The sequence below is a fragment of the Flavobacterium silvisoli genome, from assembly GCF_004329815.1.
Lineage (GTDB): Bacteria > Bacteroidota > Bacteroidia > Flavobacteriales > Flavobacteriaceae > Flavobacterium > Flavobacterium silvisoli.
Window position 1 is genome coordinate 1 of sequence record NZ_SJPE01000008.1, and the last position, 57671, is coordinate 57671.

A 57671-nucleotide genomic window follows, 5' to 3' on the forward strand; every position below is an offset into this window, starting at 1 on the left:
AAACGTTTTCACATTACAACTGATTCTAAGCACTTCTTTTATAAATCTCCTAACCTACTCAAAGATTTAACTTTATCTCACGCAGAACAAGTCTTTGTAAGCGATATAACCTATATCAAAGTTGATGGTGGTCACGCTTATTTAGCACTGGTGACAGATGCTTACTCAAAGAAAATAATGGGTTGGAAATTAGACGACAATATGAGAGTGACTCTTGTCAAAGATGCTCTGGATATGGCTTATAAAAACTGTAGTCATAATCATAAAAATATCATTCATCACTCGGACAGAGGAATTCARTATTGCTGCCCGGATTTCTCAGAATYTGCTCAAAAMAAAGGGTTTATACTCAGCACAACCCAACAATACGATCCGTATGAAAACGCAGTAGCTGAAAGAATTAACGGAATTTTGAAGTATGAGTTCGGGCTAAAAAACACTATTAGAAATATTGAAATCGCTCAAAAAATGATAGCCGAAGCTGTAAACATATACAACAACAAACGTTTACATTGGAGTTTAGATTTAAAAACACCGCAAATAGTGCACAAACAATATGATAAACAACCTTATAAATCCTATGCTAAAAAAGCAGCTTAAAACCTATCAATTATTTCTGTAAATTTGATTCAATTAATAACCTAAAACGGTCAACGTATTTTAGGACATGACAGCCAGTTCAATAATCTAACGCAACTTTAAAAATCAATTATTATGAAAAATTTATTAAAAAGTACATTGTATTTATTTGTTTTTGCTTTGGCAGGAATCTTGTTTCAAATTAGCTGTTCATCGGACAGTATTTCTAATAGTTCAACGTCTTTGGGTAAAATTGTTTACACCAAAAGAGCAAGTGGTCAACTCCAAATATGGACTTGTAACTACGACGGAACGGCTCAGGCACAAATTCCGATAACGTTGCCATCAAATGTTCGTTTCAATTTTTGGTCAACTAACAGTACGGCTATAAGTGCTAGTGACGAGACTAGTGTTAGATTATCTCCTGATGGTCAAAATGTGTTTTTTGCAACCGTAACTAATCCTGGTTCAGGCAGTCAATATTTCTCTATCTACACTTGTGATTTGTCAGGAAATAATTTAACGGAAATTTTGACACAAGCTAGCGGTGAAGACCCGTTAGTAATTGGAGGCGTTTATTAAAAACTGCACACATATAACAACCGTTTTACACAATAGCTGGTTTACTCTATAACTTGACTTTTCCTTTACGAAAAAACAGTATCTTTAACTTCAGAAAATGTATTCGCAATACATTACTCTTAAAAACTCGGAACGTGAAAATCAATGTAGCTGTAATCATAAATTAACCCTGACAATGAAAGAAGCAATCAAAGAATACAACGCCAATTTAACTACAGAAGAAAAGAAAATATGTGATGAACTTGCTTTACTTATTGATTCTGAGTTAACAGAAGCTCACAGCAAAATTTGGCATGCGCATCCCGTATGGTTTTTAGATGAAAACCCCATAGTGGGTTACAGTAAACAAAAAGCCGGCATAAGGTTAATGTTTTGGAGCGGAGCTGATTTTGAAGAAGATGGACTAAACGTAAAAGGGAAAAAATTTAAAGACGCTTCTGTTTTTTACAATAATTGTATTGATATCAATTCAAAAGATATAAACCGTTGGCTCAAAAAATCCAGAGAAATCCAATGGGACTATAAGAATATTGTAAAGAAAAAAGGTAAACTGGAAAGGATAAAATAATGAAATCAACATTTAAATATTTAATTTTAATGATTTTGGGCTTTTTAGTGATGTATGTTTGTAAGAGCCTCCAACATTTACCACCTTCAGAAGGAGTTGAGTATCGATATTCCAGTCTTCTCAAAAACAATTACACTTTACTGTCAGCCTTTATTTTCATGGTAATTGGGTTAGGTGCCGGTTTTTTTTACAAACTAAATCCCTGGTATGCCGGATTCTCCCTGATTCTGATTTTCCCATTAGTCAGTTTATTTGAAGGAACTGTATATCGTGGCAGTCATAATCTGATTCCTTTTGAATTTGCGATGCATTTTTTTATGTCTTTGCCAGCTGTTGGGGGTGTTTATCTGGGCAGGATATTGAACAGAAAGACAAATGCCACTTAATTTCGAATGGTATCAAACCCGAATACATAAACTTCAGATAATATCCGTAAATTGTTATTAGACTATAAAAAAACATAGCATCCGTAGCTTTGACAAAAAAATGAGTGAAATATTAAGGCAACAAATAGAAAAAATAACGCCGCTTACAGACAAAGAATTTGAATATATCTTGTCTCACTTTACCCGTAAAAAAATAAAAAAGCACCAGTATCTCCTGCAAGAAGGCGAAGCGGTTCAGAATGATTATTTTGTTACAAAAGGTCTTTTAAAAGCCTATTATGTAAACCAAGACGGTAAAGAACATATCATGCAATTCGCCATGGAAGATTGGTGGATTACTGACTATCAAGCTTATTTTAACGAAACCAACGCAACATTAAATATTGACTGCATTGAAGCTTCAGAAGTACTTTGTTTATCCCTTCGCAACCGTGAAAAACTATGCGCCGATATGCACAAAATAGAGCATTTTTTCAGAAAGAAATCTAATGCAGGTTATGTGGCCTTACAACGAAGAATATTATCACTGTTGAACAGCAATGCCAAAGAGCGTTACGAACAACTATTACAGCAATATCCTCTACTATTTCAAAGAGTCCCCAAAACTTTAATAGCTTCCTATTTGGGAGTTTCGAGAGAAACTCTAAGCCGTCTTTCTTCTTAATGTGATTTATATCACACCAAACTTGTGACCTACCTCCTGTTACCAGATGAACCTTATGCCGAAATTTGTACTAATAAATTTAATCAACAGTACTAATGGTTACTAAGTTTAAAAATATCTTGTCAGGAATTATGGTTATGGCAGCTTGCACCATTTTCCCGGGTTTGAATCAAGCAACTGCACAAAAAATAAAATCAAAAAAAATGAGTCAGAAAGTTTTATTTGTGGTTACAAGCCACGACAAATTAGGCGAAACCGGTGAGTCAACCGGTTATTATTTAGGTGAAGTAACACATCCTTGGGCGGTATTGACCCAAGCTGGTTATGAAATTGATTTTGTAAGTCCCAAAGGCGGTAATCCTCCTTATTACGGAGACAATACCGAGGACCTTATCAATCAAAAGTTTTTGGCCGACAAAAAATACCAGGCTAAAATTCAAAACACCATGACTCCTTCTGAAGTTAATCCATCAGATTATGTTGCCATCCTTTATGCAGGAGGTCACGGTACCATGTGGGATTTTGCAGATAATGCTGAATTGGCTTTGATTGCTCAGAAAATTTATGAAAACAATGGTATAGTAAGTGCCGTTTGTCACGGGCCTGCCGGTTTGGTAAACATCAAACTGAGTGATGGCAAATATTTGATTGACGGCAAAAAAATTAATGCTTTTACCAACGAAGAAGAAATTGCTGTCAAATTAGAACATGTTGTTCCGTTTAGTTTAGAAACCAAATTAATTGAACGCGGTGCCATTTTTGAAAAATCCGGATTATGGCAACCCCACGTTACCGTAGATCAAAGAGTGGTTACAGGTCAAAATCCTCAATCGGCACATGGTGTTGGCGAGGCTGTGTTGCAAGAACTTAAAAAACTATAATCAAACACATTTCATTTGAGGCAACTATAATGTTGCCTCATCTTTTTATAAAATTATGTTCAATAAAATTCATCATCTTGCCATTATTAGTTCAGATTATCAGGAATCCAAACATTTTTACACCAAAATTTTAGGATTGGAAATTATCCGGGAGGTATATCGAGAAGACCGACAGTCGTATAAATTAGATTTAGCTCTAAACGGCAACTATATTATTGAATTATTTTCGTTTCCAAATCCACCGCAAAGAGTCTCCGGACCCGAAGCCTGCGGATTGAGACACTTGGCTTTTGAAGTTTCGAACCTTGAGAATACCATAGCTTATCTGATGAGCCATAACATCACTATCGAACCCATAAGAATTGATGAATACACTCAAAAACGATTCACATTCTTCAGAGATCCTGACAATTTGCCCATAGAAATAGTTGAAATATAAAATCTCATATATTAATGCGATTTGAAATAATAAACATATCAAGAAAAAAGCACTAAAATTTGATTGAAAAAAAATAAAGCTTACTTTTACACCACAATAGGAAATGGTGTTCTTCCTAACCCAACCGCCCTAAAAAGCTGATGACGCCTGATTAAACCGATGTACAAAAACATTTAATCAGGATTACTATGTCCCAACGAAATCAAAAGAAATCAGTCACCGACAACCGCCAAATCAATATCAAGTTTTTATTCAAAAAATACCCGGCTGTTCCCTACATCATCAAATGGCTTTTAATCAGTTCAATTATAGGAGTATGCGTTGGTAGTGCTTCTGCCCTCTTTTTGCTCTCGCTGGATTGGGCAACCAATTTCAGAGAAACGCACTTGTGGTTGATTGCTTTTTTACCCATCGGCGGACTACTGATTGGTTTATTGTATTATTATTCAGGGAAAGACATAGAGACAGGCAACAATCTTTTGATTGATACCATTCACAATCCGAAACAAATCATCCCTTTTAAAATGGCTCCTTTCGTGTACACAGGAACCATAGTCACTCATTTTTTCGGGGGTTCAGCCGGTCGCGAAGGAACTGCACTGCAAATGGCCGGAGCCATAGCCGATCAGTTCACAAAACCTTTTAAATTAAACCCCGGCGAACGCAAAATTCTTTTAATAGCTGCCATAGCGGCCGGTTTTGGTTCTGTCTTCGGAACCCCATTAGCAGGTGCTCTGTTTGGCTTGGAGGTTTTTTTAATCGGCAGGATAAAATACGATGCCATTTTTCCGGCTTTTGCCTCGGCTATACTCGCCGATTTAGTGACTAATCTTTGGCAGGTCAATCACACCCATTATCATATCGACTCCATTCCAAAATTACAAGCACTACCCATTATATACAGTATAATAGCGGGTATTGCCTTTGGTTTGTGTGCTGCCGCGTTCAGCAAAATCATTCATTTCGTGACAGCCCAATTCAAAAGTAACATAGCTTTTCCTCCACTCCGCCCTCTCATAGGCGGAATTATTGTGGCTGGGGCAGTATGGGCTATAGGTACCACGAAATACATCGGATTAGGAATTCCAACCATATTAGAGTCCTTCGGTCATCAGTTGCCGGTATATGATTTTGCCATCAAAATGGCTTTTACCATACTGACGTTGTCGGCCGGATTTAAAGGTGGCGAAGTAACCCCCTTATTTTTTATCGGGGCGACTTTAGGAAGCGGACTTTCTTTATTCATTCCGTTGCCTACGGCACTTTTGGCAGGAATGGGATTTGTAGCGGTATTTGCCGGCGCTACCAATACACCTTTGGCTTGCCTGCTGATGGCTATAGAACTCTTTGGAGCCGAATGTGGTATTTATGCAGCCATTGCCTGTGTGGTTTCCTACCTATTTTCGGGGCATAACAGCATTTACACGAAGCAAGTGATTGGCGAAGCAAAACACAACCAATTCAGCCATCAAACCGGAAAAACAATACACGAAAAAGAAGGCTGAAATTAGTCGTTAATAATCCAAAATATTATGCAAATCTTAACAAAAGAGGTGCTATATTGCCGCCCGTTTCAGAAGATACCTCAACAGGATTCCGAACAACTCTTTCAGAAACAAAATAAAAAGACAAATACTTCACAAACAGCACTCTAAAAATTAGTAAAACATACAGTTAATAATATTTAAATAAAAACAAAATGAACAAAAATCCATGGCACGAAGTAGAGTTTGGAGAGAATGCACCGAGCATCGTAAACGGAATCATTGAAATTCCGAAAGGTTCCAGAGCTAAATATGAATTAGACAAGGAAAGCGGCATGCTAAAATTAGATCGTGTTTTGTTTTCTTCAGTATACTATCCTGCAAATTACGGTTTCATCCCTAAGACTTACTGTGACGACAAAGATCCTTTGGATATTTTAATCATTTCGCAAATTGATATTGTACCGCTTTGTTTGGTTTCGGCCAAAGTTATCGGAGTAATGCGCATGATTGATGGCGGAGAAGCGGACGACAAAATTATCGCCGTGGCCGAAGGCGACCCAAGTGTGAACCACATCAATGACATCTCTGAACTTCCGCAACACTTCATCTCTGAAATGCGTAATTTTTTTGAAGATTACAAAAAACTGGAAAAAAAGACCGTAATTGTTGAAGAATTTCAAAATAAAGAAGTAGCCGAAGAAATTGTCAATAAAGCCATAGCCGATTATCAATTGATGTTTGGCAACGCCTAACAAACTTATTTTATTAGGTTTAAACCTCAATACCATAATTTGACGTAGCTTTGCCATGGCAAGTTAGCATTCAGAAAAAAGTAAGATGACCAACGAGCAAACAGCTGTTAAAGCAACTTATTTCAGCATACTGGGAAACACCGGTTTAGCCATCATCAAGGGGCTGGCCGGTTTTTTCGGGAACTCGTATGCCCTGATTGCCGATGCCATCGAATCGACAGCTGATATTTTTTCATCATTTTTGGTCTTATTCGGAATAAAATATGCCAACAAACCGGCTGATGAAAATCATCCTTACGGTCACGGAAGAGCAGAACCCCTGATTACGTTTATCGTGGTGGGGTTTTTAATTACTTCAGCCACCGTCATTGCTTATGAAAGTATACAAAATATAGGAACTCCTCATAACTTGCCTAAAGGATGGACCTTGATTATTTTAGGACTGATTATCGTTTGGAAAGAATATTCATTTCAAAAAGTGATCAAACGGGCCAAACAAATCAACAGTTCTTCATTAAAAGCTGATGCATGGCACCATCGGAGCGATGCCATTACTTCGGTGGCAGCTTTCATTGGGATATCTATAGCACTTGTATTGGGAAAAGGATATGAATCAGCTGATGACTGGGCAGCTCTCTTGGCCTCATTCTTTATTTTATACAATAGTTATCTAATCTTCAGACCGGCTCTTGGCGAAATTATGGATGAGCATCGTTATGAAGATTTGGTAGACCAAATAAGGGCCGTTTCGGTAAAAGTTGATGGCATTATTGGTACCGAAAAGTGCTTTATCCGAAAAGCCGGAATGAAATACCATGTAGATTTACATGCCATCGTTGACGCCAAAATTACTGTAAAAGAAGGCCATGATTTGGCACACAAATTAAAAGATACTCTAAGAGTGGAAATAATTGAATTGGGACACGTATTAATTCACGTAGAGCCAAACGAATAAAACTTATATTCGAATTCCTAACACTTCAGATATACTCGGCAATGAAAAAAGCTAAAGAATTGTCAGCCCAAGAACGTGAAACACTATTCAAAACAATGAAAGACCGTTTTGAAAAAAACAGTACCCGCCACAAAAATATTGATTGGGACAAAGTACAGGCAAAACTGGAAATCAGTAATAAATTATGGTCGCTGAATGCAATGGAATTGACCGGAGGCGAGCCGGACGTTATCGGTTATGACTCAGCAACGGATACTTATCTTTTTTGTGACTGTTCGGCCGAAAGCCCAAAAGGAAGGAGAAGTCTTTGCTATGACCGACAAGCATTAGAATCGAGAAAAGAGCACAAACCCCAAAATAATGCTATTGATCTGGCTGCAGAAATGGGTATTGAACTTTTAGACGAAGAACAATACCGGCAATTGCAACAACTAGGAACATTTGACAGCAAAAGTTCGAGTTGGATAAAAACTCCCGACAGAATACGTGAACTGGGTGGTGCTTTGTTTGGTGACTATCGCTACGACACCGTTTTCGTTTACCACAATGGCGCTGAATCTTATTATGCCGTCAGAGGATTTCGTGGAGTATTACGAGTTTAGAAAAGACTGATGGATAACAAAAAAAGAGACGATAGACAGAAATTAATAGCTAAATACATCTATTATCTATCCGTCTATCATCTATTATCTGTTTGTTTATCATCCTTTTAAGGAAGCCATATCAATTACAAAGCGGTAACGCACATCGCTTTTAAGCATTCTTTCATAGGCCTGGTTGATGTCCTGCATTTTGATGATTTCTATCTCAGATACTATGTTGTGTTCGCCACAAAAATTGAGCATTTCCTGAGTTTCGGCTATACCGCCTATTAAAGAAGCTGCTACCGACTTTCTCCCCATAATCATTGGAACGGTATTCAATATAGGGTCTAAACCTCCTAAATACCCCACCAGTACCAACGTACCACTGATGCACAAGGTGGTAATATAAGGATTGACGTCGTGTACGTAGGGAACCGTATCTATGATGACATCAAATTTACCGGCTACTGTGGCCATTTGGGCTTCATCTGTAGAGATGATTACGGCATCGGCTCCCAGTTGTTTGGCGTCTTTTTCTTTGCCGGGCGTTCTTGAAAAGAGGGTTACTTCCGCCCCTAATCCTTTGGCTAGTTTGATGGCCATGTGCCCTAATCCGCCCAAACCTACTACCGCAACTTTACTTCCCTTGGTTACTTTCCAGTGGCGTAAAGGTGACCAAGTGGTAATGCCGGCGCAAAGTAAAGGAGCTACCGCGGCTAAGTCAAGATTAGGCGGTACAGTAAGCACATAATTTTCATCGACTACAATCTTTTCGGAATATCCCCCATAAGTCATTCCTCCCAAATGTTTGTCTTCACTATTGTATGTCCCTACCCAACCGTTTAAGCAATACTGTTCTAAATCTTGTTTACAACTGGAACATGTACGACAGGAATCTACAAGACAACCAACTGCTGCAACATCGCCTACTTTTAGCTTGGTTACGGCACTACCTACGCGAGTAACTTTACCCACAATTTCGTGTCCGGGAACGGTCGGATAAGTTGTAAATCCCCAGTCGTTTCGTGCCGTATGCAGGTCAGAGTGGCAAACACCACAGTAGAGGATTTCGATTTCGATATCGTTGGGCAGAACATCTCTGCGTTCAATGTTTATAGGGGCCAAGGGTGCATCAGGAGCACCGGTTCCGAAAGCTTTTACATTTGTTGTTGACATGTTATTTGAATTACGAATTATGAATTTGGTTTTATACTCTTGTACTGTATTCTAATTGCAGAATGTGTCTTATAAAGGTACAGCTATTTTTTGTTGCCCTGTGTAAAAATTAACTTTTGTGGAATAGTATTTTTGAACAAAAGAAGAATAAGTATTACAAATTAGGATGATTGGTTTAACACACATTTAAACCGTCAGAATTCACAATTCTTCTCTATCTTTGTTGTAACTAAATCGATATTGTACCTATGGAAGAATGCATTTCCGTTTTTGATATGCTTAAAATTGGTGTCGGACCTTCGAGTTCACACACTTTGGGACCTTGGCGTGCTGCAGAGCGTTTTTTGAATGAATTAAGAACCGCAAATAAGTTAAGCAAAACCACAGCAGTCAAAGTCGATTTATATGGTTCGCTTTCCTTAACCGGTAAAGGTCATGCTACTGATTTGGCTGTTATGCTGGGATTATCAGGTCAAGACCCCGAATATATTCCGGTTGAAAATATTGATCAAATCATTACCGAAATCAAACAAAAAAACGTGCTTTTTTTAGGCAACGAAATGTACATCCCTTTCCCTATCGATGAGGCTATTATTTTCAATAAAAACTTCCTGCCATTTCATGCTAACGGATTAACCTTTACAGCCTCATTAGTTGATGGCAGTACTTATTCCTCTACCTTCTACTCTATCGGTGGTGGTTTTGTAGTAAAAGAAGAACGTGCCAATGCCAAAAAGAAACAGGAGATTAAATGCGCTTTTCCGTTTCCGATTCAGAATGCTGCAGAACTTTTAGAATACACTATTACAGAAAAAAAATCCATTTCGGAGATTGTTTATGCCAATGAAATATCGATGCGCCCGGAAGCCGAGGTACACCGCGAACTGATGCGTATTTGGACTACCATGCTCGAATGTATGTACATTGGCTGTCACTCCGAAGGCATATTACCCGGAGGGTTGAACGTGCGCCGTAGAGCCTTTGACATGCATCAAAATCTGATTGGATTATCAAACTATAATTCACCGCAGGAATGGTTGGAGTGCATTAGAAAAACCGAAGTAAAGTTTCGTCAGATATTGAAATGGGTGAGCTGTTTTGCTCTTGCTGTGAATGAAGTGAATGCCGCTTTGGGCAGAGTGGTAACTGCACCCACTAATGGAAGTGCCGGAGTAATTCCGGCTGTGTTAATGTACTATATGGTTATTGAAAACCATCAGGCCGACGAAAAACATATCAAACAATTCCTGATGGTGGCCGGAGAAATTGGCAGTATCTTCAAAAAAGGTTCGACTATATCTGCCGCTATGGGCGGTTGTCAGGCCGAAATTGGCGTTTCCTCAGCCATGGCTGCCGGAGCTTTGTGTGAAGTAATGGGCGGAACTCCTGAACAAGTTCTGATGGCTGCCGAAATTGCCATGGAACATCACCTGGGTCTGACCTGTGATCCTATTGGCGGATTGGTGCAAATTCCGTGTATAGAGCGTAACACTATGGGAGCGATTAAAGCCATCAACGCAGCCGAACTTGCTATGGAAACCGATGCTAAGAATGCAAAAGTACCACTGGATAAAGTAATCGATACGATGTGGCAAACTGCTAAAGACATGAACTCTAAATATAAGGAAACCTCCGAAGGAGGTCTCGCTGTGGCTGTAAATATGGCGGATTGTTAGACTTTTTAAATTCTGAATAAGACTGCAAAAATCAATCGGTTTTCCATCTTTACCAAATCAGGTTGCCAATCATCGGGTAATGGTGTTGTGGTGTAGCCTGTTGGTGAAGTCACGCCGCCACTTCCTGCGAAATAAGGAACGCTGGCTTTGCGGTGAACAAATTCCACTCGGAATGTAATGCTTTGATTGGGCATAAAATCGAAATTAGTGGAACAATCCCATCCCTTAAACTCATCACCAGGATTAGCACTGAAAGGATGCGTTCCGGCAGTTTGAGTCGGGTTATTGGGATTTGGTAACGGACTCGCATCTCCTGTTGGATACAAAACCAAATACCTTCCCGGATTGGTCATATAGCCTCCTCCTATGGTCCATGCCATTTTGTTTTTATTGAACCAAACGCGGTTGTATACCATTCCGCTGAGGAAATATTGAGATGGCGTTTGTGAATTACCATTAAAACCTCCTACTCCATCACCGCTTTCAAATCCGATATCAAAAGTTGATGAAAAAGCGGCTCTGCTGATGCCTGTAGCTTTGGGTTGATTGTAATACCGAACAAGCAAACTGTTATCAGAGTGAAAACGTATTCGGTTTTTCAGTCCGGCCGCATCGGTTCCGTAATAGTCGTTGGTTAGCAATTTTACCGCTTCATTAGGGCACCAAGTTACGTTTCCTCCTATGCCCGGCATGCTGTTGAACTTGGCATAACTTTGCCAACCGTTGATGAGCCAACCTTCGATTTTTAAATGCTTGGTCGGAAAAATTTGTACCCGGACACCATTGAAAAACCAAGGTGTATTATCCGAGGTAAAAGAGGCCTGATATTCCCAATTTTCCACTTGATAATACGAATTCAACCCGATGTAAGACATGAACATTCCGGCATCAACATTAATTCCATACCATTTATCAAAATGATACCCGGCATAAGCTTCGGATAAGTAGCGGTAGACATTATCTAACTGATATTGTCCTCGATAGACACTGTAATCATTCCTCGGCACCACCGTTGAACGCGTACCAAACTGCAACATGATTTTACCACGGGCACCTTCATAATTGAACTCGCCACCGATATTAGCACTCGACAATTGCATTTCGTTATTGCGCGCCAAAGCGGTAGAACCCACAACTGTATTGTCAATGGGGTTGTTAAACGAATGCGTATAATTGGCATCAATCATAATACTGCCAACGAAATATTTTGAAGTCAAAACCGACGGTGTTGTTCTTCGGTCGGAGCCATTTTGCCAAGTCATGTCCATGCCTTCAAATGGAATTTTTGTAATAAGTGTATCATTTTGCGCGAAGCAATTTACAGCTGATAAAATAGTAATCGCAATGAGTAACTGTTTCATGTTATTTTCGATTTAATTCTAAATTGGTTACTGGTGAATACACCATTGGATATTCTTCTATTTGCACATCGCTTTTGTCTAAGCCAAAGGCTTTTTCATCGGAGAGGGATAATTTTTTGAGCCAGAAATACGTGGTCAGCATCCAGCCTTCTTTAAAAGCAAATTGATTTTCTACCGAAATGTATTTCTCGATAATGACAAATTTATAATCAGGTTCTGCGTTGTATTTAGTAGATCCGTCGGGACGAATGTGGAGATTGAGTTCTTTTTTGGCCACCAAATCCTGCACTATTTTTTTGAAATACAACTCGACTTTCGGCTGCACACGAAAACCGATATTGAGGATAATCTTGATAACTTTATCATCCAACAATTCCACTACTTCATAATTGAGTGTAAACGGTTCGTTGGTTCTGTTAATGTGGAAGAACCAGTAAACATCTGCTCTTTTGGGTTGCTTTGCGAAGATGGATTTGATGATTTTTTCTTCGATTTCGTATGTTTTATCCGCTTTGGATAAATAGATTAAATGCGTCGCGTATTTGGGGATGGCATCATCTTCGCTCAACATGGCTAAACTTTGGGTTTGTTCCATCAGGTTGGTGAATTTCAGGAAGCGGTTGTTGATTTTTCGGGAATAGTACCAAACGTACATGACCATGAAGATGAACAATTCGAAAAAGAGGAACATCCATCGTTCCTTAATTTTAGAAACATTGGCAATAAAGAAAGACACTTCAATTACTGAAAAAATAATCAGGATTAAAGTTACCCAACCTTTGTTTATCTTTTTGATAAAAACCAGATAATACATCAGCAACAAGGTGGTCATCATCATGGCAATCGTGATGGAAAAACCGTAGGCAGCCTCCATATGGGTAGAGTTTTTAAAATATAAAATCATCAGGATACAACCCACCCAAAGTATAGTGTTTACAGAAGGAATATAGATTTGTCCCTTTAAATTTGTCGGATTTTTTAGTGTAACTCTAGGCCAAAAGTTGAGTGATATAGCTTCATTGATTAAGGTAAAAGAACCGCTAATCAATGCTTGAGAAGCGATGATGGCTGCCAAAGTGGCAATGATGATTCCAAGCAATAAAAACCATTGTGGCATGATGCAGTAAAACGGATTTCTGTCGCCCAACAGGGATTGTCCCTGATTCATCAGCCAGGCTGCTTGTCCTAAATAATTTGTTATGAGGCAAATTTTAACAAACATCCATGTGATTCTAATGTTCATTTTTCCACAATGTCCTAAATCGGAATATAACGCTTCTGCACCTGTAGTACAGAGAAATACAGCACCGAGTAACCAGAAACCTTTTGGATAAGTAACCAATAATTCATAAGCATAAACAGGATTCAGGGCTTTTATGATGTTGGGATGATGTAAAATTTGAGCGAATCCTAAAACAAACAACATAGTAAACCAAATGACCATGGCCGGTCCGAAAATGAAACCAACTTTTTGGGTTCCGAAACGCTGAAAAACAAATAATCCTGAGAGTATAGCAATTACAATAGGAATGGTCGGAATGTTGGGAATGATGACTTCGAGACCTTCGACAGCAGAGGCTACCGATATTGGTGGTGTTATAATTCCATCAGCCAAGAGCGTAGTAGCTCCTAAAATTGTGGGAATAACCAGTTTACCTTTACCAAAACGTTTGACCAAAGCATACAAAGAAAAAACACCACCTTCGCCATGATTGTCAGCAGAAAGTGTCAGGAAAATGTATTTGAAAGTCGTTTGAAATGTCAGCGTCCAAAAGACACAGGAAATGCCGCCATAGACCAGTAATTCGGAAATTTCTCGGGTTCCGATAATAGCTTTCATTACATACAACGGACTGGTACCGATATCGCCATAAATGATGCCGAGTGCGACAAGCAATGTAACTGCGGTGACTTTTTGAGGGGTAGAAAGATTCATTTTGAGATTATTAGATTGTTTTACTTCTTAGATTGTTAAAAAAAATTAGACATGAGTTGTCCTGTGCGGGGTTCTGCAGGAGAATCCACAAAGGGGTTTAAACGAAAAGATGTTGGGTTTTAGCCGGAGTTAAAGCGATAGCCTACACCCGATTCGGTGAGGATGTATTTTGGACGGTTGGGATCTTCTTCGATTTTTTTGCGAAGCTGAGCCACAAAAACGCGTAAATATTGTGTTTGCTCGGCATAAGCATTGCCCCAGATTTCTTTTAAAATATATTGATGCGTCAGCACCCGACCATCATTTTTCAACAGTAAAGTGAACAAGTTGTATTCGGTGGCGGTGAGTTTCAGCACTTCGTCTTTGACTTTGATGATACGTGAAACGAAATCGACCGTAATAGCACCAAACGCAATTATTGGTTCCTGACTTTGATTAAAACTGCCACGCAAAGCCGTTCTGATTCGGGCTAAAAGTTCCTGCGTTCTGAACGGTTTGGTCAGATAATCATTGGCTCCGCTGTCTAGCGCTTTGACGATTTCTTCTTCGGTACTTTTTACCGATAGAATAATGATGGGATTTTGGTACCAGTCGCGCAGTTGTTTTAGCACTACTTGTCCGTCTTGATCGGGTAAGCCTAAATCGAGTAAAATCAAATCGGGTTGGTGGCTGGCAGCCATAGTAATGCCTTCTTTGGCATTGATCGCAAACAGCAGTTTGTATCCGTTAGCTTCAAGTGTAATTTCTAAAAGCTTCCTGATTTGGATTTCATCATCAATGACTAATATGGAAAAACCGTTACTCATTTACGACCGTATTAGTGGCTAAACAATCAACCGCGAAAGTCATTTCGAACACGGCTCCTCCTTCTTCGGCATTACTTAATTTAATGGTTCCGTTTTGCGCTTCTACGAAACCTTTTACAATGGAAAGACCAAGTCCGGTTCCGCCAGTTTTTGAGTTTTGAAGGCGATAAAATTTATCAAAAGCCCTGTCAATTTCCGCTTCCGGAAAACCATAACCGTCATCGGCAATGGTGATGATGCATTTTTTGATTACATTCATATGGGCTTCATAATCGGCATCTACATCATATTTAATTTCGATTTGAATTTTGGCTCCTTTGGGAGTGTATTGCGAAGCATTGTAAATCAGGTTGTACAGAATTTGTTCCATCAAACCATAATCGAGTTTGAATAGAGGCAAATTGTCATCAGCAAGTATTGTCCATTTATGACCTTTCAATTCTTCGGACAAACGATTGCAGGCATTATAGGCTAATTCTTTTACATCGCACCAATCTGATTTAGGCAAAATATAACCTGACTCTAACCGCGACATGTTGAGTAAATTTTCGACTTGATAATTCAATTTCATCGAAGCTTTTTCAATTTCGTTGAATAAATTGTCTTTGCTATCAGCCGTTAAATTCACATTCTTTTGTTGGAGTGTATCGATAGAGCCAATAATGGTGGCGATGGGCGTTCTTAATTCATGTGACAACGAATCTAACAAAGTATTGTAGAGTTTCATTGTATTTACCCGGGCTTCTTTCATGTGAATGGCCTTTTGCATGCGTTTGATTTTATAGGTCAGTACCGCATTAATCAAAGCAATGATAAAGAACAATAAGAGCAACAAAGCGTCTTGCGCATTGTCAATGTGTAAGGTATAATAAGGTTTTATGAACAGAAAATCTAAAGCGACTGCACTCAGGATTGCGGCGAGCAGTACTTGTCTTATTTCTAAAAATATGGCCAGGATAGAAACCAAAAACAAGAGTAAATACCCAATGATTTTGTAATCGATTATATCTCTAACCGCTAATCCTAACAAGGAAACCACAGCTACCGAAAGTATGCTGATTAGGTATTGATGGGATTGGTTTTTTAGCGGTACCATTTTCTTTGCTTCTTATAATGGGACAAAGTTACGGCATTCGTTATAAGTAGAATATAAGGGAAGCGGCAGAAAGTATAAAGATTTTATAAAGATTTCTCTTCACAAAATCTTTACACTATACTGGCTAGTATTTAAGCCACTTGATAAGTTCTTTCCAGGACGGTTTTTTACCATACATTAGAATTCCGACGCGGTAAATTTTGGCAGCAAACCATACCACGCCAAGGAACGTTCCGAAAAGCAATACCATGGAAACGATGATTTGCCAAACCGGTACGCCGAATGGTATCCGCATCATCATGACAATAGGTGATGTCAGCGGAATCATGGAAAACACGGTAGCAATTGTTCCGTGCGGATCATTGATTACGGTAAAGAAACCTATGTAAACCCCAAGAATCAAAGGCATAATGATTGGCAAGAGGAATTGCTGTGAATCGGTTTCATTATCAACAGCGGCACCAATCGAAGCGTAGAATGAACTGTAAAGGAAATAGCCTCCGATGAAGTAAATGATAAACGATATCAAAATAGTTGCAATGGGTAAGTTCCAAAGTTCTTTGATGTACATTGAAATATTACTACCCGCCGCATGTTGAGCCGTATGGATGGCTTGTGCTTGCATTCCCGGAGTAGCGCCCATGTGAACACCCAGCATACTCGACACTACAAACATAGCCGTCAAACCCAGTAATGCCCAAATCAGGAACTGTAAAATTCCCGCCAGTGATGTTCCTATGATTTTGCCCATCATCAGTTGAAACGGTTTTACCGAGGAAATAATTACTTCAATGATGCGGGATGTTTTTTCTTCGATAACGCTGCGCATTACCATATTCCCGTAGAGTACAATAAACATCATAATGAGGTAACCAAAAGCTCCTCCGATGATGATTTTAATTTCGTTCAGCCCCTTCAGTGCTTCCTCTCCGGTGGCCTTAGCCAAATTAATGGAAACATCGGCTTTGGCCTGATTGATTTTTAAGGTATCCAGTCCGGCATTTTGGAAATTCTCTGCCGTCATTTTTTTGGCAATGATATCTTCAACATCTTCAATAAAACTAACACTCGGACTGTCATTAGAAATGTACTGAATGCTTTTTTGGAGGGTTGCATTATCGGGTGATTTCGGAATCAGCAATAGTCCTTCATAACTTTCAGAAACGATGCTGTCTTTGAGTGTTTTGGTATCAACCAAGGAAAGGTCAACATACTTGTATTCGTCATCGGTTTTAAATTCTTTGACAAACCGCCCTGTTTCGTCATGAATAGCTATAGTTTTCAAATCAGCTTTCATCGAACTCAAATAACCCACAAAAACACCGATCCCTACAAACAATAACGGACTCAGAAAAGTCATTACAATGAAGGATTTGTTGCGCACTTTGGCAATGAATTCTCTTTTGATGATAAGTATAAGTTTGCTCATTATTTTTCGCTTACAGTTTGGATAAAAATATCGTTCACACTCGGAATTTTTTCTACAAAATGGGTTACCTGTCCACGTTGAATCAGAGTGTTCAATAATTCGTTAGGCGGCACCGTACCAAGGTTAATTTGCAGTTTTAACTCATCGTTTAACGATTTAAAATCGGTTTGTGAAAGAGTAAACTTCTGTGTTAAGTCATACATTAGTCCTTCCACATTGTCGGTCAGTATTCCTACTTCGTACTCATTGGTACGGTATTGTTTTTTAACGTCGGTCAATTTACCTTCGATGAGTTTATTGGATTTATGAATTAATGCGATGTGGTCGCACATCTCTTCAACACTTTCCATACGATGAGTAGAAAAAATTACCGAAGTCCCTTGCCGGTTCAGTTCGATGATTTCATCTTTAATCAAATTGGCATTCACCGGATCAAAACCTGAAAAAGGTTCGTCAAGAATCAACAATTTAGGTTTGTGCAGCACAGTTACCACAAACTGAATTTTTTGAGCCATTCCCTTTGATAGTTCCTGAATCTTTTTATTCCACCAGCCTTTAATTTCAAGCCTGTCAAACCAATATTCCAATTCCTTTTTCGCTTCAGCTTTTGACAATCCTTTCAGCTGCGCCAAATACAGGCACTGTTCTCCTACTCTCATGGTTTTGTACAAACCGCGTTCTTCGGGCATGTAGCCAATGACACTCACATCCTCGGGCTTTAGCTTTTCGCCATCCAGAATGATTTCGCCACTGTCGGGCATGGTGATTTGATTAATGATTCGGATTAAAGAAGTTTTTCCGGCTCCATTGGGGCCAAGCAGTCCGTAAATACTGCCTTTGGGAACGGTTAAAGAAACTGCGTTGAGCGCGGTGTAATCACCATATTGCTTCACGACTTGGTTTACTTCAAGGATGTTGCTCATACCATTTAATTTATTTCAACTGTCAGACTATTTGTCACGAAGTTGTAAAAGTAGCTATTTGCCCTAAAAATAATGTTAAAGAAAACAAAAAAACCCACCCTTATTGTAACACAAGGATGGGAAAAATTGCTATGAAAAAGAAATTACCTGTTTCCAAGTAATACCCAAATATAAAACTATTTTTTAAATTATGAAAACATATCTTTTACTTTTTCAAAAAAAGATTTGTCGCTTTTTTCAGGTTTCGGAATGAAGTTTTCGTCGGTCAAAGCTTTCTCAAAAAACTGACGTTGTTCTTTGTTCAAGTTCTTTGGTGTCCATACGTTTACATGTACTAATAAATCTCCGTTTCCGTAACTGTTTAGACTTGGAATTCCCTTGCCTTTCAATCTTAATATTTTACCCGATTGTATACCTTCTTCGAGTTTGATTCGTACTTTTCCGTTCACGGCTTCAATTTCTTTGGAAGCTCCTAAGGCCGCCTCAGCAAAACTGATGTACAAATCGTAGTGGAGGTTTTCTCCTTCACGTTTTAAAAACTCATGTTCTAACTCTTCGATGACTACAATCAAATCACCGGAAATTCCGTTACCCGGAGCCTCATTTCCTTTTCCGGAAACTTTCAATTGCATTCCGTCAACCACACCGGCCGGAATTTTGATAGAAACGGTTTCATCCTCCAAAATCATTCCGTGCGCATCAGCGTTATTAGGCTTGCTCTCAATAGTTTGTCCGGTACCGCCGCAAACGTGACACGTTGTAGCCGACTGCATTCTGCCCAAAATAGTATTGGTCACACGCAATACCTGACCTTGACCGTTACAAGTAGCACATGTTTTATACTTAACGCCCGGTGCTTGTACTTTGCGTTTTACTTTTACTTTCTTTTCAACTCCGTTGGCAATTTCATCTAAAGTCATTTTTACTTTGATACGAAGATTGCTTCCTTTCACCCTGCGCTGTCCACCAGAACTACCGCCAAATCCGCCGAAACTGCCTCCGCCGAAAGCCCCGCCGAAAATGTCTCCGAATTGACTGAAAATGTCATCCATATTCATGTGGTGACCGCCTCCGAAACCGCCTGCTCCATCAAAGGCAGCATGACCATATTGATCGTATTTGGCTTTTTTGTCCGGATCGCTTAACACTTCATAAGCCTCAGCAGCAGTTTTAAAATTTTCTTCTGCTTCCTTATTACCAGGGTTCTTATCGGGATGAAATTCTATGGCTTTTTTTCGGTAAGCCTTTTTGATTTCTTCAGCCGAAGCATTTTTGGATACACCCAGTATTTCGTAAAAATCTTTTTTGCTCATAGTCTGTTATTGTCCTATTACCACTTTTGGGAAACGAATAATTTTATCTCCCAGTTTATATCCTTTCTCTACCACATCCACCACTTTACCTTTCAGTTCGTCGCTCGGTGCAGGAATTTGGGTGATGGCTTCTGCAAAATCCGGATTGAAATCATCACCTGTTTTAACCTCAACTTGTTCCAAACCTTTAGAAACCAGTGTACTTTTTAGTTTTTCATGAATTAACTCCACGCCTTTTAACATGACATCATCTTCCGACTTTGCGATCTGTGCCAAGGCTCTGTCAAAATCATCTAAAACCGGTAATAATGCCTGCAAAACTTCCTGATTGGCAGTTCTGAATAAATCAATACGCTCTTTCGTCGTTCTTTTTTTGAAGTTTTCAAATTCAGCAAAAAGACGCAGAAATTTATCTTTTTCTTTAGCCAATTCTTCCTGTAATTGAGCTTCAACACTCAGTTCTTCGGCAGCTTCGACTTCATTGATTATGTTTTCTGCTTCGCCCTCAATCGGGTTTTTGTCCGTGTTTTCGGTATTCATTTCGGTTTTATTTTTAAATATATTTTTGATTTTCATTTTTTCCGTTTGAACAGCAAAAGTACTGCCAATTCTTCAAAAATGTCAAATTGTCACAGTAATTGTTCTGCAAAAACTGACTGAAGGTTTTAAACTAAACTGACTGATTAACTAAAATTTAATAAAATTTTAAGACTATCACGTTTTCATTTTGGTTAGATTTGTTACTGAATAAATGAAAACGTCAAGGTTAGCTTAAGCTGTAATAATTATTAATTCAACAATCTTTATAGTAAAAAAAAGGTGCTGTCATTATAACAGCACCTTTTTTTATGGGTATAAATTAGCTATCGCCTTATCTATCTCGGGGAATTGAAACCGGTAACCGGCCTGAATAATTTTTTGTGCACTGAGATTTTTACTGGAAAAAAGAAGGTAACTCATTTCACCTAAGACCAATTGCATTACAAATTTAGGAATACGGGGCAATAGCAGAGGTTTTTGGAGTCTTTGGGCAATGACTTTGGTGAGCTGTTGATTGCTGACTGTATTAGGAGCAACCGCATTAAAAACACCTTCCAACTGATTTTCAATAACAAAAGAATAAATGGCAACCAAATCGGCAATATGAATCCACGACTGGATTTGTTTTCCTGAGCCCATAGCAGCACCAAATCCGAGCTTAATAGGTTTAACCATTTCCGGCAAGGCTCCTCCTTTGTTTGAGAGTACAATTCCGGTTCGCAACTTGCATACTTTTAATCCTAATACCTGAAACCTATCAGCTGCTTCTTCCCATTTTTTTACCACATTTGAAAGAAAACTGTCTTCTGAATCGAGCGTTGTTTCATCATAAACAGTTGAAAAACTTTCAGGATAAATAGATATACCTGAAGCTGAAATAATTTGTTTTACCTGATTGGGATGTTTTTTAACCAAGTTGAATAACAACTCTCCGGAGAGTATCCTGCTTTCTATAATTTCCTGTTTATAGGTATTAGTCCAACGATGGGCAATATTAGCTCCGGCCAAATGAACAATTACATCCACTCCGTAAAGGCAATTTTCATCAATTTTTCCTTCTTGCGGATTCCAATAGAATCCAATGCAACCGAATTGCTCTCCAATCTTGGATTTTGAAGTAGTCAGATAATGAACCGTGTGTTTTTTTGCTAACAACAGTTGTGTTAATTCCTTCCCTATTAAACCTGTAGCTCCTGTAATTAGTATGGTCATCTCAAAAAAATTTACCCAAAGTTACCATCAAATTGTATTAAAACAATCACAATTATAAAGGGTTTAACTTTTGTCTACGGCTTTACTTTGATACTCCATTCAAAGTTCAGTTCGGAAACCTGTTCTCCTTTTTCATTGGTTCCAAACGATTTCATTCGGATGATTTGTCCTTCTCCGGTAGCAATGGCCTTTTGAACCGCTTCTCTTACCAAATCACCTTCATCGCAGCTAAATGTTATCCTTCCGGTGGCCTTCTTGGTAAAGTTCCCACTGTTGTGAGCTACCAACATTGAAATTCTCTGTCCCGATTTTTGTATCTGCAACATCACTAAAGCACCGGTTGTCAATTCGGCCGCCATTGTCTGAACAGCAAAATACATTGAGTTAAACGGATTTTGATTGAACCAACGATGCTTTACAGTAGCCACACATTTTTGTTCGGAAACCGATTTAACCCGGACACCACACCAAAATGCAGAAGGTAATTTGTAAAATAAAAACGCATTCATTCTTGACGGAGAAAGTTTCATAAGGCCTTGATTTCGCTATAAATATAATAAAAAACAAATGGTTTGAGGGAGTTTTATATTTGTTAATATTTTGTTAAATTTAAGTACTTTGCATTGCATAATACCTTTTTTTAGCCTTATCTTTGTATAAGAAATTAATAGCCTATCAATAGTATTAGTAAAAAAGTTTCAATCATCAATCAAATCAAATCGAAAAAATCATGACACCCACAAACGAAAAAAACACCGCTACCTTCCTCCACCTGAGCGCATTGACACAATACATATTTCCCTTCGGAAATTATATATTTCCGATTGTCATTTGGAGTTCTAAGAAAAACGAATCTGAATTTGTTGACTACAACGGCAAACAAGTCCTTAATTTTCAGCTGAGCATCTTTTTGTACTCAATGCTATTGTGCCTGATTGCCATTCCGATTTTTATATACACTATTTTCAAACACATTCCGTTTGAAAAAATCATTGATCATGATGATTTTTTAATCGACAATCTGACTGCCGGAAACATTACAGGCTTATCCATATTAGGCTTACTGGCCGTGATGCTGTTCTTATTCCTCAAAGTAATCGAGTTCATCTTAATCATTTATGCGGCGGTAAAATCATCAAACGGTGAAAAGTACAAATACCCTTTAAGCATTCCATTTTTCAAATAATCAAAAACATCATCAATCATTAAAATCAAATCAATATGAAACAATTAATCCTGATAGCAGCTATGATACTGGCTATGACAGCAAAACTTTTGGCACAAGACCAAAATGCTTTTGACAGCAGAAAATCGGCAGCACAAAACGAACCTCATCAATTCGGCACTGTGACGCACAAAGAATCAAATATCCATACAAAATGCTATTTGAAAGCAAAAGTGAACCATCAAATTCACAATTCCGTTTTCCGGTAAACACCTTAATCATCAATCAAAAAACGAAGCAGTAATCAAAAAAAATTAAATCATGCATTATGAATATTGAAAACACAAAAGCCCAGATGCGTAAAGGTGTTTTAGAATTTTGTATCTTGTCTGTCCTAAAAGAAAAAGATGCCTACACCTCTGAAATATTAGACACTTTAAAAAACGCTAAATTACTTGTGGTTGAGGGTACGGTTTACCCCTTGCTTACAAGACTTAAAAACGACGGATTGCTCAATTATCGTTGGGAAGAATCTACCTCGGGGCCGCCGCGAAAATACTATGGTTTAACCGAATTAGGAAAAACATTTTTAACAGAATTGAACGGCACCTGGACCGAATTGTCAGACGCTGTAAACATCATAACCAATCAAAAATAAGAATCATGAACAAAACAGTAAATATTAATATAGGCGGTTTATTCTTTCACATAGATGAAGATGCATACCAAAAATTATCCCGCTATTTTGAAGCTATAAAACGCTCGCTTTCCAACTCATCAGGGAAAGACGAAATCATGAAAGATATTGAAATGCGTGTGGCAGAATTGTTGACCGAAAAACAAAAAAGCGACAAACATGTCATCAATAACAAAGATGTAGACGAGGTAATCGTTATCATGGGACAACCGGAAGATTACCGCATTGACGACGATTCTACAGAAGCTCCTGCCGAGACTTACTATCCGAAACGCAGAAAATTATACCGCGATAAAGACCGTGGTTTAATTGGGGGGGTTGCCACCGGTTTAAGCCATTATTTAGGTATCGATGCCGTATGGATTAAAATCATCTTCTTATTTTTCACTTTTGTGGGAGGTTCAGGTTTGATTGCGTATCTGATTTTCTGGATTGCCACTCCAAAAGCGGTAACTACTTCTGAAAAACTGGAAATGACCGGAGAACCGGTAACCATATCCAACATCGAAAAGAAAGTCAGAGAAGAATTTGACAGTGTGTCAAACAAATTTAAAAACGCCGATTACAGTCAGGTAAAAAGCAGTGCTGAAAGAGTAGCCGGCGGAATTGGTGAAGCCATTACCAAGGTATTCGGAGTGTTTGCTAAAGTTTTAGGAGCCATCATCCTGGTGTTTTCTTCAATAACCTTAGCGGGATTGTTCATAGGGTTGTTTACTTTTGGAACTACCTCCTTTATTGATGCTCCTTGGCAACGTTACATTGATGCTGTAAATTATACTGACATTCCGTTGTGGTTGTTTGGCATCCTTACCTTTTTAGCCGTAGGAATTCCGTTTTTCTTCTTCCTTTTATTAGGGTTGAAATTATTGGTAACCAATTTAAAATCGATAGGAAACATTGCCAAATACTCTTTATTAGCCATCTGGATTTTTGCTGTGGGAGCCTTAGTTTTCATCGGAATCAAACAATCAACCGAAAGAGCCTATGACGGTAAAATAGTGGTGAAAGAAACCCTGCAACTGAAACCAAATGATACGTTACGCATCAAGTTTGTAAACAATGATTTCTTTTCTAAAAGCATTTATGACAATGAAGACTTCCTCTTTACGCAAGATTCAACAAAACGCGAAGTCATCTATTCCAACAATATCCGTTTCGAATTGAAAGCTACCGACAAACAATTGCCTTACCTGCAAATCGAAAAACTAGCCGAAGGCAAATCGTTCAACGAAGCCAACAACAGAGCCGAAAAAATAAAATACGGATTCAAAATGGTAGGCAACGAATTGGTACTGGACAATTATTTATTGACCGAAATGGCCAGCAAATACCGAAATCAACACGTAGAATTGTTCTTGTACTTGCCGAAAGGCACCTTATTCAAAATGGATAAGAGCATGGAACGATACGACAGCAGCGATGATGAATTCTTCAATTTACACGAAAGTTCAGAAGACTATGTTTACAGAGTTGACGACAATCAGGTGAAATGTCTGAACTGTCCGCCGGATGAAAACGAATATCAAGATGTGGAAATAAACAACGCTGACATCAATATCCCAACTCCGCCTACGCCACCGGTACCGCCTACCTCAAAAATGTCAGGTAAACGAACTTCCAAATTAGTGGTAGACCAAAACGGAGTAATCATCAAAACCAATTAATTATGATAAAAACCATCACACCCGGTATCAGGCTGATAGCAGCCGCTTCTGTTGCTCTACTTTTTGTTTCATGCCATACCAAAATAGATTTTTCTAACGGCATAGACGGCAACGGCAATGTAGTCACACAAACCCGTAACGTAGGCAACAACTTTTCAAAAATTGAAGTAAGCCGCGGACTAACTGTAACTCTCGAACAATCCGATTCACACTCGGTTGAAGTAGAAGCCGATGAAAATTTGCAGGAGCACATTACTGTGAGTGTGGAAAACGAAACATTAATCATCACCTCAGATAAGGGAATTGATGAAGCCACCGCCAAAACCATACACGTAAAAATGCCCGAATTGACCGGAATTGAAGCTACCAGCGGTTCTTCTGTTTCAACCCGCAATGTGTTTACCGGAACCAACATTTTTGTTAAATCGAGCAGTGGCAGTGAAGTTGATGTGAACTTTGAAATTGACAACATCAGATGCGAATCTACCAGCGGAAGCTCATTAGAATTCAAAGGAAAAGCACTGACCTTCAAAGCCGTTTCTTCGAGCGAAAGTACGATTGATGCCCGAGATTTAATGGTCAATGATGTCACAGCCGAAGCCACCAGCGGAAGCGACATTAATGTTCGCCCGATATTGAGTCTGAATGCCAAAGCATCAAGCGGAAGCTCCATTGATTACAGCGGTTCTCCCAAATCGGTTTCGAAGGAAGAAAATTCAGGCGGAAGCATATCCAAAGAATAAGTTAATAAAACATCTCAATGAAAATTGGGATGTTTTTTTTTCTATTTTTGGCAAAACTAACGATGTTGACGCCTATGAAAAAAATTATCTTTCTGAGTTTTATGTTGCTTACTGCAGTTTCTTTTGGCCAGAAAAAAGAAAAGGTCAAAGGCTCCAAAATTGTAAAACTGGAACAAAAAGAGGTGGGAGAATTCCAAAGTCTGGAAGTAGAAGATAACCTGGAAGTATTTTTGGTAAAAGGAAATCAATGTGCGCTTGAAATTGAAGCCGATGATAATTTAATTCCGTTTGTAGACTATAAATTAGCGGGCAGCAACCTCAGAATATCAACCTCCAAAGATTTATCGAGCTACAAAAAATTGAGTGTGCGCGTAACTTACAACAGTAATTTCAACATGGTTATTGCCAAAGATGAAACCAATGTAACAGCGCTTTCCGATGTCGTTCTTGACAACATTACATTCAAAAGTTATGATTATGCCAAATTATTTCTGAATGCCAAAACCAAGAATTTTACCCTGATGGCTAATGACAAGTCAAGAATTGAACTGAACCTGAAATCAGAAAAAACAGCAATAGATATTAGTAAAAGTGCCACGGTAAAAGCACTGATTTCTTCGGGTGAAATGCGTTTTGATATGTACCAAAAATCATCCGCAGAAGTAGAAGGAGACGTTATCGACCTAAAACTGCGCTTAGACAACAATACCGACTTCACCGGAAAAAAACTTACCGCCAAAAACGGTTTACTGGAGACCGCCGGTTATGCTAAAGGCAGCATCATGGTAAGCAACATTGCCACGCTGGATGCTTCGGGCAACAGTGAATTAGAGCTCTATGGCGAGCCGGTTAAAATTGAAGTTAAACGCTTTGCCGACAGTGCCCTGCTCCGCAAAAAGCCAACAACCAAATAAAAATAAAAAATCCCGAAGTGCTTCGGGATTTTTTATTTAGTAACAAAGACACAACATAATTGCGACTTCTTATCCGTTTTTATGACAAAGCCGCCAAATAACGCTCAGCATCTAAAGCCGCCATACAACCCGTACCTGCAGCAGTAATCGCCTGGCGGTATACATGATCGGCAGCATCTCCGGCAACAAAAACTCCCGGAACATTGGTTTTTGAACTACCCGGAACATTAACAATATAACCGGTTTCATCTAGAGTAATGTAATCGGCAAAAATATCGGTGTTTGGTTTGTGACCGATAGCCACGAAGAATCCGGTAGCCGGTATCGTTATGGTTTCACCTGTTGTTTTGTTCAAGGCTTTTATTTCACTTACAACCTGTCCGTCACCCACAACTTCAACTGTGTCATGGTTCATCAAAATGGTAATGTTCTCGGTTTTGCGTACACGTTCTTCCATTATTTTAGAAGCTCTGAATTTCTCACTTCTTACCAACATGGTTACTTTTTTACACATTTTTGATAAATAGTGAGCCTCTTCACAAGCCGAATCTCCGGCTCCTACAATCACTACCTCTTGGTTTCTGTAAAAGAATCCGTCACAAATCGCACAGGCAGAAACACCACCTCCTGTTTGTAAATAATGTTGTTCTGAAGGCAATCCTAAATATTTAGCCGAAGCACCGGTTGATATAATTACCGTTTGCGCGTGCAATTCAAGAGTATCATTGATCCAAACTTTGTGTATGGGTCCCGAAAAATCAACTTTAGTTGCCCAACCATCGCGGATATCTGTACCGAAACGTTTGGCTTGCGCTTCTAATTGTATCATCATTTCCGGACCGGTAACGCCGTCAGGGTACCCCGGAAAATTTTCTACTTCATTTGTGGTGGTAAGTTGTCCACCGGGTTGTGTTCCTTGGTATAACACCGGATTCATATTGGCTCTGGCTGCATAAATAGCTGCCGTGTAACCCGCAGGTCCCGAACCTATTATAAGGCATTTAATTTTTTCAATTGTATCTGACATGATGTGAAGTTTAATTTGGTCGCAAAGGTAAACTTTTCAATCGGAAAATTAAACCGCTCCAAATCATAAAAAGCTATGAAAAAATAATTTTATATTATGCTTTGAATAATAAATAATAACTTTATATTTGCACTCCTATTTTAAGGAACACGGGGTGTAGCGTAGCCCGGTTATCGCGCCTGGTTTGGGACCAGGAGGTCGCAGGTTCGAATCCTGCCACCCCGACGAATAAATCCTTTCTGTTAACCAACAGAAAGGATTTTTTATTTTCACAATAACTCAACTTGTTGCAGTTATTGTGAAAATGAAAAATTATTTTGAATGGAACATTCAAAAAGGATTTATTTGAAAAAAAGCCCAAATTCAGGATATTTAATCCTGCCAGACTACATTTTCATTTTGAAGTCTTTTCGAAAAGAAACTAATTTGAATCTAATATTCAAAGGGTTTTCCGTAATTGGCTGCCCGTTTTAGCTGTTAACTCTTTTCTGAAAAAAATAAAATACACTTTCGATATAATTTCTATTTTTGTTGGGAATAAAATTAACACAACTACTATATGCTGATTATTGGAATTGCGGGGGGAACAGGAAGCGGAAAAACAACTGTTGTTCACCAAATTATGAACGAATTACCACGTACAGAAGTGGGCGTACTATCTCAGGATTCCTATTACAAAGAAAACAACAACTTAAGCTTCGAAGAAAGAGCGCTGGTGAATTTTGATCACCCACGAGCCATCGATTTTGATCTTTTGGTACAACATCTTAAAGATTTAAAAGACGGCAAAACCATTGAACAACCTGTATACTCCTTCATTACACACAACAGAACCGATGACACCATCATCACCCATCCGCGAAAAGTAATGATTGTGGAAGGGATTCTGATTCTAACCAACCCCGAGTTGCGCGAATTGTTTGATGTTAAAATATTTGTGCATGCCGATTCAGACGAGCGTTTAATCCGACGACTGAAAAGAGACATAGCCGAACGCGGTCGTGACATGGAAGAAGTTTTGAACCGTTACCAAACGACTTTGAAACCTATGCACCAGCAATTCATAGAACCTACCAAAGCTTTTGCTGATATCATCATCCCGAATGACAAATACAATACGGTAGCCATTGACGTGGTCAGAGCCGTAATCAACCAAAGAATTACCTAATTTATGAGTTACTTTAAAAAACTGACCGATGCCTACCCTATCCTCAAAATTTTGGGGAACCGCTATGTTATCGTTTTGGTTTTTTTTGCTGTTTGGATGCTGTTTCTGGATAATACCTCCTATTTAGAACACCGCATTCTGAACAAACAACTCGAAGAATTGGAAGACAATAAAAAATACTATCAGGAAGAAATCAGAAAAGATGAAGAGAACATCAAACTCCTCAAAAATCCTGATCAAATCGAAAAATACGCACGCGAAAAATACTATATGAAACGCGACAGCGAAGACATTTATATCATTGAATTTGAAGGCGATTCGATTAAAGAAGAGCAATCCAATTCAAAATCTTTATAAACTACCTATCATGGCTGAACATTTATTTGATGAGTTCGAAACGGTTACTTCCAAACAATGGAAACAACAAATTCAGTACGAACTCAAAGGCGCTGATTATAACGATACTTTAGTGTGGGAGTCCCCCGAAGGCATCAAAGTAAAACCCTTTTATCACAATGATGAAGATACCAAAAAAGGGCACATTCAAACACCAAACCATTCGTTCAGCATACTGCAAAACATCTTTGTGCACGACGTAAAAAAATCGAATCAAAGAGCCTTAGACTCCTTAAACCGAGGAGCCGAAAGCATCCGCTTTACCATCGAAAACGAAACAGTTGATTTGGCCGAACTGATGCAAAACCTTCCTTTGGGCAATACTGTTTACTACTTTAACCTGCCGTTCCTTTCGGTTGATTTTGTATCTAAAATAAATGCCTATCAAGCCCAAAGCCATGCCAAGATTATCATTCAGATTGACCCGATAGGCCAGTTGGCCCATGACGGAAACTGGTTTGAAAACTTAGACAAAGACTTCGAAAAGTTGAATCATTTGGCGAGCAACACGGCATCTCAAGCCCCGTTTCTCAGTATCTCCTCGGGGATTTATCAAAACGCGGGAGCCAATATGGTACAACAATTGGGGTATACCCTGGCTCATGTTAATGAATATTTCAACCGTATTCCAACCCTCCGTCAACCCATCACTATTGAAGTTGCAGTAGGCACGAATTACTTTTTTGAGATAGCCAAGCTGAGAGCCCTGCGCCTGTTGTTTGCTACTTTAGCCCAAGAATACGACCATACTTTTGATTGTCACATCATAGCTACTCCTACCAAGCGAAACAAAACCTTGTACGATTACAATGTGAATATGCTGCGCACCACCACCGAATGCATGAGTGCTATTTTAGGCGGTGCCGATGCTGTAGCCAATCTGCCCTACGACAGTCTGTATCACAAAGACAATGAATTTGGCGATCGAATTGCCCGCAACCAACTCTTGGTTTTAAAACACGAAAGTTATTTTGATAAAGTAAACAATCCGGCTGACGGTGCTTATTATATTGAAACCCTGACCCTGCAATTGGCAGAAAAAGCCCTGGCGTTGTTTAAAGATATAGAAGCTCACGGCGGTTTCATCACCCAATTGATTGAAGGCAGCATTCAAAAGAAAATCAATGAAAGTGCAGCCAAAGAACAAGAGTTGTTTGACAGCGGAAAAGAAATTTTATTAGGCACCAACAAATACCCTAACAAAAACGACAAAATGAAACACGATTTAGAGTTGTATCCTTTTGTCAAACAAAACCCGCGCAAAACATTAATCATTCCGATAATTGAAAAACGATTGGCTGAAAAAACAGAACAGGAACGATTAGCACAGGAAGAATAATCATGAGAAAAAATATTCAACATATACAATTAGTCGAAAGTCAACAACTGCCAGTCGAAAGTACAGGTACCGACAACTTTATGACTGCCGAAGGTATAGCAGTAAAACCAACCTATACCGAAGCCGATACCGAAAACCTGGAGCATATTGGTTTTGGTGCGGGCTTTGCCCCTAACCTGCGCGGCCCTTACGCCACCATGTACGTTCGCCGTCCGTGGACGATTCGCCAGTACGCCGGTTTCTCAACTGCTGAAGAGAGTAATGCTTTTTACAGAAGAAATTTGGCTGCCGGACAAAAAGGACTCTCCGTAGCTTTTGATCTCGCTACTCACCGTGGCTATGACTCTGATCACGACCGTGTAGTGGGCGATGTGGGTAAAGCCGGAGTGGCAATCGACTCGGTAGAAGACATGAAGATTTTGTTTGACCAGATTCCGTTAAACGAAATGTCAGTCTCCATGACCATGAACGGGGCTGTACTGCCCATCATGGCTTTTTACATCGTAGCCGCTGAAGAACAAGGAGTTGCTCCCGAATTGCTTTCGGGGACCATACAAAATGATATCCTGAAAGAGTTCATGGTGCGCAACACCTACATCTACCCGCCTACCCCTTCGATGAAAATCATCGCGGATATTTTTGAATACACCAGTAAAAAGATGCCGAAATTCAATTCCATTTCCATCTCGGGCTACCACATGCAGGAAGCCGGAGCCACGGCAGATATTGAATTGGCTTACACCCTGGCAGATGGACTGGAATACATCCGTACCGGTTTGGCCGCCGGCATGAAAATAGATGAGTTCGCCCCCCGTTTGTCCTTCTTTTGGGCAATTGGGATGAACCATTTTATGGAAATCGCTAAAATGCGCGCGGGCAGAATGCTATGGGCCAAATTGCTGAAACAGTTTAACCCCAAAGATGAAAAATCATTAGCCCTAAGAACCCACTGTCAAACCTCGGGGTGGAGTTTAACCGAGCAGGACCCTTTCAACAACGTAGCGCGTACCGCTATCGAAGCCGCTGCCGCTGCCTTTGGCGGAACCCAGTCGTTGCACACCAACGCCCTGGATGAAGCCATTGCCTTACCAACCGATTTCTCGGCACGTATTGCGCGTAACACCCAGATATTTCTTCAGGAAGAAACCAAGATTTGTAAAACCGTCGACCCATGGGCCGGCAGTTATTATGTAGAAAGCCTGACCAAAGAAATAGCCGACAAAGCCTGGGCCCTGATTGAAGAAGTGGAAACCTTAGGCGGTATGACCAAAGCCATTGAAGCCGGTATTCCGAAACTCCGCATAGAAGAGGCCGCAGCCCGTAAACAAGCGCGTATAGACAGCTCACAGGACATCATTGTGGGAGTCAACAAATACCGCTTAGAGAAAGAAGACCCGCTACACATCCTTGATGTAGATAATCAGATGGTGCGCAAACAGCAAATTGAACGCTTAAACCAAATCAAAGCCACCCGCGACAATGATAAAGTAAAAGCCTGTTTAGCCCAATTAACTGATTGTGCTCAAAACGGAACCGGAAATTTACTATCTTTAGCCGTAGAAGCCGCCCGAAACCGAGCCACACTGGGAGAAATCAGTGACGCTCTCGAAGCGGTTTTCGGAAGATATAAAGCACAAATCAGAAGTTTCAGCGGCGTGTACAGTAAAGAAATCAAGAGCGACCAAAGCTTTGAAAAAGCCAAACAATTAGCCGACGCTTTCGCCAAAAAAGAAGGCCGTCGCCCTCGTATTATGATTGCCAAAATGGGACAGGACGGTCACGACCGCGGGGCCAAAGTAGTAGCCACCGGTTATGCCGATGTAGGGTTTGATGTCGATATCGGTCCGCTGTTCCAAACCCCTCAGGAAGCAGCCAAGCAAGCCGTAGAAAACGACGTGCACATACTGGGCGTTTCTTCATTGGCCGCCGGACACAAAACACTCGTTCCGCAGGTAATTGAAGAACTTAAGAAATACGGCCGCGAAGACATCATGGTAATCGTAGGCGGTGTTATCCCCGCGCAGGATTACCAGTTCCTGTTCGATGCCGGCGCTGTAGCCGTCTTTGGTCCCGGAACCAAGATTAGCGATGCCGCCATCAGTATATTAGAAGTATTGCTGCAGGATTAAGTAATCAATTACAGTTAAAATACACAATACAAGCACCCGTTTTCAGCGGGTGTTTTTTTTTGCACAGGCCTTCAAAATAACCCTAAAAAAAGGAACAAATACGCATTAATTGTCGTAACTTTATTATAGAAAATTAACTAATTGTTGGCTCCAAATAACTGATTTAATACTTAAAAAAGAGAACAAAATGAAAGCAACAAAAAGAGTAGGCGTTTGGATGGATCACGCAACAGCCCGTGTGATGGAATACCATACCGAGGAACAAAGAATAAAATTGGTAACCGCTGACCACAAAGGGCTCGACAATCAGGAAGGATTGCAACACAGCGAAAGCCTCTTACACCACAAAGAAAACCAAAGCATAAAAGCCTTTTACAAAGACATTCTCAACATCCTAAAGGACTACGACGAAATTGTCCTCTTTGGGCCTACCGAAGCCAAAAACGAACTCTACAACCTCATCCGGGAGGAGCACAAATACGACCACCTCAAAATAGCAACCCTGCCCGCCGATAAAATGAGTTATGAAGAACAGCATGATTTTGTAGTACATTATTTCAAAACACTGCTCAACTACGAAAGTCCGTTTACCAAGTAACACTACTGCTACACCAAAAAAGCACTCACTGTAAAAAGTGGGTGTTTTTTTTAAAATAGATGATAGACGGATAGATAATAGATGATAGATATGACTTTGCTATTTGACATAATGTGTGTTTTCATACACTCCTTATACACTATCTATGCCTTTCCTATGCTTTAGCTATACAGTAGCTATTGAATAGACGGATAGATACCCGTCCTTGACCCGTCCTAAAATAACTATACAGGTTATTAAATAAATCCTATTATGGCTATACAAATATATTTTTTAATATATAGCTATTTTAGTACAAGACAAAGAGATGATGGATGATAGACGGATAGATAATAGACGAAGAGATGATAGACTAGAGTTTGGCTTATTTGTTGGATGCTTTATCTTTTTACTTGCTTTTAGCCTTACTGTTTTACAGGGTTTTTACAGTGGGTTCTTCGAGAACTCTGATTGTGCTGAAATTGAACTGCGGTAACTGTTCTTCAGTTTCTTCTGTTGTTTCCCTGAGGAGTTCTTTTACCCCGTCGAGGAATTCGGGTTCTGATTTTGGCATGAGTTGGATGGCCAGTTCGAGGATATTGGCTAAATCTATATTTGGGTTGCCTACCATGGGGGAAATGTAGGGCGGCTCTGTGAGTAATGCTACCGTACAAAGTTTCATTAAATCGTTGACTGTTCCGTAAAGGGAGCTGTAACAGCTGAAGTTGAGGGTAACGGTATACCAGTCTTCCTTTTTGGGGTGGTCTTTCAGACCGGTTAACAGCCAATTGGCTTTTTTGGTGAGTTGTTCGAGTTTTGTGTTCATGGAGAAAGGATTATGAATTATGAATTACGAATTATGCCCTTCGACCCTTCGGCAGGCTCAGGGTAAACTCAGCTCAGGGTAAACTCAGCTCAGGGTAAACTCAGCTCAGAGCAGGCAGAATTAGGGTGATGGCGTTTTATCTATTGTATATGGTTTAGGTTGTTGGTTTCAGTTCGGTGGGGAGGCTTAGATAGACGCTTTCTAATATGTAATCATGCTCCTGCGGGGCTTCCTGAGTGGGGTTTAGTGTTGCTTCTCTGATTTTATCTAACAAATCGGCTTCTTCGTAGGGAATCAGGTCGAGGACGATGCCAAGGACACCGCTGATGTTGGTGGCTGGCTCAGGGATGCGGGAGAAGCTGGTTTCACCCTCGAGAGCGAGCATGCAGACTTTGACAATATCGGCCATAAGGTACATGACATCGGCATAGCCTGAGAGGTTGAGTTCGATGGTGTCCCGTTTATTTTTAGGGTTTTGTGACTGGAGGAGCACGAAGTGCTTTGCGGCGAGTTCGCGCAGGGGCTGTGGGAGGTGGGTGATGGTTTTCATGAGAATTACGAATTAGAAATTACGAATTACGAATTATTATGTTATTGCTTTCTCTGAGAAGCTATTTATTCTGTTGGTGGCTTGGTTCAGGAAATCTTGGGTGGCGGTTAGGAGGTACATGAAGTCTTCTTCGGGGGCGTTTAGGTGTAGCTTATGGTTTAGCATGGATGGCGGGGCACAGAGGCTGTTGAGACGGTATTTGTCTGTCATTGTTTTGGGGTTGAACGCTGACGGCAGCGGGTTCTCGTTCTGTCTTTCGTTGTTGTGATACGTGTATTGGCAGAGTTGGAGGAGGTATTTGAGTCCGAATTCGTTTGGGGTGTAATGCATTAGGACTCTTATGAGGCCCAGGGCGATTTGGGTGCAGGCGGTGTTGAGCAGGGCTATTTTACAAAGTTCTACCCCTTGTTGAGGGTTTTCTTTGGCAGCCTGGATGTTGAAGAGTGCCACGGCCTCACATTTGAGCCAGAAGGCCGTGTCCTCTTCCCTATTTAACGGTGGTACTGTATTGGCGACGAGGTAAGGCGGATTCTCTTTATCTAAACAAAGGCGGTAGCCAAAGCGCAAGGCTTGGTTGAAGAACCGGATTTGGTGGGGTTGTTGGGTAGCGAGGTCTGTAGGTTTATGGAGCATGACCGTGGCGGTTATGGTTTTGCCGGACAGTTCATGGATGCTGTTGGCCATGACAGTACCCGTAGCCGGGATTTGCTTGGCTGTAATGACCAAAAGGTAAAAATGATGAACAGCCCAATTGGCTGTTTTTGAAATTTGTTCGATTATTATATTACTGTTGTGGTGCCCCAAGATATACACCGTGCATTGCTCGTAGCGGCTACAAGCATTTTCCAATATTTCTAACACCGGTTGCTGAGGAAGGTTTAGCTCTTTCATATCGTTGGAATTTTGACGCAAGTTACTCCCTATCAAACCCGTAGCGAACCAGGACTGCTTGTATTGCACTAGTTTTACCCGTACTTTACCCTACTCTTTTGACAACAAAATTTCCCGATTTGCCTAGTGGGAATGGTAAAAAAACTTTATATTTGGAATATGGAAACTACTACAAAACCCAAACATATCGGCCGTAACATCAGCCGTATCCGAGAGCTTCGCCAAATGAAGCAAGAAGCCTTAGCCCAAGCCATAGGTGTGAGCCAACAGACTATTTCTACTATTGAGAATAGTGAGAGTGTAGATGAAGATAAATTGCAGCAGATTGCTACTGCTCTTGGAGTTAGTGCAGAGACGTTAAAGAATTTCTCAGAAGATGCCATTTTTAATTATTTTAATAGTTTTCATGATAGTAGTGTAAATCATGGACCATATAATAATTGTACTTTCAATCCGCTTGATAAAGTGATTGAATTATATGAAAGACTGTTAGAAGCGGAGAAAGAGAAAAATGCTCTGTTAGAGCAGTTGAAGAAATAGTTTATGATAAAATAAAAAATATTTATTTTAAACTATATTCATCATGCCCACCACCTAACCATTCACCATCAATCAACCAAATTTCATAGAAAAATAACCATTTACTTATCCATGGTATTATAGTTGAAGCTATCAGCTTCTCTTTTGTCCATTCTCCTTTACTGGGAGAATACAAGCATAACCGTTGTTCATTATGAGAATAGACATGTGGCAGTTTAGAACGATTACGTGCAACTCTTAAAACTTCATTTATTACATATACCTGAACGCCCTTTTGTCGGTCGAATGTTAATTTGATGTCATAATCCTTCCCGAGAAATGACGGTTTCACTTTCATTTCAATTTCAAAAAAATTTCCACCGCTCCTTAATATATTCACAGTTGGAAAAAATTCTAAAATTTTTTCCAACTGTGTTTTAGCCGAAAACCCTTTTCGTGTTATGCTTCTTTTTCCCTTAATAAAACTACTTCCCATTTTCTCCTTCAAAATTATTCTTTTTAATTGGCATACCAACTGTTCCCATAGTCATTGTTGATTTATCTACTTTTATTTGATTAGTTTCAGTTAAATCTCTTGTTTTTAATGCATAATCTCTAAAGGTCTTATTTGTCAAATCATTCCCAAATCTCTTTTTCATTGACTCATTAATAAACTGTAAACCTTTGCCTCTTTGATTTAAAATATCTTCTAAATCTTGTCGCAAATTTTCTAACCATTCATAGAAATTTTTCTGTCTTTCTGGATAAGCAACCCATTTATCTGCAAAATTTTCTTCATTATTTGCTGGATTACTAATCCATTTCATTCTCTCGCCAGTATATGGATTTTCTTCGCCTATCATTACATGCATCTTTTCAACAACATTCAATAATGCCTCTATTATATTATCCTCTCCATTATATGCTCTAGCAGCCAATGTTGTTATTATTATTGAAATTGGTTTATCAATTTTGTCATCTCTGTCAGCATACATAATATCTCTATGTCTTTTAAGAATCTGAACAACTCTCTGTAATGGCAATTTATTTTTCTGGAATGTTGGCACCGGTTTTACAGATTCACTTAAAGAAAACAATTTGGTTCTAGCTGTACTGGCTAAAAATGCTCTGTTAAAAAACCATTTAGCATATCCGAATGGATTGCTTTTTAACCATTTATCAAGGTCGGTTTCAATCTCATAATTTCTTTCTTCTTTGTCTGTTATTCTAATGGCTGATACATCAAAATTTGTGTCATCACCAATATGAGAAAATAGCTTTTCTAAAACAATACCATAGCCCTCATTAATAATTGAAGGTAAAATATCCATATGATACTTTTCTTTTGCTTGTTCGGATTCTCTTCTGTAAAGTAATGTCCAACATCTTCTCCCTTCTTTATCTAACATATCACTATATAATTTATGTTTTCTGAGTTCATTGCCCACAATATCTTTTAGATCCTTCTGGGTCCAACTTTCTTTTTTCTTTGTTAATTGGCAAACCAAATCAATATCCAAATCATCTTCTTCACATATTGGTTTAATCATTGTTCCTAAAATAAAAGAGCCTTGAGGTCTAATTTCAGGTTGGTAAGAAGCAAGCTCTGAATCATCATTGCACAAATATTGCCCTACTGTTTGATAGCTTTTTACAGCGGCATCAAATTGTGTTTGTGATATATCAAGATTTTCACCTAATGTTTCTAAAATCTCATCAAATTGTTTTTTTTCTTCTGTATTCATCTTTTTGGTTTTTTAGTTAATTTCAATAGCCTTTTTAAAGCCATCATTAAGTTTATTTTCATCATATATTATTAACGGCATATCTGCCTTTGGCATCCAATATCTTCCTAGCTCTACTGCAATTGCAACCGGTATAGCTGGAAAAACATGTAATTGTGTATTTGAACCATATTTTAACTTAATCTGATCAAACAACTTTCTAATAACAATTGTAAAATCAACCAACTGCTTTTTAGATTTAAGAAAATCATTAAATGGATTTTGAATTGTCAAAGTATAAATAGAAACATCTTCCCCCAAAACATCAGTAATTCTCTCATTATTTATAGTACCACTTATCGAAATATTTAAGGCTACTTTAGATTGCTTTTTGTCTAGTATTAATATTTTATAATCCGTTGATAGATCTTCATCATTTAAATTCCATGTCTTTGGGTTCCTAATTGGTTGATGAACTTCCAAATTTCTAATATCATTTAACAGAGTTCCTAATTTTATTAGTAAGGGCATTGGTGCAAGCGCAAATAATGAAATATGGTTGATTGTTGAATTTTGAATTAGTGGTCTTATGTTTTGATTGAAGTTCTCTACAAGTACATCTGTTTCTGTTTCCCAAAATTTACTGTCTTTATCCCTTTGTGGGCTATTCTCTAAGCCCAAATTAATTGAACGATTTAGCGCTGGATAATTATCCGGTAATAGATATTCTCTAACTGATTCATATGTAATAACAGGAGAATGTTCTCCGATATTTGCTTTATAGATAACAATGTGACTATCCATATTTGGAGCAATACAAATAACAGTATTAATTCTGTTCTCATGTTTCTTCTTCATTTCAATTAGCATAGATGCTGGATAATTAACTTCTCCAAGATTTCTTTCATCAACTCTACGGTGACACTCGTCACATAACAACATTAAATTGTTAATATCTGTTTCCAATCTTGGAGATAATACGGCATCGTATCTCTCACTACCTTTCGCATAACCATAAATATGCGCTATGTAAGCAGAATTACTATCTGTCTTCGTGATTTTATCAACATTTAAAACCTTATTACAATTTTGAAATTGACACATTCCTGCGGCTTTACTCCAAAGAATATTTTTTGTCTTTTGATTTATTGGAGGTCTCTTTTTTTCTTCTGATTTCTTTTTTTGCATGTAAACTATTTTTAAAATTTAAATAAAACTGCCCAAAAAATAGGGCAGTTTTATTCTCACTATCCTTTTGGTGGATAATTGTCTTTACCGTAGCTATCCTTTTGTCTGAATTTACCATCCATTCCTTGGATAGTTAATTCAGTACCTTGATTTTTTGCAATGGTCTTTCCAACATTAATAGCTTCCTTTTGAGTTGAAGTTACTCTAGTTGCTTTTTCATTGCCTGCACCTTTGACAGCCCATCCATTAGGATGCTTTACTACAAATTGATTCTTTCCCATTATTTTTTGATTTTGGGATTTGCGCTCAAGTTTATACCGGTATTGAGCTACAAGACCGAGAAGAAAAGTCGATAAAAAATTTGGAAGACTAAAAAAATAGAATATTTTTGAGGCTCCAAATAAAAACCCCTCCATTCTTACTATTGGAGTTGTTTTTAGGAATTCAATAAAAGAGTCTCCGGATTGGCGTTTGGTGGACTCTTTTTTTATTTAGTAAAAATTATGCCAGAAATACTTGTTAAACAAATCTTAAAAAAACCGTCATATTGTCAGTTTTTTTTAAGACAGAATATTCAATTAGATTCACGATTTAACTGACATCCAAATATTTGTCATACTTTTACTTTACAAAGTTTATCATTCTAAACGGAAAATAAAAGTCAAACTTGTTCACAAACAGCACTAGTTTTTAACAAATCATGTGATTTTGCAGTAATTTTAAATATTTCATAAACACCTCATTAACAGCGATGTATGTGAACTTATTTTTTTGAACCACGCTAAAACAAAGGAAGTTAAGAATTTACTTAATAGAAAATTTTAACATTTAATCCCTTCTAAAAATAAGAAACTTGAAACTAGTGAATTAATCAAAAAATAGATTATTCTAAACACCAGGGAACGGCAAATGTTTTTTGAAATTTTAGAAGGTTCGACTCTATTAACTCTCAGTTATGTAATCATAAATATTATCCTCAACCGGAGTGTTCATGGAGAATACAACCTTCACTACTGATACTGGCTTTCCATTATCATCGTTAAGGGTAGTTTGTAGAAAGGAGTCATCTGAGAAGCGATTAGTAGCTTGGTATTGTGCACTTTGATTGTTATTTAAATGATCTAATTACTTTTGAAGAGGTACTTTATTAATGAATTTTCATTTTGACAAAGGAGAAATATCATTAGTGTTGTTAATAGCTGAATAATTTACATGATTCAACTGTTCAAATCTTGTTTTACTATAGTATCTCAGAATTCAATATCATCCAACCTGACTGTTTTAGGAAACGGTAACTTTTCTATTCATTTAGATTTTTTGTTTAATTGTTAATCAGAGTTATTATTGTTATGTTTATAAAAAAAATCAAGCTAATGATAAATGTTGCTTGTGCAATAGTTCTATTTGATGATAAAGTGTTGGTTGCTCAAAGAAGTGAGCAAATGAAATTACCTTTAAAATGGGAATTTCCAGGAGGAAAATTAGAGCGAAATGAGAGTGAAACTGATTGCATTAAAAGAGAAATAAAAGAAGAGTTAAACATTGAAATAGATGTTTTGAAAAGGATTTCAAATAGTATCTATAATTATGGTTCGTTTGAGATTAATTTGATTCCATTTGTCGCAAATTATATTTCTGGAGAGATAAAATTATCCGAGCATAAAGACTATAGACTACTCTACAAATCAGAATTGATGACGTTAGATTGGGCAGAAGCTGATATCCCAATTGTTGAGGAATTTTTAAAACTTGAATTATGAATCAAGGAATCTATGAAGAATTAGTAACTAAACTAATCAATTTAAAAATAAACGAGCTTGAAAAAGAAAATTTTCAAGTAAAGAAATCCTCAATAGATAAATCTGAAGCAGCACATCTCCTATCTCAACATATTGGAAAAACGATTAAATATGCTTTGACTTTGATTAAAGGTGAAGATCTTTTAGAAAAACAAATAGATATCGCAAACAAGATTATTTTATTTCTAAAAGAAGAATTGAATAATGAAGAGTTTGAAGATGATTTAATAGAGACCGAAGGAAAGATTTTAAAAGCTGTCTTCAGTAAAGTAGATAGTCATTTTACTAATTTGGACATACATCTCAAAGAAATTACACCTTACACTAGATTAATTCATAGTGAACTTTTTACCGGTGGAAATTCAGGGACTACACTTGAAAGCGAATTGAGAAAAGAGATTTTATCCTCAGATAGGATTGATTTGTTAGTTTCTTTCATTAAATGGAAAGGGATTAGAATTCTTGAAAAAGAACTCCAAGAATTCACAAGTAGGGGTGGAAAATTACGAGTTATAACAACTACTTACATTGGTGCTACAGATGCAAAGGCAATTGAGTTTTTATCCTCTTTGCAAAACACCGAAGTGAAAGTGTCTTATAATACTGGAAATGAAAGACTACATGCAAAAGCATATTTATTTCAAAGAAATACTGGTTTTCATACTGCTTACATAGGTTCTTCAAATTTTTCTCGTTCAGCCCTGACAGATGGTTTAGAATGGAATTTGAAAATAACAACAAAAGAAGTTGGACATATTATTGACAAGTTCAAAAAAACTTTTGAAGCCTATTGGCAAAATCAGGAATTTGAATCATATGATAAAAATTTTCATTCTGAAAAATTAATTGCGGCTTTGAAGCAAGGAAAGTTATCGAAGGAATACACATTTACAACTGCAAACTTTGACATTAAACCCTTTCATTATCAAAAAGAAATACTAGAAAAACTTGAAGTTGAAAGAACTGTTCATGATAGGAATAAAAATCTTTTGGTTGCAGCCACAGGAACTGGTAAAACAGTAATTTCAGCTTTTGATTACAAAAACTTCAAAAATAAAAGTAGCTCATCAAAATTACTTTTTGTAGCTCATAGGAAAGAGATATTGCAACAAGCCAGAGCAACTTTTCAGGGTGTTTTAAGAGATAACAATTTTGGAGATTTATGGGTTGATGGTCTTGAGCCTGCCAATAATGAATATGTTTTTGCATCTGTTTATACACTAAACAATAGGTTAAGGGATTTAAAGTTGTCTGCCGAATATTATGATTTTATAATTGTAGATGAAGTACATCACATCGCAGCAAATAGTTATAGACCTATATTAAATTATTTCAAACCAAAAGTTCTTTTAGGGCTGACCGCAACACCTGAGAGAATGGATAATGCAGATATTTTAGAAGATTTTTGCAACAGAATTGCTGCTGAAATTAGACTGCCAGAAGCTTTAAATCAAAAACTACTTTGTCCTTTCCAATATTTTGGCATCACAGATAGTATTGATCTAACAAATGTAAAATGGGAAAAAGGCAAGTATGTTGTGAGTGAACTGTCTAGTTTGTATACTAAAAACAATGTTAGAGTTGGTGAAATAATAGGTAATCTCGAAAAATATACAAACGATATTAATGATGTTCGAGCAATTGGATTTTGTGCAACTGTTGAACATGCTATTTTCATGACTGAGAAGTTCAATTTAGCGGGTTTGAGAGCTGAATGCTTGACAAGTAAAAACGCTAATGAGAGGGATAAAATAAGAGAACAATTCAAGAAAAAAGAATTTAATTATTTGTTTGTAGTTGACATCTTCAACGAAGGTGTGGATATACCAGAAATTGATACGGTTTTGTTTTTAAGACCAACAGAAAGCTTAACTGTTTTTCTCCAGCAATTAGGTAGAGGCTTGCGTTTAGCAGAAGGGAAAGATTGTTTAACTGTGTTAGATTTTGTTGGTAATTCAAGACCCGAATATGATTTTGAAAGTAAGTTTAGAGCATTGATTGGGAAAACTACGACTTCAGTTCAAAAAGAGATTGAGGATGATTTTCCACATTTACCATTAGGCTGTTCAATTGTATTGGAAAAGAAAACAAAAGAAACTATTCTTAATAATATCAAAAAGGCAACATCATTAAATGTTAATCAATTAATTACAAAAATTAGAAATTTTCAGTATCAAACCACATTGCCGCTGACTTTGATGAATTTTATGGAATTAAATCACATTTCGATAGAAACAATTTATTCCAAAAAAGAATCTTGGTCAAGATTATGTCAAAAAGCAGGAGTACTTGATGATTTTGAAACAACGAATGAAAAACAAATATATTCCGCTATCAGTAATAAATGGCTTTCAACCAATTCAACGAGCTATTTTAATTTTATTCTAAAGATTGCTAAGCAAGATTTCAAAATTAGAATAAGTGATTTTGATGAAAACCAAAAATTGATGTTGTTAATGCTTCACTATGATGTTTGGCAAAATGCAGGAGGATTTGAATCCTTAGAGAAAAGCATAAATGAGATTGGTAAAAACAAAGTTCTTGTGAACGAGATTATAGAGGTTTTGGAACTATTAATTGATAGAGTTGATTTTAAAGAAATTGACATTCAATTACCGTACAATCAACCATTAAAGTTACATGCTCGATATACAAGAGATCAAATTCTTGTTGCTTTTGGTTTAAGTACTTTTGAAAAAAAATCATCAAACAGAGAGGGAGCGGCCGAAAACAAATTGTTGAACACCGAAATACTTTTCATAAATCTTGTAAAATCAGAAGAGAACTTTTCGCCTACGACCATGTATGACGATTATGCTATCAGTGAAACATTATTTCATTGGCAATCTCATAATGCTTATGGTCCAGATACGGAAAAAGGCAAATCATACATTAAGCATTTGGAAAAAAATAAAAAGATTTTGCTCTTTGTCAGAGAAAAAGCTAATGACGAAAAAGGAAATACACTCGGTTATGTCTTTATTGGTGAAGGAATTTTTCAAGAAGCCGAAGGCTCAAAACCTATGAATGTGAAATGGGAATTAAAAGAACCTATGCCGGAATACTTATGGAAAGCTTCAGCTAAGATGTCGGTTGGATAAATAGTTAAGGGTAACTTTACTCAGGATAAGTTTGATTAAAATAATTTTTAGAAGCTTTTTCAAATAATTCCATATCTATCTTTAGCAGTTCTTCTTTTATATTCCATCCTTCAATATATCTTTCATCTTCTTCGCTGATTTCTTCGCCGTTAAGTTTTCGACTCAAGATATCACTAAGTAGCACCTCATCACAACTGTAATAGAGGGGATAATATTTCTCGATGAAATTCCAATATTCAAGTTCTGAGTTATTTTTCATAGGTGCTGTTTTATGGTAAAACTAGATTCGTTTTTGCAATTGACCCGCCTACAATTGTATGCAAAACCTATTAATGTTTGCATAATTTATGAACAATGATGTATGTCCTTTCAATCCTTCGGTTTTTGGAACCTTTGACCCTTCCCTTCGACCCTTCGACCCTTCGACAAGCTCAGGGTAAACTTAGCTCAGGGTAAACTTAACTCAGGGATGGTACGATTAGAACATTTAGGCACGGAAGGTCAAAACAGACAGAAGATTGGAAGTATGGGGATGAGCTTCTCGATACATTCGCCAGAGGCGAATACTCGAAGTGACGAGTAAGTTTTTCGATGCATCTGCCTGAAGCGGATACCCGAAGTGACAGGAAGGCTTCTCGACACATCCGCCTCTGGCGGATACTCGAAGTGACAGCTGATAACGCTGTTAAAAACGAGTTGTTTTGCTTATCTTTATACAAAAGAAACCAACCATGAAAAAAGAATACTGGGACGTATCAAACGAACAGGTCATCGAAAAAACCGGAAAGGACATCAACCATTGGATCAAAGTACTGACCGACTTTGAGGCGCAAAACAAAAAATCAAACGAAGTGGTGGCGCATTTGCAAAACGAGCACCAAGTGCCGCGCTATTGGGCAAGAACCCTGACCACCCTATTCCTGAAATCAGACGGAAGGGCTCTATAAAACCGATTCAATCACATACGTTTTGCCATTCAGTTCAAACGTATGCCCCACACCATTGCCCATCAGCAAGCTCCCTAAAGGCGACTGAGGCGAAAGTGCAAAAACAGTCTTATCCTCTACCGTCAGCTTTGGCAAAGCCGTACTGATGAAAAGCAGCAGCCCGTTAGCCTGTACCAAACTCCCCAAAGCCACCAAACGGTGCTCAGCCGAGGCATCAATCTTATCTAAAATACTTTTTTGCTCCAAAATTTCCCTGAGCTTGTGGTTGAGCTTTTCCTGCTCGAGATGCATCATCGAAAGTGCCGTTTCATGCTTATCGCCCGCCGAACCTTTAGCATCGTTTTGAGCATCAACCGTCAAGCCCGAAATCATGTCCTGAAAGACATCAATGCGGTCCTGCAGCAGTTGTTTGTAGCGGAGAAGAATGAGGTGTTTCATAAAAAAGACGGATAGATGATAGACGGATAGATGATAGACTGAAATGTATAAAAAAACTAAATTAGTCTATTATCTATTATCTCTTTGTCTATTATCTTAAAAAAGACGGATAGATGATAGACTGAAATGTATAAAAAAACTAAATTAGTCTATTATCTATTATCTCTTTGTCTATTATCTTTAAAAAAAAGACGGATAGATGATAGACGGAAATGTAGAAAAGACAACTTTTGTCTATTATCTATTATCTCTTTGTCTATTATCTTTAAAAAAAAGACGGATAGATGATAGACGGAAATGTAGAAAAAACAACTTTTGTCTATCATCTATTATCTCTTTGTCTATTATCTAAATTAAAAATCAAATTTAAAACTGGCTCCACCCAGTATCTGTAATCCCTGAACCGGATAGTTTAACCAGCGTTGGTAATCCTGATTGGCCAGATTGTTGCCTTTTAAGAAAAAGGTCAAACGCTCGCTGTGTTTGTAACTGATGTTGGCGTTTAAGTCAAAATAGCTTTTGAGTGTAATTGGTTCATCGGGTATAGGAGTGATTACCGAATACTGTCGGAAAAAATCTTTTCTTTCGCCTACGAAAAACACATTCACACCGGCTGACCATTTGGGTGTAAAAGCCACATCCAGATTAGAAGCAATCTTGATGGCTGGCAGATTCCAGGCTTCCTCCTCTACATCGGTAGTGAAGCTGCTGAAAGTTCCGTTGATACCAAATGATACGTTTTTAGAAAAATCGGCTTTCAACTCACCAAAGAAACTAACGGTTTTGATGTTGTCATACACCACCCCGAAAGAATTGGTATAGGCATATCCTTCTGTATTGCTGTTAAAATGATCGTATCCGTTGCTTTTAAACAAAGGCTTGTTTTCCTCATTTTTGTACGACCCGCGAATGTTATAACTCACACTGCTGGCCAATTTACCTTTTAAACCGGCATAAACATCGTATTTCTGATCGGTTGGCGCCACGCCCAATGTGGGCGAAACAAAAAAGTTTTCCTGTACAAAATCGTTGTATGAATTCTGCTGTAAGGTACCCTCCAAACCGGCATAAAACACCATCAAATCACCCACTACGCGGTAAGAACCCGTAACCTGCGGATAGATGAAAAACTTACTGTCGCCGGCTTCCTGAGCCGCACTGTAAAAGAATCCTACTCCGGCATTAACGGTCAAATCGTCTTTGCGGATTTTTATGCTGGGTTGAAAGCCTAAATTGGTAAACCCATATTTATACGAGGCACCGCCAAAATACGTTTGGTCAAAAGAACCGTTGAGGTAATCAATCACAAAATCGGCTTTGATTTTTTGTTCAACGATGTCAAACTCTAAAGAAGGTTTGCCTACAAAACGGTTTTCAGCCGAGCCGTACGCATCCCAAAAACGGGTGAATTTAACGGAACTTTCTTTTAAAATACTGTTTAATCCTAACCTTCCTCCAACGTATAAGGTGTTGTACGTTTGCTTTTCATTAATACTCTCCACCGTGGCATCATCAAGTATGTCCGGGTGAAGTCCGTACCAGTTGTATATCTGATTTTTGTAGCCTATATCGGCATTCCAGGTCATGGTTTTGGTGCGACTGCCGTAAGTCAAATCAAGGGCCGTAGTCGAAAACTTATCGTCTAACACCACATCTTTAATACCACCCTGAGAGGAATTGTGACGCAGCATCCCCCCGAAATAATCGGTATTGCTCACGTTTTGAGTTACAAAAAGCTCTGCCCCTACGGTTCCGTAATTACCGGCCGCCAAAGTAAGGTAATTGCTGAAGATTTTTTCCTGCGGAGATTTATCCACATTGGCAGCTTTTCCTTTGGCAGGAGCAAAAGTAGAAGCTACCGGAAAAGAAAAAATATTGTATTGGATGTTCTCTTTTTTCGAGGTTTCTTCGTCTTCTAAGGTCGGCGTTTCTTTTACTTTAAAGGCATCCGAAATAGTTGGTGTATAAGGCTTGACCACGTTTACGACTTCGGTTCCGATGTTGTCGTCTTTTTTTTGTGCAAAAGTGAAAGTACTTATTAATAAGAGACAAATAGATGATAGACGGATAGATGATAGACATTTATTTAGTCTATTATCTGTTATCTCTTTGTCTATTGTCTTAAATAAAAGACAGATAGATAATAGACGGATAGATGATAGACATTTAATTAGTCTATTATCTATTATCTCTTTGTCTATTGTCTTAAATAAAAGAGGGATGGATGATTGGCCAACTACAGTTATATTTTTTTTAATACTCATAATTATTAATTTAATGTATTTTGAAAAGACATGGTCGCCTTTTGAAATTCTTCTAATTTCTCTTCTAATTCATTTGCTAACTCTTCTGATATGTATCCTTTTGCATTTGCTAAAAGAACCTGTGTTTGAACTTCAAATGAAGATCCGAGAGCGATATCCAGAAAATGACTGAATGACTTATTGGTTCTGCTAGAACCTTCTGCGATATTAGATGGTAAAGAGACTGCGCATCTGTTCATTTGAGTTGTCAAACCAAATTGCTCTGAACCAGGAAACATTTTAGTCACTTCAAAAATATTTTTCGCAAGTTCCATAGCCATCTGCCAAATTTTTAACTTTTTAAAATTATGTCTCTTAAAATCAGTCATAAAATCGCTTGTCTATCTGTCTATTATCTATCCGTCTATCATCTATTTCTCTATTGACGAATTCGTTTTGGCTGCTTCGCCTTTAATAAAATTAAGTTCGGTTTGGGCTTCTTCTACTACATCGGTGTAGGAGGCAAAATTTTTAATCACACTGTCCAATATGGAAGTAGCACTGAAATTATCCTTCAACTGAAAGTAATTTTTAGCCATTACTATCAATCCTTTGGCTCCGAAATATTTGTACCCCGAATAATCTTTGGCCAATTTCTGAACAGTCTTGTTGGAGTCTTCGTATTTACCGTCTTTGTTTTTGAAATAAGCATCGTAGTACAAGGCTTCGGCTGCCAGTTCTCCTTTGGCTATAGTCAGCAACTTAGCATAAGCAGCACGGGCTTTACCTTCATCATTTGCTTTGATGGCCGAACGGGCTACAATGATTTGTGCATCACTTTTGATTTTGTTATCCGTTTTCGGATTGGCCAATACTTTATCAGCATAGACCACTGCATTAGGATAATCTTTTTGGTCGTAGTAAGCACGCATCAAATTGGCTTGTGCAAAAGTTACATTCTGCGGAAAATCAGCCTCCGCTTCCAAACGTTTCAACACCGGAACCGCTTTGGTATAATTGTCTTTTTTCAGGTGAATTTCACACAAACGCGCCAAGGATTGTTCAGTAAACTCGTTTCTCGGTTTGCTGATGACATACTCATAATTAGGAACGGCATTGTTCTCCAAGCCATCCGAATAATACGATTGTGCCAGATAGAAATTAGCTTTCAGAGCATGAATTCCGTTAGGGAATTTAGAAACATAACCGCTCAAACTGGAAATAGCCTGCTTGGTATTGTTTTGCAAATATTGCTTTTCTGCAGCTTCGTATGTATCGTTGTCCAAATCAGCATCAGACACTTCAACAAAGTCCAAGGTTTTCACCCATGAAGCATACTCGTCAACTTTGCCGTTATCCATATAAATCAAACGCGCGGTTGAAACAGCCTCCAGTGCTTCGGGAGTTTTAGGATATTCGGCTGCCACTTTTTTAAACTTGGCAATAGCCTGCTCGTCTTTCTGAGCGTTGTAATACACCAATCCCTGACGCAAAATAGCTTTGGAAGCAAACGAGCCGTCTTTGAATTCGCTCAACAACTGATCGTAGGTTTTGACCGCCATATCGGCTTTATTGTCGGCCACATAGGTATTTGCCAGTTCAAACAAAGCATCATCGCGGTATTTTGACGTTTTGAAGTTTTGTAAAAACTTATTGAAATCCTCTATTTTCTTTTCGTTTCTGCCCACAAAACCATAGCTCAACGCTTTTTGGAAAGCGGCATAATCAGCATCAATGCCTTTCATTTCAATGGCTTTGTTATACGCATCCATAGCCGGCCAATACTTGGCGGTAACAAAACGGGAGTCGCCCAAACGCAGGTAAGCGTCATTTAAACGGATACGGTCTTCTTTGTTGGCATCAATAAAACTCTGGAAATAATTACCGGCCTGCTCGTATTCCTTTTGTTTGAAATAAGCATAAGCAATGTTGTAATTGATGTTTTTATACTCGGGAGTCTCTTTGGCCGAAGCATAGCCTGCAAACTGTTTGAAGCTCAACAAAGCGTCGTTGAAATTATCCAAACCGTATTCGGTCTCTCCTTTCCAAAACACAGCGCGGGCGGTAAACTTTTCGTTCACCGGTGTGGCAATCGATTTTTTAAACATGCTCAAGGCTTCCTGATAATTGCCATCGGTGTACAATTCGATTCCGCGATAGAAAGTAACTTTTTGATAAGCCGATCTGTTTTCGGCCGATTTGTTTTTTTCTAACAACGCCAACGCATCCTTGTAGTTTTTCGAAGTGATGTAGGAGTTAATCAACAGGGTTTCGATTTCATTCTTACTCGGCGAATTCGGGTATTTGGCCAAAAACGAAGACAATACATCGGGTACACTTTGGTAAGAGTTTCCGATTTCATAACTCAATTTAGCGTAATTCAGATTAGCATCTTCCTGAATCTTTTTATCAAAATCCATTTCGGAAGCGCTTTTAAATGCGTTTAAAGCCTGTTGTTTTTTATCGGTTTTGAAATAACATTCCCCTAAATGGTAATAGCCGTTTTGGGCCACGAAATCTTTACCGTCAATGATTTTATTGAATTGGGTAATTGCATTTTCGTAGTCTTTCTGCATGTAGTAGGCATACCCCAACTGGTAAAAATCGGTGTTGTTCCACTTTCCTTTTTTGCCCTTGTATTCTTTTAAATAAGGCAAGGCTTTGTCGTATTGTTTTAAATTGAAATAGCTCTCACCAATGATTTTGTTGAGTTCTGATTTCTCGGAAGCATTAGAATTGGGCATAGCGGTCAGACCGGCATCAATGGCTTTTTGAAATTCGCCCGATTTGAAATGCATGTCAGCTTTGAAGTAAGACAATTTTTCCTGGTATTTTTCTTCGCCTTCCACCTGTTGAAAGTACTTGTTGGCTTCCTGATAATTATCGCCCTCATAAGCCATAAAACCCAAATAATACTTAGCCTGAGAACCGTAATCTTTGGAGTTGACCACCTTGTTAAAATATGCGGTGGCTTCTTTTTTATTGCCCGCTGTGAAATAAGCATAGCCTTTTTGAAACGCAAATTTCTCAGTATCTTCAGCCGTCAGGGCATTTTCGTCAACTTTGTCAAAATACTGCAAAGCCTGCGGAAATTTACCTTGTTCAAAATAGTATTGCGCCACCTCGATATAAGCCTGATTTTGCTTGGAACTCGTAGGGTAATCGGCGACGAATTTCTCCATCAGTTCATCGGCATTGTTCTGATTTAAGTGAATCGCACAGTTAGCAATATAGTAGGCGCAATCGGCCTGAACATCCTGATTGGTATGGTTTTGTTTGGCTTTTTCAAAAAGGATTTGAGCGGATTGGTATTGTTTGTCTTTGTAGAGAGAAACCGCCTTGTCATAATCGGATAAACTATGGGTATAGATAGCCGATTGCTGCCCGGAAACCTTAGATATTCCTGCGATACACAACAGAAAAAATAACATTGAAACTTTACGCATGGTTTTTATTTTTTACTTATCCAAAAATATTATTCTATACCCTATAACGGGAAAACTATTGTATTTATTATAAACATTGTTGTAAACATTTTTTTGAGATGAGAGACGGAGAGATGATAGATGATAGACAATAGATGGCAGATGGCAGATATCAGATTACAGATTACGAGAACCGGACTGGAATGTTGTTTACCGCAAAATGGTCTATCATCTATCTGTCTATTATCTATTCTCTTTTTTGAGATGAGAGACGGAGAGATGATAGATGATAGACAATAGATGGCAGATATCAGATTACAGATTACTAGAACCGAACTAGAATGTTGTTTACCGCAAAACGTTCTATCATCTATCTGTCTATTATCTATTCGTCTTCTACTCTATTTTACCGGAACTGAATTTTAAAAATATATTTTGAATCCAAACCTTATCTTATTACTTTTACCCAATAAACCCATTACTCATGTCAGAAACCGTTTTATCTTTAAAAAATGTAACGATTTATCAGGAAAACAAAGTGATTTTATCACAAGTGAATCTTGATGTTAAGCAAGGAGAATTCCTTTATATCATTGGTAAAACCGGTACGGGAAAGAGTAGTTTTATGAAGACTCTTTATGCCGATTTACCGCTGACCGTTGGAGAAGGAACCATAGTGGGATATGATTTGGCGCATTTGAAAGAAAATGACATTCCGTTTTTGAGAAGAAAACTGGGCATCGTTTTTCAGGATTTTCTTTTGTTGCCGGACCGCAGCGTGAACGAAAACATGTTGTTTGTACTGAAAGCAACCGGCTGGACTGACGTAGCTTCAATGCAGAGTAAAATCATGGAGGTATTGGATAAAGTAGGTTTGAAAGGCATTGCCAATAAAATGCCGCACCAACTCTCGGGCGGTGAACAACAACGTGTGGCCATTGCCAGAGCTTTACTGAATGACCCCGAATTAATTTTGGCCGATGAACCTACCGGAAACCTTGATCCTCAAACCAGTGCCGAAGTTTTAGCCGTTTTGAAAAATATCAATGAAAACGGAAAAACCGTAATTATGGCTACGCATGATTATGCTGTGATTATGAAATTCCCAGCCAAAACACTGAAATGCGAAGACAACACCATTTTTGAAGTGGTGCAGAAAACCGTTTAAGCCTTTTGGTTTGTTATAAATCTGCTGAGGGTTTCGGCATTTTTTGCGTCATTTAAAACTCTTGCCAAAACCGCATTTCTTTTGTCGTTATCAAGATACGGGCGATTTTTGAGTTCGTTTATTTTGGCGATGAAATCGGTTTCAGTTGTTGCCAGTTCGCAAAGAGTAAGAATGTCTTTGTCGTCTACCATATTTTCGTTTATAAGACAAAAACGGCTTTTGAAAAGCGAGTTGACTAATTTCAGCTTGGTTCCCGATTGCTGGAAAGACAGCAGCACATTGATGTGTGCATTAGCCAACAACGATTCGAGATGCGCTTCACTCTCGATAGTTACAAATGTTATGTTTCCGGCGTTTTTTAACTGCTGTTCTACAAAATCTTTTCCATTTGAAGAAGCAATAACCAACTGATAATCGGGAATTTTGTGAAAAAGCCGAATCAGAAACTGCACGGTTTTTTTATTGTCGGGCAACCGTAAATCGCCGTGATACAAGGCATAATCACCTTTTTCCGAAAGCATTTTTATTTTGGTATTGCCATGAAAAACGGGAAGGTATACCGCGTTATCGACCCATGTTTTTACCTGTTCATTTTCATAAACCGACAGCGTAAAAACTTGCTCAAACTGATTCAATTGCCGTTCGTACTTTCTGTATTTCCGCGATTCAAAATAATACAAGATTTTCTTCAGCCCATTGGTTTCACTGCGCGACATACCGGCGTAAAAATTAGATTCCAGATTGTGCATTCGAAGGTATTTTTTACCGGTAAGTTCTGTTTGATGCAACAGCATGGTTGACTGCAAACCTTCGAACAATACAGGCGCCTCAACGGCCTTGATATTCTGCACCAAACTCTGGCAAAACCGGGATTTAACGCCAAACGGAATTGAAGAAAAAAAGAATAACGGGTTTCTGTTTTTTTTATACAAATGAACCGATTTGGTGATGGTTTTCAGCTCATCGGAAACAGTATTGCGATCCTGATAAAAGCAATGCAGATGAATGTCAAATCCCAATTCATGCAAACTTTTAAGCTTGTAAAACACATCTATAACACCCCCGTAATTGGGCGGATAGGGATTGTCAAAACTGATGATATGCAGGGGTTGATTAGTCATAGCTTTCGACAAAAATAGTATTTTAAAAGAAGTAAAATGATAGTTTTATTTATATTTGGAGACAAATTCCGGAAATGCCTAAATTTTCAGTAATCATCCCATTATACAACAAAGAAAAGTTTGTTGCCAAAACAATTAACAGTGTTTTGGACCAGACGTTTACTGACTATGAAATCATTGTTATCAATGATGGTTCTACCGATAACAGCGAGCGGGTTATCCTGAGCTTTACCGATTCAAGAATACACTATTTTGCTACTCACAACCATGGTGCTTCAGCAGCACGAAATACAGGAATTGAAAAAGCCGGCGGGGATTATATTTGTTTCCTGGATGCGGATGATTATTGGTATCCTGATTTTTTAGCGACCATGTATCACTATTCCGAGCTGTTCCCGGAACAAAAAGTGTTTGGAGCCGCCATTGAAATTGAAACCTCCAAAAAAACAATTCCAGCCCAATACGCTATCCAAAGAACAGGTGATTTTGAATTGGTGAATTTTTTCAAAGCCAGTGTTGGCGAATCAGTTTTGTGTACTTCCAGTGTTGCCATACATAAAGACGTTTTTGAAGCAATCGGTAATTTTGATATTTCTATCAAAAGTGGTCAAGATACCGATTTATGGATACGTATTGGATTGTTGTATCCTGTTTTATTCGTGTGGAAAATACAAGCGCGTTATATTTTTGACCCCCAAAGCCTCTCCAGAAACAAACAGTTTTTGAATGTTAAAATCAACTTTTCAAAATTTGCGGTTGAAGAGCAAACAAATGAAGATTTGAAGATTTTTCTGGATTTGAATCGTTTTGCGTTAGCTATTAAATCAAAACTCGTAGGCGATAAAAAGAGTTTTAACTATTACTATGGCAACATTTGCTTAGAAAAGTTATCCTTTAAAAAACGTATTATTTTGCTTTTACCTGCTTTTATATTAAAAGTGCTGATAAAATGGCAAACACTTTTAGTCAACATCGGATGGGGAAAATCAGTTTTTAGATAACTGAAATTCTTCAAAATCACGGATATAATCTTCTTCGTCAAAAACCTCAGAGGCCAAGACCAAACACACAGACCCGGATGAAAAATTTTGCAATTCGCGCCAAATGCCATTTACTATAAGCAATCCGAAATTAGGCTTGTTGAGCGTAACTACTTTTTGTTCCTGACCATCGTGTAAAACCACATCGAAACTCCCGCTGAGTGCCACTAAAAACTGTTGCAGTTTTTTATGAGCATGTCCTCCGCGTTCCGCGCCACTAGGCACATCGTATAAATAATAAACACGTTTTATATCATACGGAATCACATCGCCTTCAATCACGGAGAGGTTTCCACGGGTATCCTGAATTTTTGGTATTTCTATAAGTTGAACGTCCTTAATTGTTGTCATTTTTTTCTAATAATTCTTTCCACTGATGAACAATGTTTTTCAAAGATAAATGTTCTACACTTTTTTTGGCATTATTTTTACATTTTTGATACAATACTTCGTCATCCACTAATGTCATTATGGCTCTTGACAAAATCTTTGAATTGTGATTTTCGATGAGCAATCCGTTAATTTCGTGCTGAATGATCTCTCTTGGTCCCGAATTACAATCAACGGCAATTACCGGAGTACCCAAGGACAGCGATTCAATAATGCTTAACGGAAATCCTTCGTAATGACTGGTTAACACGGTAAACCTTGCCTGTTTGACATATCCGAACGGATTGTTTGTGTAGGGAAGCATCCGTACACTTTCGGTTAAATCTAATGCCGCTATTTTATTTTTTACAAACAAATAATCAGGACCATCTCCCAAAAGAATTAACTGATAACCGGATGATGCAATTCCTGACAATTTAAAGCCTTCCAAGAGCAAACTGATATTTTTATGCTTTTCCTCCAATCGTCCGAAAAACAAAATGAATTTCTCCGGAAGATTACTGATTTTTTCAGGTTCGCTATCCGAAAGTTGAACCGGATTGTAAATCGAACACGTGTTGGTCAAACCATATTTTCTGATTACTTCCTGTTCAATGGCTTTGGAAACACAAACTATTTTTTCGGTGTTCCGATACAACATCCGGGCTAAAAAAACAGATTTGGGAAGGTATTTGTACAGTTTAAAATTTTGAACCATAGCAAACTTTCTTCTTTTACCATACATCAGTTGAGCCAAAAATTCTCTAACGCTATTGGTGCGGGTTCTGTTGTCAATTATAATGTCAATTTGATTGTCTTTGAGGTATTTGTGAAGTAAATACCCTTTCATTATTTTTCGGATTAACGGATTTTTTGCAGTAGTCTGTTTACCCAAGTTGAGCAACGCACCATTAAAATGAAAATCGGTTCCGTCATTAATGATGATGTGGTGTATTTCAAAATGTTCCTTTTCAAGCATTAAACCCAATAATCCTGAACACCTTTCCGCTCCCCCGGAGCTCAGCGAAATAGAGATAATTGCGATTTTGCGACCGGCTTTTATCATCATTACCAATTAGTAAATATATTTGTCAAATATATACATAATTTATGAGGTTTCTATTGGTTGGTGAATACAGCAGGTTACACAACTCTTTGAAAGAAGGTCTAGAAAAACTGGGACACGAAGTAATTATACTGGGTTTTAAAGACGGCTTCAAAAATTTTCCGGTGGATTTCCCTCTGGTTCGAAAATGGAATTCGGGAATATTAAAAAAAATACGTCTGGCTGTTCTTCGTCTCACCGGTTTCGATATCTCCTCATATCTGACTTATCGCCAGTTTCTTAAAAACAAATCTCAATTTGAACAGTTTGATGCTGTTCAGCTAATTAATGAGAATTCATTTTTCTGCAATTACTATTTTGAGAAAAAAATAGTAAACCATATTTTTAAAAACAACAAGAAAGTATTTCTGTTGTCGTGCAGTGACGATTATCTGAATGTGCAATACAATTTTGAAAATCCTCAGTCAAAATCGGGCATACAACCCTATTTGGAAGGCAAGATAAAAGACAAAGACAATTTGAGTGTATTGAAATTCAGAACCGATTCTTTCCGTAAGTTACACCAGTATATTTATTCAAATTGCAGCGGTATCATTGCCTCAGATTTTGACTATGATGCTCCTTTGAAAGGAAATCCGAAATACCTGGGCGTAGTCCCAAACCCTATAAATACTGATTTGTTAAAAGAGGAAAAACTTGAAATCAAAGATAAAATAATCATCTTCTTGGGAGTCAATCGTGAAAACTGCCTTAAAAAAGGGGTTGATTTTTTTGAAAAGGCTTTACAAGAGATTCAAAAAAAATATCCGGAAAAGACAGAAGTCATTATAACCGAAAACGTTCCCTATAATGAATACATTCATTGCTACACTAAGGCTCATATTTTATTAGACCAGTGTTATGCAAAAGACCAAGGGTATAATGCTCTGGAGGCCATGGCCAAAGGAAAAGTAGTGTTTACCGGAGCGGAGCAGGAATTCGTCGGGTACTACAACATAAAGGAACCCGTAGCCATCAATGCAAAGCCCGATGTGGCGTATCTGGTTGAAAAATTATCTTTCTTAATTGAAAACCCAGAGGAAATAAAGGCCATGAGTAAACGTGCCCGCGCTTTTATTGAAAAAGAACACAATTATATTAAAGTAGCCGAAAAGTATCTGGCTATTTGGAAAAACAATTAGAAAACACTTTTTCTGAAATAAATCAGCAAAACCAACAGGTAGATAAAATACGTAAGCGCGTGTGCAATAACTACTCCCTGAATGCCATAAACCGCAATAAAATAATTACTTGTTCCCCATAGGATCAGCAGTGAGAAAAGTTCGGAGACGATGAAGGCCTTTGTCATTTTTTTGGCAAAAAACTGATAGCCTAAAATCATGGACAGTGCTTTGAGTAAATCACCGATTATTTGGCCCAAAAACAAGTCGGACACCGGTAAAAAAGTTTTGGTTAAAATCACCGGAATTAAAAGATCTTTTAAACCAAACAAGACAGCTAAACCGATTGCAAAAACGGGAAATATCCCTTTAAAATAAGTCCAGAAAATTGCTTTTGTTTCTTCAGTATTTGAAGCTTTAGACAATTTAGGCAAGAAGTAAACCACTAAAATTGTAGACAAAAAAAGCATATAATACGATGATATTCGTGACATAGCTTCCCAATATCCGGCTTTTTCGTAACCTAAATTGTGAATCACATTAGTACGTATCGATAAATACACCAATGGTCCTACTACAGAGGAAACCAATGCCATTAAAGAATACTGCGACAACTGTTTCAGTATCGTGAGATTGAAGGATTTTTTAGTAAGAAGTGTTCTGAGCGGAACCGTTGTATTGAGTTGAAAAACAACTATAAAAAAAAGTAACGAAGGAGCCAAAATAACCGCCAATAATGCTCCAAAAGTATGGTAATTGTACAACAATACTACCGATAAGACCAAGCCCAGAAGATTGCCGTAAATATTGATTTTAATAACTTTTTTAAAGGCTCCGAAACCATTCAGTACCGAAGTCAAAAACAAGGAAGCCATATACCACGGCAGACTTAGAGAAAAAGCTTTAAAAACAGACTGATACTGAAATTCATC

General features: G+C 38.2%; 58 protein-coding genes, 1 tRNA gene and 1 riboswitch (1 of these 60 running past the window's edge). Of the genes, 31 read left to right on the forward strand and 28 right to left on the reverse strand.

What is annotated here, in order from left to right:
- The 11 genes from EZL74_RS07795 to EZL74_RS07845 form a co-directional block, all read left to right on the forward strand.
- Window positions 1-600, forward strand: a 600-nt coding sequence (locus tag EZL74_RS07795; protein WP_131476047.1) for an IS3 family transposase, incomplete at its 5' end; no start/stop codon positions are given.
- Between the two features lie 114 nt (window positions 601-714).
- Window positions 715-1161 (forward strand): TolB-like translocation protein, encoded by a 447-nt coding sequence (locus EZL74_RS07800; protein WP_131476048.1) that lies wholly within the window; start codon window positions 715-717, stop codon window positions 1159-1161.
- Between the two features lie 175 nt (window positions 1162-1336).
- The gene (locus EZL74_RS07805; protein ID WP_131476049.1) at window positions 1337-1729 is read left to right on the forward strand and encodes a DUF1801 domain-containing protein; all 393 of its coding nucleotides are present in this window, start codon (window positions 1337-1339) and stop codon (window positions 1727-1729) included.
- On the forward strand, window positions 1729-2115 hold the full coding sequence (locus tag EZL74_RS07810; RefSeq protein ID WP_131476050.1) for a hypothetical protein: 387 nt from the start codon (window positions 1729-1731) through the stop codon (window positions 2113-2115). Before EZL74_RS07805 ends, EZL74_RS07810 begins: the two co-directional genes overlap by 1 nt.
- A 100-nt stretch (window positions 2116-2215) precedes the next feature.
- Window positions 2216-2779 (forward strand): Crp/Fnr family transcriptional regulator, encoded by a 564-nt coding sequence (locus tag EZL74_RS07815; protein WP_131476051.1) that lies wholly within the window; start codon window positions 2216-2218, stop codon window positions 2777-2779.
- A 203-nt stretch (window positions 2780-2982) separates the two neighbouring features.
- Window positions 2983-3660 carry a type 1 glutamine amidotransferase domain-containing protein gene (locus EZL74_RS07820; protein WP_131476052.1) on the forward strand — a complete coding sequence of 226 codons (678 nt, stop codon included), beginning with the start codon at window positions 2983-2985 and terminating at the stop codon, window positions 3658-3660.
- 55 nt (window positions 3661-3715) lie between these two features.
- Entirely contained in the window at window positions 3716-4099 is a 384-nt protein-coding gene (gene gloA2 / locus EZL74_RS07825) for an SMU1112c/YaeR family gloxylase I-like metalloprotein (protein WP_131476053.1), read from the forward strand.
- A gap of 90 nt (window positions 4100-4189) precedes the next feature.
- Window positions 4190-4256: riboswitch (Fluoride riboswitch) on the forward strand.
- Between the two features lie 31 nt (window positions 4257-4287).
- Window positions 4288-5604: a voltage-gated chloride channel family protein gene (locus EZL74_RS07830; RefSeq protein ID WP_131476054.1), complete on the forward strand. Its 1317-nt coding sequence runs from the start codon at window positions 4288-4290 to the stop codon at window positions 5602-5604.
- 194 nt (window positions 5605-5798) lie between these two features.
- A complete protein-coding gene (locus EZL74_RS07835; protein WP_131476055.1) occupies window positions 5799-6338 on the forward strand; it encodes an inorganic diphosphatase in 540 nt (179 codons plus the stop codon).
- A gap of 85 nt (window positions 6339-6423) precedes the next feature.
- Window positions 6424-7293 (forward strand): cation diffusion facilitator family transporter, encoded by an 870-nt coding sequence (locus tag EZL74_RS07840; protein WP_131476056.1) that lies wholly within the window; start codon window positions 6424-6426, stop codon window positions 7291-7293.
- Window positions 7294-7334: 41 nt separating this feature from the next.
- On the forward strand, window positions 7335-7895 hold the full coding sequence (locus tag EZL74_RS07845) for a DUF4256 domain-containing protein (protein WP_131476057.1): 561 nt from the start codon (window positions 7335-7337) through the stop codon (window positions 7893-7895).
- Between the two features lie 99 nt (window positions 7896-7994).
- Here EZL74_RS07845 and EZL74_RS07850 read toward each other — a convergent pair whose 3' ends face one another.
- Window positions 7995-9053 carry an NAD(P)-dependent alcohol dehydrogenase gene (locus tag EZL74_RS07850; protein WP_131476058.1) on the reverse strand — a complete coding sequence of 353 codons (1059 nt, stop codon included), beginning with the start codon at window positions 9051-9053 and terminating at the stop codon, window positions 7995-7997.
- Window positions 9054-9301: 248 nt separating this feature from the next.
- Between EZL74_RS07850 and EZL74_RS07855 the strand changes: the two genes are divergently transcribed.
- Window positions 9302-10729 carry an L-serine ammonia-lyase gene (locus tag EZL74_RS07855; protein ID WP_131476059.1) on the forward strand — a complete coding sequence of 476 codons (1428 nt, stop codon included), beginning with the start codon at window positions 9302-9304 and terminating at the stop codon, window positions 10727-10729.
- A gap of 5 nt (window positions 10730-10734) precedes the next feature.
- Here EZL74_RS07855 and EZL74_RS07860 read toward each other — a convergent pair whose 3' ends face one another.
- From EZL74_RS07860 to EZL74_RS07905, 10 genes are all read right to left on the reverse strand, one after another.
- The gene (locus EZL74_RS07860) at window positions 10735-12090 is read right to left on the reverse strand and encodes an outer membrane beta-barrel protein (protein ID WP_131476060.1); all 1356 of its coding nucleotides are present in this window, start codon (window positions 12088-12090) and stop codon (window positions 10735-10737) included.
- A gap of 1 nt (window position 12091) precedes the next feature.
- The gene (locus EZL74_RS07865; protein ID WP_131476061.1) at window positions 12092-14026 is read right to left on the reverse strand and encodes a KUP/HAK/KT family potassium transporter; all 1935 of its coding nucleotides are present in this window, start codon (window positions 14024-14026) and stop codon (window positions 12092-12094) included.
- A gap of 119 nt (window positions 14027-14145) precedes the next feature.
- Complete coding sequence (locus EZL74_RS07870) at window positions 14146-14832, reverse strand: response regulator (protein ID WP_131476062.1); 687 nt, start codon at window positions 14830-14832, stop codon at window positions 14146-14148.
- A complete protein-coding gene (locus EZL74_RS07875) occupies window positions 14825-15928 on the reverse strand; it encodes a sensor histidine kinase (protein ID WP_131476063.1) in 1104 nt (367 codons plus the stop codon). Before EZL74_RS07875 ends, EZL74_RS07870 begins: the two co-directional genes overlap by 8 nt.
- Before the next feature lie 124 nt (window positions 15929-16052).
- Window positions 16053-17357 (reverse strand): ABC transporter permease, encoded by a 1305-nt coding sequence (locus tag EZL74_RS07880; RefSeq protein ID WP_131476064.1) that lies wholly within the window; start codon window positions 17355-17357, stop codon window positions 16053-16055.
- A complete protein-coding gene (locus EZL74_RS07885) occupies window positions 17357-18280 on the reverse strand; it encodes an ABC transporter ATP-binding protein (RefSeq protein ID WP_131476065.1) in 924 nt (307 codons plus the stop codon). The genes EZL74_RS07880 and EZL74_RS07885 overlap by 1 nt, the downstream gene beginning before the upstream one ends.
- Window positions 18281-18468: 188 nt before the next feature.
- Window positions 18469-19593: a molecular chaperone DnaJ gene (gene dnaJ / locus EZL74_RS07890; RefSeq protein ID WP_131476066.1), complete on the reverse strand. Its 1125-nt coding sequence runs from the start codon at window positions 19591-19593 to the stop codon at window positions 18469-18471.
- 6 nt (window positions 19594-19599) lie between these two features.
- Window positions 19600-20169: a nucleotide exchange factor GrpE gene (locus EZL74_RS07895; RefSeq protein ID WP_131476067.1), complete on the reverse strand. Its 570-nt coding sequence runs from the start codon at window positions 20167-20169 to the stop codon at window positions 19600-19602.
- A 270-nt stretch (window positions 20170-20439) separates the two neighbouring features.
- A complete protein-coding gene (locus EZL74_RS07900; protein WP_131476068.1) occupies window positions 20440-21345 on the reverse strand; it encodes a TIGR01777 family oxidoreductase in 906 nt (301 codons plus the stop codon).
- Between the two features lie 74 nt (window positions 21346-21419).
- Window positions 21420-21875: a DUF4442 domain-containing protein gene (locus EZL74_RS07905; RefSeq protein ID WP_131476069.1), complete on the reverse strand. Its 456-nt coding sequence runs from the start codon at window positions 21873-21875 to the stop codon at window positions 21420-21422.
- A gap of 200 nt (window positions 21876-22075) precedes the next feature.
- Here EZL74_RS07905 and EZL74_RS07910 point away from each other — a divergent pair, with 200 nt between their 5' ends.
- The 6 genes from EZL74_RS07910 to EZL74_RS07935 all read left to right on the forward strand — a co-directional run bounded on the left by EZL74_RS07910 (window position 22076) and on the right by EZL74_RS07935 (window position 26528).
- Window positions 22076-22531: a DUF4870 domain-containing protein gene (locus EZL74_RS07910; RefSeq protein ID WP_131476070.1), complete on the forward strand. Its 456-nt coding sequence runs from the start codon at window positions 22076-22078 to the stop codon at window positions 22529-22531.
- A 35-nt stretch (window positions 22532-22566) separates the two neighbouring features.
- Window positions 22567-22779, forward strand: coding sequence for a hypothetical protein (locus EZL74_RS07915; protein WP_131476071.1), 213 nt, complete (start codon window positions 22567-22569; stop codon window positions 22777-22779).
- Window positions 22780-22838: 59 nt separating this feature from the next.
- On the forward strand, window positions 22839-23168 hold the full coding sequence (locus EZL74_RS07920) for a PadR family transcriptional regulator (protein ID WP_121314380.1): 330 nt from the start codon (window positions 22839-22841) through the stop codon (window positions 23166-23168).
- Between the two features lie 5 nt (window positions 23169-23173).
- Window positions 23174-24871 carry a PspC domain-containing protein gene (locus EZL74_RS07925; RefSeq protein WP_131476072.1) on the forward strand — a complete coding sequence of 566 codons (1698 nt, stop codon included), beginning with the start codon at window positions 23174-23176 and terminating at the stop codon, window positions 24869-24871.
- Between the two features lie 2 nt (window positions 24872-24873).
- Entirely contained in the window at window positions 24874-25614 is a 741-nt protein-coding gene (locus tag EZL74_RS07930) for a head GIN domain-containing protein (protein WP_131476073.1), read from the forward strand.
- Window positions 25615-25688: 74 nt separating this feature from the next.
- Window positions 25689-26528, forward strand: coding sequence for a GIN domain-containing protein (locus EZL74_RS07935; RefSeq protein WP_131476074.1), 840 nt, complete (start codon window positions 25689-25691; stop codon window positions 26526-26528).
- Between the two features lie 79 nt (window positions 26529-26607).
- On the opposite strand, the gene trxB is transcribed toward EZL74_RS07935, so the two are convergent.
- Complete coding sequence (trxB, locus tag EZL74_RS07940) at window positions 26608-27555, reverse strand: thioredoxin-disulfide reductase (protein ID WP_131476075.1); 948 nt, start codon at window positions 27553-27555, stop codon at window positions 26608-26610.
- A gap of 150 nt (window positions 27556-27705) precedes the next feature.
- Here trxB and EZL74_RS07945 point away from each other — a divergent pair.
- The 6 genes from EZL74_RS07945 to EZL74_RS07970 all read left to right on the forward strand — a co-directional run bounded on the left by EZL74_RS07945 (window position 27706) and on the right by EZL74_RS07970 (window position 33185).
- Window positions 27706-27780, forward strand: a tRNA-Pro gene (locus EZL74_RS07945).
- Between the two features lie 334 nt (window positions 27781-28114).
- Window positions 28115-28723 carry a uridine kinase gene (gene udk / locus EZL74_RS07950; protein ID WP_131476076.1) on the forward strand — a complete coding sequence of 203 codons (609 nt, stop codon included), beginning with the start codon at window positions 28115-28117 and terminating at the stop codon, window positions 28721-28723.
- 3 nt (window positions 28724-28726) lie between these two features.
- Complete coding sequence (locus tag EZL74_RS07955; protein WP_131476077.1) at window positions 28727-29080, forward strand: FtsB family cell division protein; 354 nt, start codon at window positions 28727-28729, stop codon at window positions 29078-29080.
- 10 nt (window positions 29081-29090) lie between these two features.
- On the forward strand, window positions 29091-30458 hold the full coding sequence (locus EZL74_RS07960) for a methylmalonyl-CoA mutase subunit beta (protein WP_131476078.1): 1368 nt from the start codon (window positions 29091-29093) through the stop codon (window positions 30456-30458).
- A gap of 2 nt (window positions 30459-30460) precedes the next feature.
- Entirely contained in the window at window positions 30461-32587 is a 2127-nt protein-coding gene (scpA, locus tag EZL74_RS07965) for a methylmalonyl-CoA mutase (RefSeq protein ID WP_131476079.1), read from the forward strand.
- A 187-nt stretch (window positions 32588-32774) separates the two neighbouring features.
- Window positions 32775-33185 (forward strand): hypothetical protein, encoded by a 411-nt coding sequence (locus EZL74_RS07970; RefSeq protein WP_131476080.1) that lies wholly within the window; start codon window positions 32775-32777, stop codon window positions 33183-33185.
- A gap of 412 nt (window positions 33186-33597) precedes the next feature.
- Here the strand turns inward: EZL74_RS07970 and EZL74_RS07975 are convergent, their stop codons facing one another.
- The 3 genes from EZL74_RS07975 to EZL74_RS07985 all read right to left on the reverse strand — a co-directional run bounded on the left by EZL74_RS07975 (window position 33598) and on the right by EZL74_RS07985 (window position 35431).
- Entirely contained in the window at window positions 33598-33990 is a 393-nt protein-coding gene (locus tag EZL74_RS07975; protein WP_131476081.1) for a hypothetical protein, read from the reverse strand.
- Window positions 33991-34144: 154 nt separating this feature from the next.
- A complete protein-coding gene (locus tag EZL74_RS07980) occupies window positions 34145-34540 on the reverse strand; it encodes a hypothetical protein (RefSeq protein ID WP_131476082.1) in 396 nt (131 codons plus the stop codon).
- A 36-nt stretch (window positions 34541-34576) separates the two neighbouring features.
- Window positions 34577-35431: a hypothetical protein gene (locus EZL74_RS07985; protein WP_131476083.1), complete on the reverse strand. Its 855-nt coding sequence runs from the start codon at window positions 35429-35431 to the stop codon at window positions 34577-34579.
- A gap of 159 nt (window positions 35432-35590) precedes the next feature.
- On the opposite strand from EZL74_RS07985, the gene EZL74_RS07990 reads away from it, so the two are divergent.
- Entirely contained in the window at window positions 35591-35971 is a 381-nt protein-coding gene (locus tag EZL74_RS07990; RefSeq protein ID WP_131476084.1) for a helix-turn-helix domain-containing protein, read from the forward strand.
- 22 nt (window positions 35972-35993) lie between these two features.
- Here EZL74_RS07990 and EZL74_RS07995 read toward each other — a convergent pair whose 3' ends face one another.
- From EZL74_RS07995 to EZL74_RS08010, 4 genes are read right to left on the reverse strand one after another with little or no spacing between them, the layout of a single operon-like run.
- Complete coding sequence (locus EZL74_RS07995) at window positions 35994-36458, reverse strand: hypothetical protein (protein ID WP_240034572.1); 465 nt, start codon at window positions 36456-36458, stop codon at window positions 35994-35996.
- On the reverse strand, window positions 36436-37695 hold the full coding sequence (locus EZL74_RS08000; RefSeq protein WP_131476085.1) for a nucleotidyltransferase domain-containing protein: 1260 nt from the start codon (window positions 37693-37695) through the stop codon (window positions 36436-36438). The genes EZL74_RS07995 and EZL74_RS08000 overlap by 23 nt, the downstream gene beginning before the upstream one ends.
- Window positions 37696-37707: 12 nt before the next feature.
- The gene (locus EZL74_RS08005; protein WP_131476086.1) at window positions 37708-38862 is read right to left on the reverse strand and encodes an SAVED domain-containing protein; all 1155 of its coding nucleotides are present in this window, start codon (window positions 38860-38862) and stop codon (window positions 37708-37710) included.
- 59 nt (window positions 38863-38921) lie between these two features.
- Window positions 38922-39143 carry a DUF2188 domain-containing protein gene (locus EZL74_RS08010; RefSeq protein ID WP_131476168.1) on the reverse strand — a complete coding sequence of 74 codons (222 nt, stop codon included), beginning with the start codon at window positions 39141-39143 and terminating at the stop codon, window positions 38922-38924.
- Window positions 39144-40235: 1092 nt separating this feature from the next.
- Between EZL74_RS08010 and EZL74_RS08015 the strand changes: the two genes are divergently transcribed.
- Window positions 40236-40622, forward strand: a complete 387-nt coding sequence (locus EZL74_RS08015) for a (deoxy)nucleoside triphosphate pyrophosphohydrolase (protein ID WP_131476087.1) — start codon at window positions 40236-40238, stop codon at window positions 40620-40622.
- On the forward strand, window positions 40619-43762 hold the full coding sequence (locus EZL74_RS08020) for a DUF3427 domain-containing protein (RefSeq protein ID WP_131476088.1): 3144 nt from the start codon (window positions 40619-40621) through the stop codon (window positions 43760-43762). Before EZL74_RS08015 ends, EZL74_RS08020 begins: the two co-directional genes overlap by 4 nt.
- Before the next feature lie 16 nt (window positions 43763-43778).
- On the opposite strand, the gene EZL74_RS08025 is transcribed toward EZL74_RS08020, so the two are convergent.
- On the reverse strand, window positions 43779-44021 hold the full coding sequence (locus EZL74_RS08025; RefSeq protein ID WP_131476089.1) for a hypothetical protein: 243 nt from the start codon (window positions 44019-44021) through the stop codon (window positions 43779-43781).
- A gap of 472 nt (window positions 44022-44493) precedes the next feature.
- Here EZL74_RS08025 and EZL74_RS08030 point away from each other — a divergent pair, with 472 nt between their 5' ends.
- Window positions 44494-44709 (forward strand): DUF4287 domain-containing protein, encoded by a 216-nt coding sequence (locus EZL74_RS08030; RefSeq protein ID WP_131476090.1) that lies wholly within the window; start codon window positions 44494-44496, stop codon window positions 44707-44709.
- On the opposite strand, the gene EZL74_RS08035 is transcribed toward EZL74_RS08030, so the two are convergent.
- From EZL74_RS08035 to EZL74_RS08050, 4 genes are all read right to left on the reverse strand, one after another.
- Window positions 44704-45147, reverse strand: a complete 444-nt coding sequence (locus EZL74_RS08035) for a hypothetical protein (protein ID WP_131476091.1) — start codon at window positions 45145-45147, stop codon at window positions 44704-44706. The genes EZL74_RS08030 and EZL74_RS08035 overlap by 6 nt on opposite strands.
- Before the next feature lie 353 nt (window positions 45148-45500).
- Complete coding sequence (locus EZL74_RS08040; protein WP_240034573.1) at window positions 45501-47126, reverse strand: TonB-dependent receptor; 1626 nt, start codon at window positions 47124-47126, stop codon at window positions 45501-45503.
- A gap of 290 nt (window positions 47127-47416) precedes the next feature.
- Complete coding sequence (locus tag EZL74_RS08045) at window positions 47417-47779, reverse strand: four helix bundle protein (RefSeq protein WP_131476092.1); 363 nt, start codon at window positions 47777-47779, stop codon at window positions 47417-47419.
- A gap of 42 nt (window positions 47780-47821) precedes the next feature.
- A complete protein-coding gene (locus EZL74_RS08050; protein ID WP_131476093.1) occupies window positions 47822-50836 on the reverse strand; it encodes a tetratricopeptide repeat protein in 3015 nt (1004 codons plus the stop codon).
- A 463-nt stretch (window positions 50837-51299) separates the two neighbouring features.
- Between EZL74_RS08050 and EZL74_RS08055 the strand changes: the two genes are divergently transcribed.
- The gene (locus EZL74_RS08055; RefSeq protein WP_131476094.1) at window positions 51300-51983 is read left to right on the forward strand and encodes a cell division ATP-binding protein FtsE; all 684 of its coding nucleotides are present in this window, start codon (window positions 51300-51302) and stop codon (window positions 51981-51983) included.
- On the opposite strand, the gene EZL74_RS08060 is transcribed toward EZL74_RS08055, so the two are convergent.
- Window positions 51980-53116 (reverse strand): glycosyltransferase, encoded by a 1137-nt coding sequence (locus EZL74_RS08060; RefSeq protein ID WP_131476095.1) that lies wholly within the window; start codon window positions 53114-53116, stop codon window positions 51980-51982. The genes EZL74_RS08055 and EZL74_RS08060 overlap by 4 nt on opposite strands.
- Before the next feature lie 62 nt (window positions 53117-53178).
- Between EZL74_RS08060 and EZL74_RS08065 the strand changes: the two genes are divergently transcribed.
- Window positions 53179-54105 carry a glycosyltransferase family 2 protein gene (locus EZL74_RS08065; RefSeq protein WP_131476096.1) on the forward strand — a complete coding sequence of 309 codons (927 nt, stop codon included), beginning with the start codon at window positions 53179-53181 and terminating at the stop codon, window positions 54103-54105.
- On the opposite strand, the gene EZL74_RS08070 is transcribed toward EZL74_RS08065, so the two are convergent.
- The gene (locus EZL74_RS08070) at window positions 54091-54495 is read right to left on the reverse strand and encodes a sugar 3,4-ketoisomerase (protein ID WP_131476097.1); all 405 of its coding nucleotides are present in this window, start codon (window positions 54493-54495) and stop codon (window positions 54091-54093) included. The two genes, EZL74_RS08065 and EZL74_RS08070, sit on opposite strands and share 15 nt — an antisense overlap.
- The gene (locus EZL74_RS08075; protein WP_240034575.1) at window positions 54482-55492 is read right to left on the reverse strand and encodes a glycosyltransferase; all 1011 of its coding nucleotides are present in this window, start codon (window positions 55490-55492) and stop codon (window positions 54482-54484) included. Before EZL74_RS08075 ends, EZL74_RS08070 begins: the two co-directional genes overlap by 14 nt.
- A gap of 131 nt (window positions 55493-55623) precedes the next feature.
- Between EZL74_RS08075 and EZL74_RS08080 the strand changes: the two genes are divergently transcribed.
- Window positions 55624-56760 carry a glycosyltransferase family protein gene (locus tag EZL74_RS08080; protein WP_131476098.1) on the forward strand — a complete coding sequence of 379 codons (1137 nt, stop codon included), beginning with the start codon at window positions 55624-55626 and terminating at the stop codon, window positions 56758-56760.
- Here the strand turns inward: EZL74_RS08080 and EZL74_RS08085 are convergent.
- Window positions 56757-57671, reverse strand: partial view of an O-antigen translocase gene (locus tag EZL74_RS08085; RefSeq protein WP_131476099.1) — the 3' portion only. It continues 360 nt past the right edge of the window; the window shows 915 of its 1275 coding nt (coding positions 361-1275); the start codon falls outside the window, past its right edge; it ends in the stop codon at window positions 56757-56759. The two genes, EZL74_RS08080 and EZL74_RS08085, sit on opposite strands and share 4 nt — an antisense overlap.

Bases quoted from the DNA above. Each gene is read 5' to 3' on its own strand.
- EZL74_RS08075 (WP_240034575.1), bottom strand. From the start codon at position 55,492: ATGCTTGAAAAGGAACATTTTGAAATACACCACATCATCATTAATGAC.
- EZL74_RS07820 (WP_131476052.1), top strand. From the start codon at position 2,983: ATGAGTCAGAAAGTTTTATTTGTGGTTACAAGCCACGACAAATTAGGC.
- EZL74_RS08045 (WP_131476092.1), bottom strand. From the start codon at position 47,779: ATGACTGATTTTAAGAGACATAATTTTAAAAAGTTAAAAATTTGGCAG.
- EZL74_RS08020 (WP_131476088.1), top strand. From the start codon at position 40,619: ATGAATCAAGGAATCTATGAAGAATTAGTAACTAAACTAATCAATTTA.
- EZL74_RS08010 (WP_131476168.1), bottom strand. From the start codon at position 39,143: ATGGGAAAGAATCAATTTGTAGTAAAGCATCCTAATGGATGGGCTGTC.
- EZL74_RS07905 (WP_131476069.1), bottom strand. From the start codon at position 21,875: ATGAAACTTTCTCCGTCAAGAATGAATGCGTTTTTATTTTACAAATTA.
- EZL74_RS07850 (WP_131476058.1), bottom strand. From the start codon at position 9,053: ATGTCAACAACAAATGTAAAAGCTTTCGGAACCGGTGCTCCTGATGCA.
- EZL74_RS07900 (WP_131476068.1), bottom strand. From the start codon at position 21,345: ATGACCATACTAATTACAGGAGCTACAGGTTTAATAGGGAAGGAATTA.
- EZL74_RS08015 (WP_131476087.1), top strand. From the start codon at position 40,236: ATGATAAATGTTGCTTGTGCAATAGTTCTATTTGATGATAAAGTGTTG.
- EZL74_RS08055 (WP_131476094.1), top strand. From the start codon at position 51,300: ATGTCAGAAACCGTTTTATCTTTAAAAAATGTAACGATTTATCAGGAA.
- EZL74_RS07960 (WP_131476078.1), top strand. From the start codon at position 29,091: ATGGCTGAACATTTATTTGATGAGTTCGAAACGGTTACTTCCAAACAA.
- EZL74_RS08065 (WP_131476096.1), top strand. From the start codon at position 53,179: ATGCCTAAATTTTCAGTAATCATCCCATTATACAACAAAGAAAAGTTT.
- EZL74_RS08035 (WP_131476091.1), bottom strand. From the start codon at position 45,147: ATGAAACACCTCATTCTTCTCCGCTACAAACAACTGCTGCAGGACCGC.
- EZL74_RS08050 (WP_131476093.1), bottom strand. From the start codon at position 50,836: ATGCGTAAAGTTTCAATGTTATTTTTTCTGTTGTGTATCGCAGGAATA.
- EZL74_RS07830 (WP_131476054.1), top strand. From the start codon at position 4,288: ATGTCCCAACGAAATCAAAAGAAATCAGTCACCGACAACCGCCAAATC.
- EZL74_RS07895 (WP_131476067.1), bottom strand. From the start codon at position 20,169: ATGAAAATCAAAAATATATTTAAAAATAAAACCGAAATGAATACCGAA.
- EZL74_RS07920 (WP_121314380.1), top strand. From the start codon at position 22,839: ATGAATATTGAAAACACAAAAGCCCAGATGCGTAAAGGTGTTTTAGAA.
- EZL74_RS08030 (WP_131476090.1), top strand. From the start codon at position 44,494: ATGAAAAAAGAATACTGGGACGTATCAAACGAACAGGTCATCGAAAAA.
- EZL74_RS07980 (WP_131476082.1), bottom strand. From the start codon at position 34,540: ATGAAAACCATCACCCACCTCCCACAGCCCCTGCGCGAACTCGCCGCA.
- EZL74_RS07955 (WP_131476077.1), top strand. From the start codon at position 28,727: ATGAGTTACTTTAAAAAACTGACCGATGCCTACCCTATCCTCAAAATT.
- EZL74_RS07875 (WP_131476063.1), bottom strand. From the start codon at position 15,928: ATGGTACCGCTAAAAAACCAATCCCATCAATACCTAATCAGCATACTT.
- EZL74_RS07910 (WP_131476070.1), top strand. From the start codon at position 22,076: ATGACACCCACAAACGAAAAAAACACCGCTACCTTCCTCCACCTGAGC.
- EZL74_RS07860 (WP_131476060.1), bottom strand. From the start codon at position 12,090: ATGAAACAGTTACTCATTGCGATTACTATTTTATCAGCTGTAAATTGC.
- EZL74_RS07810 (WP_131476050.1), top strand. From the start codon at position 1,729: ATGAAATCAACATTTAAATATTTAATTTTAATGATTTTGGGCTTTTTA.
- EZL74_RS07985 (WP_131476083.1), bottom strand. From the start codon at position 35,431: ATGAAAGAGCTAAACCTTCCTCAGCAACCGGTGTTAGAAATATTGGAA.
- EZL74_RS07990 (WP_131476084.1), top strand. From the start codon at position 35,591: ATGGAAACTACTACAAAACCCAAACATATCGGCCGTAACATCAGCCGT.
- EZL74_RS07870 (WP_131476062.1), bottom strand. From the start codon at position 14,832: ATGAGTAACGGTTTTTCCATATTAGTCATTGATGATGAAATCCAAATC.
- EZL74_RS07855 (WP_131476059.1), top strand. From the start codon at position 9,302: ATGGAAGAATGCATTTCCGTTTTTGATATGCTTAAAATTGGTGTCGGA.
- EZL74_RS07835 (WP_131476055.1), top strand. From the start codon at position 5,799: ATGAACAAAAATCCATGGCACGAAGTAGAGTTTGGAGAGAATGCACCG.
- scpA (WP_131476079.1), top strand. From the start codon at position 30,461: ATGAGAAAAAATATTCAACATATACAATTAGTCGAAAGTCAACAACTG.
- EZL74_RS07865 (WP_131476061.1), bottom strand. From the start codon at position 14,026: ATGAATCTTTCTACCCCTCAAAAAGTCACCGCAGTTACATTGCTTGTC.
- EZL74_RS07930 (WP_131476073.1), top strand. From the start codon at position 24,874: ATGATAAAAACCATCACACCCGGTATCAGGCTGATAGCAGCCGCTTCT.
- EZL74_RS08070 (WP_131476097.1), bottom strand. From the start codon at position 54,495: ATGACAACAATTAAGGACGTTCAACTTATAGAAATACCAAAAATTCAG.
- EZL74_RS08005 (WP_131476086.1), bottom strand. From the start codon at position 38,862: ATGCAAAAAAAGAAATCAGAAGAAAAAAAGAGACCTCCAATAAATCAA.
- EZL74_RS07915 (WP_131476071.1), top strand. From the start codon at position 22,567: ATGAAACAATTAATCCTGATAGCAGCTATGATACTGGCTATGACAGCA.
- udk (WP_131476076.1), top strand. From the start codon at position 28,115: ATGCTGATTATTGGAATTGCGGGGGGAACAGGAAGCGGAAAAACAACT.
- EZL74_RS08000 (WP_131476085.1), bottom strand. From the start codon at position 37,695: ATGAATACAGAAGAAAAAAAACAATTTGATGAGATTTTAGAAACATTA.
- dnaJ (WP_131476066.1), bottom strand. From the start codon at position 19,593: ATGAGCAAAAAAGATTTTTACGAAATACTGGGTGTATCCAAAAATGCT.
- EZL74_RS07800 (WP_131476048.1), top strand. From the start codon at position 715: ATGAAAAATTTATTAAAAAGTACATTGTATTTATTTGTTTTTGCTTTG.
- EZL74_RS08080 (WP_131476098.1), top strand. From the start codon at position 55,624: ATGAGGTTTCTATTGGTTGGTGAATACAGCAGGTTACACAACTCTTTG.
- gloA2 (WP_131476053.1), top strand. From the start codon at position 3,716: ATGTTCAATAAAATTCATCATCTTGCCATTATTAGTTCAGATTATCAG.
- EZL74_RS07925 (WP_131476072.1), top strand. From the start codon at position 23,174: ATGAACAAAACAGTAAATATTAATATAGGCGGTTTATTCTTTCACATA.
- EZL74_RS07885 (WP_131476065.1), bottom strand. From the start codon at position 18,280: ATGAGCAACATCCTTGAAGTAAACCAAGTCGTGAAGCAATATGGTGAT.
- EZL74_RS07880 (WP_131476064.1), bottom strand. From the start codon at position 17,357: ATGAGCAAACTTATACTTATCATCAAAAGAGAATTCATTGCCAAAGTG.
- EZL74_RS07970 (WP_131476080.1), top strand. From the start codon at position 32,775: ATGAAAGCAACAAAAAGAGTAGGCGTTTGGATGGATCACGCAACAGCC.
- EZL74_RS07935 (WP_131476074.1), top strand. From the start codon at position 25,689: ATGAAAAAAATTATCTTTCTGAGTTTTATGTTGCTTACTGCAGTTTCT.
- EZL74_RS07815 (WP_131476051.1), top strand. From the start codon at position 2,216: ATGAGTGAAATATTAAGGCAACAAATAGAAAAAATAACGCCGCTTACA.
- EZL74_RS07845 (WP_131476057.1), top strand. From the start codon at position 7,335: ATGAAAAAAGCTAAAGAATTGTCAGCCCAAGAACGTGAAACACTATTC.
- trxB (WP_131476075.1), bottom strand. From the start codon at position 27,555: ATGTCAGATACAATTGAAAAAATTAAATGCCTTATAATAGGTTCGGGA.
- EZL74_RS07840 (WP_131476056.1), top strand. From the start codon at position 6,424: ATGACCAACGAGCAAACAGCTGTTAAAGCAACTTATTTCAGCATACTG.
- EZL74_RS07975 (WP_131476081.1), bottom strand. From the start codon at position 33,990: ATGAACACAAAACTCGAACAACTCACCAAAAAAGCCAATTGGCTGTTA.
- EZL74_RS07805 (WP_131476049.1), top strand. From the start codon at position 1,337: ATGAAAGAAGCAATCAAAGAATACAACGCCAATTTAACTACAGAAGAA.
- EZL74_RS08025 (WP_131476089.1), bottom strand. From the start codon at position 44,021: ATGAAAAATAACTCAGAACTTGAATATTGGAATTTCATCGAGAAATAT.